51 protein-coding genes and 5 pseudogenes are annotated in these 48,184 nt (G+C 65.9%); 24 read left to right on the top strand and 32 right to left on the bottom strand.

Features of this window, described 5'->3' with window-relative positions; genetic code table 11:
- Nucleotides 1-251, top strand: a 251-nt coding sequence (locus IT40_RS29315; protein ID WP_166443851.1) for a hypothetical protein, incomplete at its 5' end; no start/stop codon positions are given.
- On the opposite strand, the pseudogene IT40_RS18800 reads toward IT40_RS29315, so the two are convergent.
- From IT40_RS18800 to IT40_RS29675, 6 genes and pseudogenes are all read right to left on the bottom strand, one after another.
- Nucleotides 252-964: pseudogene (locus tag IT40_RS18800) on the bottom strand (amino acid ABC transporter ATP-binding protein); the annotation flags it as partial.
- The gene (locus tag IT40_RS26900; protein WP_052096134.1) at nucleotides 961-1,479 is read right to left on the bottom strand and encodes an aminotransferase class V-fold PLP-dependent enzyme; all 519 of its coding nucleotides are present in this window, start codon (nucleotides 1,477-1,479) and stop codon (nucleotides 961-963) included. The gene IT40_RS26900 and the pseudogene IT40_RS18800, both read right to left, overlap by 4 nt.
- Before the next feature lie 118 nt (nucleotides 1,480-1,597).
- Nucleotides 1,598-1,846 (bottom strand): hypothetical protein, encoded by a 249-nt coding sequence (locus IT40_RS28800; protein WP_052096133.1) that lies wholly within the window; start codon nucleotides 1,844-1,846, stop codon nucleotides 1,598-1,600.
- A gap of 149 nt (nucleotides 1,847-1,995) precedes the next feature.
- Nucleotides 1,996-2,232: a lysophospholipase gene (locus IT40_RS18790; protein WP_147307324.1), complete on the bottom strand. Its 237-nt coding sequence runs from the start codon at nucleotides 2,230-2,232 to the stop codon at nucleotides 1,996-1,998.
- Between the two features lie 866 nt (nucleotides 2,233-3,098).
- Entirely contained in the window at nucleotides 3,099-3,899 is an 801-nt protein-coding gene (locus tag IT40_RS18785) for an SDR family NAD(P)-dependent oxidoreductase (protein WP_036758309.1), read from the bottom strand.
- A complete protein-coding gene (locus IT40_RS29675; protein WP_036758307.1) occupies nucleotides 3,797-4,720 on the bottom strand; it encodes an acyl-CoA dehydrogenase family protein in 924 nt (307 codons plus the stop codon). The genes IT40_RS18785 and IT40_RS29675 overlap by 103 nt, the downstream gene beginning before the upstream one ends.
- Between IT40_RS29675 and IT40_RS18775 the strand changes: the two genes are divergently transcribed.
- A complete protein-coding gene (locus tag IT40_RS18775; RefSeq protein ID WP_084197272.1) occupies nucleotides 4,666-5,085 on the top strand; it encodes a TraB/TrbI/VirB10 family type IV secretion system protein in 420 nt (139 codons plus the stop codon). The genes IT40_RS29675 and IT40_RS18775 overlap by 55 nt on opposite strands.
- A gap of 2 nt (nucleotides 5,086-5,087) precedes the next feature.
- A pseudogene (locus tag IT40_RS30910) lies at nucleotides 5,088-5,270 on the top strand (DUF2274 domain-containing protein); the annotation flags it as partial.
- A 27-nt stretch (nucleotides 5,271-5,297) separates the two neighbouring features.
- Here the strand turns inward: IT40_RS30910 and IT40_RS30905 are convergent.
- From IT40_RS30905 to IT40_RS18745, 7 genes are all read right to left on the bottom strand, one after another.
- The gene (locus tag IT40_RS30905; protein ID WP_084197276.1) at nucleotides 5,298-5,693 is read right to left on the bottom strand and encodes a LysR substrate-binding domain-containing protein; all 396 of its coding nucleotides are present in this window, start codon (nucleotides 5,691-5,693) and stop codon (nucleotides 5,298-5,300) included.
- 149 nt (nucleotides 5,694-5,842) lie between these two features.
- A complete protein-coding gene (locus IT40_RS27785; RefSeq protein WP_425011783.1) occupies nucleotides 5,843-6,004 on the bottom strand; it encodes a hypothetical protein in 162 nt (53 codons plus the stop codon).
- A gap of 333 nt (nucleotides 6,005-6,337) precedes the next feature.
- Nucleotides 6,338-7,030 carry an ATP-binding cassette domain-containing protein gene (locus tag IT40_RS18765; RefSeq protein WP_036758302.1) on the bottom strand — a complete coding sequence of 231 codons (693 nt, stop codon included), beginning with the start codon at nucleotides 7,028-7,030 and terminating at the stop codon, nucleotides 6,338-6,340.
- Complete coding sequence (locus IT40_RS18760; protein WP_036758301.1) at nucleotides 7,030-7,794, bottom strand: ABC transporter ATP-binding protein; 765 nt, start codon at nucleotides 7,792-7,794, stop codon at nucleotides 7,030-7,032. The genes IT40_RS18765 and IT40_RS18760 overlap by 1 nt, the downstream gene beginning before the upstream one ends.
- On the bottom strand, nucleotides 7,791-8,738 hold the full coding sequence (locus IT40_RS18755; protein WP_036758300.1) for a branched-chain amino acid ABC transporter permease: 948 nt from the start codon (nucleotides 8,736-8,738) through the stop codon (nucleotides 7,791-7,793). Before IT40_RS18755 ends, IT40_RS18760 begins: the two co-directional genes overlap by 4 nt.
- 3 nt (nucleotides 8,739-8,741) lie before the next feature.
- Nucleotides 8,742-9,641 carry a branched-chain amino acid ABC transporter permease gene (locus tag IT40_RS18750; protein ID WP_036758298.1) on the bottom strand — a complete coding sequence of 300 codons (900 nt, stop codon included), beginning with the start codon at nucleotides 9,639-9,641 and terminating at the stop codon, nucleotides 8,742-8,744.
- A 68-nt stretch (nucleotides 9,642-9,709) separates the two neighbouring features.
- The gene (locus tag IT40_RS18745; RefSeq protein WP_036758296.1) at nucleotides 9,710-11,008 is read right to left on the bottom strand and encodes an ABC transporter substrate-binding protein; all 1,299 of its coding nucleotides are present in this window, start codon (nucleotides 11,006-11,008) and stop codon (nucleotides 9,710-9,712) included.
- 172 nt (nucleotides 11,009-11,180) lie between these two features.
- Here IT40_RS18745 and IT40_RS18740 point away from each other — a divergent pair, with 172 nt between their 5' ends.
- Both IT40_RS18740 and IT40_RS18735 read left to right on the top strand, forming a co-directional pair.
- Nucleotides 11,181-11,864 carry a DUF2848 domain-containing protein gene (locus IT40_RS18740; protein WP_214274096.1) on the top strand — a complete coding sequence of 228 codons (684 nt, stop codon included), beginning with the start codon at nucleotides 11,181-11,183 and terminating at the stop codon, nucleotides 11,862-11,864.
- Nucleotides 11,865-11,880: 16 nt separating this feature from the next.
- Nucleotides 11,881-12,582, top strand: a complete 702-nt coding sequence (locus IT40_RS18735) for a GntR family transcriptional regulator (RefSeq protein ID WP_036758295.1) — start codon at nucleotides 11,881-11,883, stop codon at nucleotides 12,580-12,582.
- Between the two features lie 30 nt (nucleotides 12,583-12,612).
- Here IT40_RS18735 and IT40_RS18730 read toward each other — a convergent pair whose 3' ends face one another.
- The 7 genes from IT40_RS18730 to IT40_RS18700 form a co-directional block, all read right to left on the bottom strand.
- Nucleotides 12,613-13,947 carry an amidase gene (locus IT40_RS18730; RefSeq protein WP_036758292.1) on the bottom strand — a complete coding sequence of 445 codons (1,335 nt, stop codon included), beginning with the start codon at nucleotides 13,945-13,947 and terminating at the stop codon, nucleotides 12,613-12,615.
- Nucleotides 13,947-14,333, bottom strand: coding sequence for a cupin domain-containing protein (locus tag IT40_RS18725; RefSeq protein WP_036758291.1), 387 nt, complete (start codon nucleotides 14,331-14,333; stop codon nucleotides 13,947-13,949). The genes IT40_RS18730 and IT40_RS18725 overlap by 1 nt, the downstream gene beginning before the upstream one ends.
- Nucleotides 14,334-14,360: 27 nt before the next feature.
- A complete protein-coding gene (locus tag IT40_RS18720; protein WP_036758288.1) occupies nucleotides 14,361-15,833 on the bottom strand; it encodes a 4-hydroxyphenylacetate 3-hydroxylase family protein in 1,473 nt (490 codons plus the stop codon).
- Nucleotides 15,834-15,855: 22 nt separating this feature from the next.
- Nucleotides 15,856-16,374: a flavin reductase family protein gene (locus IT40_RS18715; protein WP_036758286.1), complete on the bottom strand. Its 519-nt coding sequence runs from the start codon at nucleotides 16,372-16,374 to the stop codon at nucleotides 15,856-15,858.
- Complete coding sequence (locus tag IT40_RS18710) at nucleotides 16,371-16,925, bottom strand: MarR family winged helix-turn-helix transcriptional regulator (protein WP_036758283.1); 555 nt, start codon at nucleotides 16,923-16,925, stop codon at nucleotides 16,371-16,373. The genes IT40_RS18715 and IT40_RS18710 overlap by 4 nt, the downstream gene beginning before the upstream one ends.
- Before the next feature lie 194 nt (nucleotides 16,926-17,119).
- Entirely contained in the window at nucleotides 17,120-18,412 is a 1,293-nt protein-coding gene (locus IT40_RS18705; protein WP_036758281.1) for an MFS transporter, read from the bottom strand.
- A 13-nt stretch (nucleotides 18,413-18,425) separates the two neighbouring features.
- On the bottom strand, nucleotides 18,426-19,700 hold the full coding sequence (locus IT40_RS18700) for an ArgE/DapE family deacylase (RefSeq protein WP_036758279.1): 1,275 nt from the start codon (nucleotides 19,698-19,700) through the stop codon (nucleotides 18,426-18,428).
- Nucleotides 19,701-19,853: 153 nt separating this feature from the next.
- On the opposite strand from IT40_RS18700, the gene IT40_RS18695 reads away from it, so the two are divergent.
- Nucleotides 19,854-20,813, top strand: a complete 960-nt coding sequence (locus IT40_RS18695; protein WP_036758277.1) for a LysR family transcriptional regulator — start codon at nucleotides 19,854-19,856, stop codon at nucleotides 20,811-20,813.
- A gap of 139 nt (nucleotides 20,814-20,952) precedes the next feature.
- Here IT40_RS18695 and IT40_RS18690 read toward each other — a convergent pair whose 3' ends face one another.
- Complete coding sequence (locus IT40_RS18690) at nucleotides 20,953-21,351, bottom strand: aldehyde dehydrogenase family protein (RefSeq protein ID WP_240540474.1); 399 nt, start codon at nucleotides 21,349-21,351, stop codon at nucleotides 20,953-20,955.
- A 13-nt stretch (nucleotides 21,352-21,364) separates the two neighbouring features.
- Between IT40_RS18690 and IT40_RS30900 the strand changes: the two genes are divergently transcribed.
- A complete protein-coding gene (locus tag IT40_RS30900; RefSeq protein WP_036758271.1) occupies nucleotides 21,365-21,688 on the top strand; it encodes a transposase in 324 nt (107 codons plus the stop codon).
- Nucleotides 21,682-22,170, top strand: a pseudogene (locus IT40_RS30895) (DDE-type integrase/transposase/recombinase); the annotation flags it as partial. The gene IT40_RS30900 and the pseudogene IT40_RS30895, both read left to right, overlap by 7 nt.
- Before the next feature lie 490 nt (nucleotides 22,171-22,660).
- Here the strand turns inward: IT40_RS30895 and IT40_RS28790 are convergent.
- The 5 genes from IT40_RS28790 to IT40_RS18665 all read right to left on the bottom strand — a co-directional run bounded on the left by IT40_RS28790 (nucleotide 22,661) and on the right by IT40_RS18665 (nucleotide 28,072).
- Nucleotides 22,661-22,834, bottom strand: coding sequence for a hypothetical protein (locus tag IT40_RS28790; protein ID WP_157034087.1), 174 nt, complete (start codon nucleotides 22,832-22,834; stop codon nucleotides 22,661-22,663).
- A gap of 732 nt (nucleotides 22,835-23,566) precedes the next feature.
- Complete coding sequence (gndA, locus tag IT40_RS18680) at nucleotides 23,567-24,970, bottom strand: NADP-dependent phosphogluconate dehydrogenase (RefSeq protein WP_036758269.1); 1,404 nt, start codon at nucleotides 24,968-24,970, stop codon at nucleotides 23,567-23,569.
- Between the two features lie 173 nt (nucleotides 24,971-25,143).
- Nucleotides 25,144-26,448, bottom strand: coding sequence for a TRAP transporter large permease (locus IT40_RS18675; protein WP_036758267.1), 1,305 nt, complete (start codon nucleotides 26,446-26,448; stop codon nucleotides 25,144-25,146).
- A gap of 45 nt (nucleotides 26,449-26,493) precedes the next feature.
- Nucleotides 26,494-27,084, bottom strand: a complete 591-nt coding sequence (locus tag IT40_RS18670; protein WP_036758266.1) for a TRAP transporter small permease subunit — start codon at nucleotides 27,082-27,084, stop codon at nucleotides 26,494-26,496.
- Between the two features lies 1 nt (nucleotide 27,085).
- Nucleotides 27,086-28,072, bottom strand: coding sequence for a TRAP transporter substrate-binding protein (locus IT40_RS18665; RefSeq protein ID WP_036758265.1), 987 nt, complete (start codon nucleotides 28,070-28,072; stop codon nucleotides 27,086-27,088).
- 242 nt (nucleotides 28,073-28,314) lie between these two features.
- On the opposite strand from IT40_RS18665, the gene IT40_RS18660 reads away from it, so the two are divergent.
- On the top strand, nucleotides 28,315-29,247 hold the full coding sequence (locus tag IT40_RS18660) for a LysR substrate-binding domain-containing protein (RefSeq protein ID WP_036758264.1): 933 nt from the start codon (nucleotides 28,315-28,317) through the stop codon (nucleotides 29,245-29,247).
- 8 nt (nucleotides 29,248-29,255) lie between these two features.
- Here the strand turns inward: IT40_RS18660 and IT40_RS18655 are convergent, their stop codons facing one another.
- Nucleotides 29,256-30,287 (bottom strand): L-idonate 5-dehydrogenase, encoded by a 1,032-nt coding sequence (locus IT40_RS18655; RefSeq protein WP_036758262.1) that lies wholly within the window; start codon nucleotides 30,285-30,287, stop codon nucleotides 29,256-29,258.
- A gap of 7 nt (nucleotides 30,288-30,294) precedes the next feature.
- Nucleotides 30,295-31,242 carry a 2-hydroxyacid dehydrogenase gene (locus IT40_RS18650; RefSeq protein ID WP_036758320.1) on the bottom strand — a complete coding sequence of 316 codons (948 nt, stop codon included), beginning with the start codon at nucleotides 31,240-31,242 and terminating at the stop codon, nucleotides 30,295-30,297.
- Between the two features lie 122 nt (nucleotides 31,243-31,364).
- Here IT40_RS18650 and IT40_RS18645 point away from each other — a divergent pair, with 122 nt between their 5' ends.
- The gene (locus IT40_RS18645) at nucleotides 31,365-32,156 is read left to right on the top strand and encodes an SDR family oxidoreductase (protein ID WP_036758260.1); all 792 of its coding nucleotides are present in this window, start codon (nucleotides 31,365-31,367) and stop codon (nucleotides 32,154-32,156) included.
- A gap of 138 nt (nucleotides 32,157-32,294) precedes the next feature.
- Entirely contained in the window at nucleotides 32,295-33,323 is a 1,029-nt protein-coding gene (locus IT40_RS18640) for a LacI family DNA-binding transcriptional regulator (RefSeq protein WP_243700276.1), read from the top strand.
- Between the two features lie 48 nt (nucleotides 33,324-33,371).
- Here IT40_RS18640 and IT40_RS18635 read toward each other — a convergent pair whose 3' ends face one another.
- Nucleotides 33,372-34,046 carry a 4-carboxy-4-hydroxy-2-oxoadipate aldolase/oxaloacetate decarboxylase gene (locus IT40_RS18635; RefSeq protein WP_036758317.1) on the bottom strand — a complete coding sequence of 225 codons (675 nt, stop codon included), beginning with the start codon at nucleotides 34,044-34,046 and terminating at the stop codon, nucleotides 33,372-33,374.
- A gap of 223 nt (nucleotides 34,047-34,269) precedes the next feature.
- On the opposite strand from IT40_RS18635, the gene IT40_RS18630 reads away from it, so the two are divergent.
- The 9 genes from IT40_RS18630 (at nucleotide 34,270) to IT40_RS18590 (ending at nucleotide 41,361) form a co-directional block, all read left to right on the top strand.
- Entirely contained in the window at nucleotides 34,270-34,683 is a 414-nt protein-coding gene (locus IT40_RS18630) for an acetyl-CoA carboxylase biotin carboxyl carrier protein (protein ID WP_036758257.1), read from the top strand.
- Nucleotides 34,683-36,053: an acetyl-CoA carboxylase biotin carboxylase subunit gene (gene accC, locus IT40_RS18625; protein ID WP_116171263.1), complete on the top strand. Its 1,371-nt coding sequence runs from the start codon at nucleotides 34,683-34,685 to the stop codon at nucleotides 36,051-36,053. Before IT40_RS18630 ends, accC begins: the two co-directional genes overlap by 1 nt.
- On the top strand, nucleotides 36,046-36,690 hold the full coding sequence (gene pxpB, locus IT40_RS18620) for a 5-oxoprolinase subunit PxpB (protein WP_036758255.1): 645 nt from the start codon (nucleotides 36,046-36,048) through the stop codon (nucleotides 36,688-36,690). The genes accC and pxpB overlap by 8 nt, the downstream gene beginning before the upstream one ends.
- Nucleotides 36,687-37,661, top strand: coding sequence for a 5-oxoprolinase subunit C family protein (locus tag IT40_RS18615; protein WP_036758254.1), 975 nt, complete (start codon nucleotides 36,687-36,689; stop codon nucleotides 37,659-37,661). Before pxpB ends, IT40_RS18615 begins: the two co-directional genes overlap by 4 nt.
- Nucleotides 37,661-38,059: a hypothetical protein gene (locus IT40_RS18610; protein ID WP_036758253.1), complete on the top strand. Its 399-nt coding sequence runs from the start codon at nucleotides 37,661-37,663 to the stop codon at nucleotides 38,057-38,059. Before IT40_RS18615 ends, IT40_RS18610 begins: the two co-directional genes overlap by 1 nt.
- On the top strand, nucleotides 38,056-38,820 hold the full coding sequence (locus IT40_RS18605) for a LamB/YcsF family protein (RefSeq protein ID WP_036758252.1): 765 nt from the start codon (nucleotides 38,056-38,058) through the stop codon (nucleotides 38,818-38,820). The genes IT40_RS18610 and IT40_RS18605 overlap by 4 nt, the downstream gene beginning before the upstream one ends.
- Nucleotides 38,821-38,854: 34 nt before the next feature.
- The gene (locus tag IT40_RS18600) at nucleotides 38,855-39,628 is read left to right on the top strand and encodes an SDR family oxidoreductase (RefSeq protein ID WP_036758249.1); all 774 of its coding nucleotides are present in this window, start codon (nucleotides 38,855-38,857) and stop codon (nucleotides 39,626-39,628) included.
- A 48-nt stretch (nucleotides 39,629-39,676) separates the two neighbouring features.
- Nucleotides 39,677-40,885 carry an aspartate transaminase gene (locus IT40_RS18595; RefSeq protein WP_420874811.1) on the top strand — a complete coding sequence of 403 codons (1,209 nt, stop codon included), beginning with the start codon at nucleotides 39,677-39,679 and terminating at the stop codon, nucleotides 40,883-40,885.
- Nucleotides 40,886-41,088: 203 nt separating this feature from the next.
- Entirely contained in the window at nucleotides 41,089-41,361 is a 273-nt protein-coding gene (locus IT40_RS18590) for a WYL domain-containing protein (protein WP_036758245.1), read from the top strand.
- 9 nt (nucleotides 41,362-41,370) lie between these two features.
- Here IT40_RS18590 and IT40_RS28785 read toward each other — a convergent pair whose 3' ends face one another.
- Nucleotides 41,371-41,811, bottom strand: a complete 441-nt coding sequence (locus tag IT40_RS28785) for a hypothetical protein (RefSeq protein WP_147307323.1) — start codon at nucleotides 41,809-41,811, stop codon at nucleotides 41,371-41,373.
- Between the two features lie 534 nt (nucleotides 41,812-42,345).
- Between IT40_RS28785 and IT40_RS18585 the strand changes: the two are divergent.
- From IT40_RS18585 to IT40_RS18565, 4 genes and pseudogenes are all read left to right on the top strand, one after another.
- Nucleotides 42,346-44,064: pseudogene (locus IT40_RS18585) on the top strand (IS21/IS408/IS1162 family transposase).
- 52 nt (nucleotides 44,065-44,116) lie between these two features.
- A pseudogene (locus IT40_RS30550) lies at nucleotides 44,117-44,686 on the top strand (IS66 family transposase); the annotation flags it as partial.
- Nucleotides 44,686-45,207 (top strand): hypothetical protein, encoded by a 522-nt coding sequence (locus IT40_RS30155; protein WP_243700343.1) that lies wholly within the window; start codon nucleotides 44,686-44,688, stop codon nucleotides 45,205-45,207. The pseudogene IT40_RS30550 and the gene IT40_RS30155, both read left to right, overlap by 1 nt.
- A gap of 469 nt (nucleotides 45,208-45,676) precedes the next feature.
- Entirely contained in the window at nucleotides 45,677-45,979 is a 303-nt protein-coding gene (locus tag IT40_RS18565) for a hypothetical protein (protein WP_036758240.1), read from the top strand.
- A 727-nt stretch (nucleotides 45,980-46,706) separates the two neighbouring features.
- Here the strand turns inward: IT40_RS18565 and fdhA are convergent.
- Both fdhA and IT40_RS18555 read right to left on the bottom strand, forming a co-directional pair.
- Entirely contained in the window at nucleotides 46,707-47,891 is a 1,185-nt protein-coding gene (gene fdhA / locus IT40_RS18560) for a formaldehyde dehydrogenase, glutathione-independent (RefSeq protein WP_036758238.1), read from the bottom strand.
- A 75-nt stretch (nucleotides 47,892-47,966) separates the two neighbouring features.
- Nucleotides 47,967-48,184, bottom strand: a 218-nt coding sequence (locus IT40_RS18555) for a 2Fe-2S iron-sulfur cluster-binding protein (RefSeq protein ID WP_036758236.1), incomplete at its 5' end; no start/stop codon positions are given.

Genomic DNA, 48,184 nt, shown 5'->3' with positions numbered 1-48,184 from the left:
CCCGCATCGCCGCGCTGATCGAGGCGCGGTTGCGGCGCCATGCGGACGAGTTGGCCGCCGATCTCGATCCGGCCGAGGCGGCGGCGATGCTGGAGGCCGTGCTGGAGACCGCCGCGCACCGGGCGCTCGAGCAGCATCCCGCCGGCCTGCCGACCGCAAGGCTCGCGGCCCAGTGCCGGCGGATGATCATGGCCTATCTCACATGCCCGGCGGGGCCGCTTGAATGGGGCAGAGGTCGTACGGATCAGTGAATGACCTGCTGCAAGGACTTCCGCGTGCGGGCTTTGCGGGTTGGCGAAGAAATCGCCGGGCACCGTTTCTTCGATCTTTTCGCCGCGATCCATGAAGACGACTCGGTCGGCGACCTGCCGCGGGAAACCCGTCTCATGGGTGACGCACAGCATGGTTATGCCCTCCGCGGCCAGTTCCACCATGGTGTCGAGCACCTCAACCATCTCGGGATCCAGCGCCGAGGTCGGCTCGTCGAAGAGCATCACCCGCGGCTGCATGCACAGCGCCCGCGCGATGGCAATGTGCTGCTGCTGGCCGCCGGAAAGCTGGCCGGGATGCGCACCTTGGTCAGGCAATGCATCGCGCGCTCCTCCGCCTCGGCCTTGCCGAGGCCGCGCGACTTGCGCGGGGCGATGGTGCAGTTTTCCAAGATGGTCATATGCGGGAACAGGTTGAAGGGCTGGAAGACCATGCCAACCTCGCAGCGGATGGCAGCGACGTCCTTGGTGTCGCCGGTCAGCCGGTGGCCATCGACCAGGATCTCGCCGCTGTCGTGCCGCTCGATGCGGTTGATGCAGCGGATCAGAATCGACTTTCCCGAGCCCGAGGGGTCGCAGATGATGATCTTTTACGCCCTTCGCGGGCTCCAGGCTCACATCGCGTGGAAATTGCCGTAATGCTTGTTGGCCTCGGTCAGCCTGATGACGGGGTCCGCGGGAACGGGGCTGTTCATGGCCGGAAACCTTTCTGCTCCTGGATCTCGGCGACGCCGATGCCCTCCAGCAGTTCCAGCGCCCCGCCCAGCCCCGGCACGGCGGGCAGGTTGAAATTGCCGGTCTCGAACCGGCGGGCGGTGCTGGCGATGGCCATGTTGTCATGCCGCGCGATCAGGTCGGCGGGCGGGTTCTCCCGCGTGATCGCGGCCATGTAGCTGGGCCGGGCATCGACCACCTCGCAGTTCCAGTCAAGAAAGCCCAGCCCCTGCGGCAGCAACAGCCCCTTGCGCGTGCCCGAGCCGACGAAGGGGACGCCGGTCTTCTTGACGTCCACCAGCACGACACCGATGCCCTGCATCACGTCCACCACAAAGAAAATCCCGCGTTCCCGGCACAGCCGACCGACACTTTCGACATCGAACGGATGCCCGGCATGGAAGGCCACCAGCGACATCGGGACGGTGCGGGTCCGCTCGCCCAGGTGCCGCTCGAAAAAGGCGCCGTCCACGACCTCGTCCACGACCTGGGGCATCGGCAGGAAGCGGGTCTCGGCGCCCTTGCGGGACAGGTTTAGGCGTAGTTGGGATGATCGCCCTCCAGCATCAGCACCTCGTCCCCGGCGGCCAGCGGCAGGGCGTTGGCGGCGATGGTCATCGCCTCCGAAGTGTTGCGATCTCTTCGCGGGCGGCATTCACGAATGCAGCCGTTTGGCCGCGCACCGCCTCCATGCCGGCAAGCCATTCGGACTTGGGACCGGCAGTGTCGAAGGACCAGGCGATGAACGCCTCGAGCCGCTCTTTCGCCGGCACCGACAGCGGTGACTGAAAGCCCGCATCCGGACAGGTCATCCGCTCTACCGCCGGGGAAAGCCGCCGCACCGCGGCAACGTCATAGGACATGGATTGCACCCCGTGGATCGACCGTCAGCAAGGCGCTCCCCCTTGATGATCAATTTCCCTGATCAATGATTTGGCGGCAAGCTCGGCGCGGAACGGGTCGCAGCGGCGGCTCTGACCTTGACGCACCGCCTCTGCGCTTCAGCGCGAGCTTAGCCCATAAACCTGGCGAGGTATGCCAGCGCCTTCTCGGGGTGGCGGCCGAACCAATGGTAGCCGTCCTCGCAGTGCTTGGTGGTGCCCTCGATCCAGTGCAGCTCCTTGTCGGTGCTGCCCAAGGCGTCGAACGCGCCCTGCCCGTCGCTCGGGTTGTTGATGAGCCAGTCGTCCTTCACCTGCCACAGGAAGACAGGAAGCCTGACGTTCGGAGCCCAGATTCTGCCGGACATGGACCTGCCAATCTCCGTTGCCAGTCCCGCCGACGACACGCGCCACTCGCTCTCGCCGCCCATAACGCCGTGAAAACATGGACCGGCACTCGGTGCCGTCGCAAAGATCCTGAATTATGCTTCGCATGGATCTTTGAGTTTTATGTAACTACGCCCCTTTGGGGACGCTCGAATGATGAGGGATTTGGCCTCCGCCGGCAGGGTATCAGCGCAGGTTGCGCCAAGAGCCGATCCTCATGCCATGAGGAACCAACCAGGGACGGGCATGACATCGTCTTTCTCGGCTTGGATACTTCAAAGGCCGGCACGTCGTGGCACCGCGGAAGGGCCGCCACGGGGACGCCTTGCACGATTGGGCGCTGGCTCCCCGCCGTGGCGCGGCCAGGTGTGCCGGAGGAACGTCAGGCTGATCTGCGCCGCTACCTTCGTGGTCGAGATCGGCGATAGGTGTCGTCTGCGAACCGGCGCCAATTGTGGCCTATCTTGCGTGGGCGCCTTCGAAACGCTCCACCGGAGACGGCAGGATCACGCGCACCGGCAATGCCCGGATCAGGAGCGTGCTGGCAAAGAGCGCCTGCGCCCACCGCTATCCGGCCCAGGTCGGGACGAAGAAATACGGCGAGGCACGCCATAGGCCGGAGGAGGTGCCCCAGATCGCCGGAAAGGCGCAATCGCGACCGACGAAGCGCTGCCCGGCGTTGATCGCATGCGGCAACCGGAAGACACCCTCGCCACGAGGGCGATCGCATGAGGAGTGGCGGCATTCACCCAGGCGATCACGCGATTGACCCCATCGGTCCGCGATCCTGCGCCGGGCAAACCACTCCGATATCCGCTTCTCCCTCTTCGTTGCTGTCGCGACCGTCTCAGTGCAGGGTCAGCCCGCCGGTGGGGCTGAGCACGGCGCCCGTCAGGTAATCCGCATCGCTCGAGGCCAGGAAGGCCACGACATTGCCGATATCCGCAGGCGCCGCCACCCCCAGCGGGCTGCGTTGGATGACGCGCTGATACTGCTTGCGGTGATGTTCCGAGACAGCGCCTTCGCGCTCGAACGCCGCCTCCCAGGAGGGCGAGTTGCGCACCAGCGTGACGCAGACGCAGTTCACCCGGATCTTCTCGGGCGCGAGTTCCCTGGAGAGCAGTTTACTGACCTGGATCAGCCCGGCCGAGAAGGCCGAGATGCCGGTCTGGCCTGGGGTCGGCACCCGGCCACCCTCGGAGGTGACGAAGACCACCGATCCGCCGCCGCGCTGACGCAGAGCGGGGATCGCGGCCTGCACCACCCGCAGCTTGCCCAGCAGGGCGCGGCCGACGAAGCCCGCCACCTGCTCGAGGTCGATGCCTGGGAACGGCCCCCGCACCTCGGGCGAGCGTGCCTCGTCATCGCTGCCGCCGGCATTCGGCACCACGATGTCGAGCCCGCCGAAGGTCTGGACGGCGGTTTCCACCGCCGCTTCCATGTCGGCCTTGTCCCGCACATCGCCGGGCGCGAACACCGCCTTGGCCCCCAACGCTTCGATCTCGGCAATGGCCGCCGCGGCCTTCTCGGCGCTGCGGCCGTTGATCACCACATGGGCGCCGCGCCCGGCCAGTGCCATCGCCACACCGCGGCCGATGCCGCCCGTTCCGCCGGTGACCAGCGCCACCTTTCCATCCAGATCCGCCATATCGCTCCTCTTTCCATCCTGTTCAGTAGTAGCCCGGCCTGCCGCAGCCCGGCCAGTTCGTCGTTCGTCACGCCCCAGGCCCGCAGCGCCCCGGCGGCGCCGGCCGGTCGCGGAACCATCCTGGCGTGCGGCTGAAGCGCGGCGCAACCCCGGACTGCAGCACGCCCTCGCGCGCGGCCAGCGTAGCGCGGCCAGCGTGGCGCAGGCGCGGGCGCGCAGATGCAGATGCGCGGCGGTCTCCTCGATCGAGAGCACCGGGGTGATGCGGGCCTCGGCCGCACCCGCAGGGCGGCCCATTCGGTGCGGCGGCAGACGCCGGCGGCGAACTGTTCCCGCAACACCTGCCGCATGGCGCGGGTCTTCAGCTTGGTGATGTTCAGCCCGGCATCGGGTTCGGTGATGCCGAAACAGGCCATGGCCCTGCCCTGGATCATCGGCAGCAACATGCGCTGGCGTTGCTTCTCGGTGCCGAACAGAACGATGGGCGCGAGGCAGAGGATGTCGAGATGAATGGCCGAGGCCGCCTGCACCGCACCGCCCGATTCTGTCATGGCCCGCAGGAAGATCGCTGCCTCGGAGATGCCGAGGCCGGCGCCGCCATAGGCCTCGGCCGAGGGCACGCGCACCGCCTTGTCCATCGCCGCCCCGTTGGCGCGCAGCTTGAGCCCGGCGACATCGCCGAGCCCGGCCACCTGCTTGCCGGTGGTCATCACCGTATAGGGGCGCAGCGACGAGACGAACAGCACATGGATGCCCTGGGGCTTGTATTCCTGTTCGTTCAGCAGCCCGCCTTCCTCCGCCAGATCCCAGAACCGCGCCATCGCCTCGCAAGAGGTCTTGTAGGCTGATCTTTCCCGATGGCCGCTCCCTGGTGCTGGAACGCTCGCCGGGCGCCGATGCGCAGAGCTTTACCGGGCTCGAGGACGGCGTCGATTACCGCTGTGCGGAAATGTCCAAGGCTGCCGGTCTCTCGACCGTTCTCGCCATCGGCACCGAGATTGGCAGCAAGGACGACGATCCCCTGGTCCGCGCCACCCGCGAGCGCGCCGACGGGATCATCACCGATGCCGGCCAGCAGATCGTCGAGCGCCGGTTGCAGATCGCGCCGACCCTGACCATCCGGCAGGGCTTTCCGGTCGGGATTCCGGTGACGCGGGATTTGGTCCTGGAACCACAGGGAGGTTGATCATGGTAAAGCTGAAGCTCGGACCCGTTGCCGATGACAAGCCGATGAAACTGGCCATCGAACTGCCCGCGGCGCCGTTTCTCGATCTTGTCGCTTACGGGCAGATCCTTGGGCGTGAATCCGGAAGGACGCCCGTCGTCGCACCGATGCCGGAGCGCCTCGTCATCACGGATCGGGGGTATGCAAAGGCGAGGCGAGACAGGCGGACCGGCTCATCGCAAGGCTATCAGGCCATTTTCTGGTCCGCGATTTCCGGCCTTCCGGCGTGCCATTTCAAGGAGCCGCCGTGCGACCGGGTTCGCGTGGGGTTGAGAGCATACCGCGCTGAACCTGACCGGCTCCTGGAGTTCCGCCAGGGGGACGGACCCGACGCCCTCGCGTCTCTGCTGGGCCGCCGAAGACAGCAGCAATGCCACGCAGAAGCCGTCGGACACCATGTCGAGAAGGCTTTCCCGGCCGACGGACTGTATCCACATGCGACGATCACCCCCTCTGCCTGAGAGCTTCCCCTGGAAGTAGACGTCGAGTTCGGCGCCGGTCCCTCTCGACGGGACAAGGAACACCTCGCTGGCAATGACTTCCCAACGCGGGGTTTCCCGGTCGCGCAGCCGATGGCCTTTGGGCGATGCGCAGAGCGCCTGCTCGCTCCGCTATCCGGCCGTCTTGCAAGCCGAGACCTCCACGACATTCGGCAGGAACGCACGGATCTCTCCCAAATGATCGATATGCAGAAAATACTGGGTCTGAACCCACGAATTCAGCACCAAGGCATGGATCCCGAGGTCTGGCCAATATCGGGGTTCAGGCTGTTGGTTGGGTCCAGCTGCCGATGGAAGCCGGCCCGTTCCAGCTTGGCGCGAGGGAGATGGCCGACGTTGTGCTCGGCTGGGGATCCAAACCTCGGTCGCCGCGCCGGCATGGCAACGATGAAGGCCGCGCCTCTCATCGCCTCAACCACGGGTCAGGGTCCAGGTCGGCAGCAGGACGGCGGTCCGCCCCATCAGCCTCTCCACGGGGGCTTCGGCATCTGTGACCGCGTCCTGAAACGATGTCTGTTGAACCGAACGCCAGAGCCGCACGATCGTCAGCTAGCAACGACCGCGCTGGGAGGGGCTCGGCAGAATGCCCGCTGCACCCAGCTGCCTGTTCAGGTCCCGCAAGGGTTTCCGGGCCGGCTTTCGACCTTGTCTCGTCCGGCAAGGTCGCAAATGCATTACCCTGTCGCCAGTGTTCCAGGATGATGCGCATGGCTTCAAGCATGCTGCAATCCTCCGACATCGCCAGGCGACGCGAGGCTTTCTATTTCGCCGCGCTCGATATGCAAGGTCGCATCGGCGATGGAGTTCAGCAGCTTGGGGCTGGATTCCGTGACCAGAATGGCGATATCGCGCTTGTTGCTGTGCAGATGGGCAAGGGTGCGGGCATATTCCAGCGCCAGCGCGGGGGCCAGGCCCTGGAACGGCTCGTCCAGCAGCAGCACCTTGTCGGCCAGCATCAACGCCCGGCCCAGCGCCACGATCTTGCCCTGCCCACCCGACACGCCGCCGCCCGGCCGCGCCCGCATAACCGCCAGTTGCGGCAACAGGCTGTAGACCTCGTCCAGCCTGCGCGTGCGCTCTGCCGCGGACATCCGCCGCACCAGGGCGGGGACAAGGATGTTCTCCTCGACCGTGAAATCGGCGATCAGGCGCCGGTCCTCGGGGGCATAGCCGATCCCAAGCCCGGCGCGGGCGTGTCCCGGCAGCGGCCCCAGTTCCGTTCCGTCGATGCGAACCGAGCCGGCCTTCCACGGCAAAAGCCCCATGATCGCGCGCAGGGTCGTGGTCTTGCCCGCCCCGTTGCGCCCGACCATCACCGTGGCCTTTCCCGCCGCCAGCGAGAAGCCGACATCGCGCAGCACCTCGACCCCCGCGATCTCGACCTTCAGATTCCTGACCGTCAGCATCACACCACCCCCACGACGCTTTCCAGAACCTCGGGATTGCTCATCACCTCGGCGGGTGTTCCCTCGGCCATGACATGGCCGGCGTTCCAGACCACCACCCGGTCGGCGTATTTCTGCACCACCTCCATGTCGTGCTCGACGAAAAGCGCCGAGAGACCGCGCCGGCGCATGGCGTTCATCAGCGTCTCCATGATGCGGAAACGCTCGATCGAGGACACGCCCGAAGTCGGCTCGTCCAGCACCAGCAGCTTGGGGTTCAGCGCAAAGGCCAGCGTGATGTCGGCAAGCTTGCGCAGGCCCTCGGGCAATGTGCCGGTCATCGTTTCGGCATCGGCGGCAAGGCCCAGCAGCTCCAGCACCTCCATCGCCTCGTCGCGATAGGCCCTGCGGTTCAGGGGCGTCAACCCCTGCCAGATGCCCTCGCGCGCAGCGATGGCCAGCATCAGGTTGTCGATCAGGCTGTGATCGGTGAAAAGCTGCGGGATCTGGAAGGCGCGGGCGATGCCCTGGCGCGAGATGCGCCGCGGCGCCATCCGCGTGATGGGCCGCCCGTCCAGCCAGACATTGCCGCGATGTGGTTTCAGATAGCCGGTCACAAGGTTCAGGAAGGTGGTCTTGCCGGCGCCGTTCGGCCCGATGATGGCGACGAACTCGTTCCTTTGCAGGGCGAAGTCCACGCCATCGGCAGCCTTGATCGCACCGAAGGAGATCGCAAGATCCTCGGCCCGCAGAAGCGGCTGCGCGGATGCGGAATTGCTGGTCACAGTCCGGTCTCCTTGGTCGAGCCGCGGCGAGCCTCGATCAGGCCGTAGATGCCGCGGGGAAGGAAGAAGATGACGCAGATCAGCGCCAGGCCGATGATGAGGTTCCAGGCCTCGGCGGCCACCCCCACGGCGACGGTATGCAGGATCTCCAGGAAGACCGAACCGATGAAGGCCCCGGCGACCCCGCCGATGCCGCCCAGCACGGCGGTCAGCACCAGATGGCCGGATTCGGTCCAGAAGGCGAACTCCGGCAGCACGTGGCCGATGCTCATGGCGGCCAGCGCGCCGCCCAGGCCCGCCAGCGCCGCCGAGATGGTGTAGGAGGTCAGCAGGGTCTGCCAGGCCGAGACCCCCAGATATTCCAGCCGGACCTCGTTGGTATGGATCGCCGACAGGGCATGGCCCAGCGGGCTTTGCAGATAGCGATGCACCAGCCAGCCCAGCACCACCATCAGCAGGATGCAGAGATAAAACAGGAAACCGTCGAAGGCCGCCTTGCCCGGCGCCCAGCCCAGCACGGTCGGAACCGCGACGCGCAACCCGTCCGTGCCGCCGGTGATGCCGTAGAGCTTGGAGGTCAGGGCAAAGATCACCATCGACACGGCAAGGTTCAGCATGGCGAAGAAGATCGCCCGGTAGCGCACCAGGAAGGCGCCGAAGACCAGCCCCGCCAGCGCCGCGACCGCCGTCGAGGCGACCAGCAGCAGCACGAGGTCGCTTACCCCCGCCTTGCTGCCCAGAAAGGCCGTCGCATAGGCGCCGATGGCGAAATACATCGCATGGCCCAGCGAGATCAGCCCGCCCCGCAGCAAAAGCGCGACGCCGAGGGCGGCGAATCCCTTGGCCACCGCCAGCGTGATGACGAATTTCAGGTGGGGAAAGGCCACGGGAACCAGAAGCAGCAGCGCCAGCGCCGCGACAAGCAGGGGAATGGGTTTGCGCATCGCTCAGATCCTCCGGATGGCAGGCTTGCCGAACAGGCCATAGGGCCGGACCAGCAGCACGATCAGCATCACGAGATAGGGCGCCACCGCATCCAGTGCCGGGAACAAATAGATCGCCAGCACGCGGGCCGCCGCGACGATGACCGCGGCCAGTGCCGCGCCCTCGACCTGGCCCAGCCCGCCGATGGCCGCGACCGCAAAGGCCAGGACCATGGTGTCGGCGCCAAGGCCCGGCGCGACCCCGGCGGTCGGCGTCGCCAAGGCACCGCCAAGCGCCGCGAGAAAGATCCCCAGCGTGAAGGCGATGGTGAACATCCGCCGCGTGTCGATGCCCAGCGCCTCGGATATCTCGCGGTCGGCGACCACCACCGCCAGCAGCCGGCCCATGCGGGTATGGCCGATGAACACCCGCATCGCGACCAGCGCCACGACGGCCAGCGCGATCAGCAAAAGCTGATAGTTCAGGTAGATGATGCCGCCGATCTCGATGCTGCCCAGCAGCGCCACCGGCGTGTCCTCGTAATAGGACGAGACGCCGAAGACCAGCCGCTGCAAATCCTCGAGGATCAGGAACAGGCCGAAGGTCATCAGGATCTGCACCGCCTCGCCGCGGCCATAGGTCCACTGGACCAGCGTCCGCTCGATCAGCGGGCCGAAAAGCGCCGCCACCAGCGCCGCCGAAACCAGCAACGCCGGAAAGGTCAGCCAGGGATTGAGGCCGGCGCTGACGATCCACAGGCCGATGCTGGCCGAAACATAGGCGCCGATGGAATAGAAGCTGCCATGCGCGACATTCAGGATGCGCAGGACGCTGAAGACGAGTGTCAGCCCGAACGCCACGAAAAAGATGAGCGCGGCATTGGCAAGGGCATCCACGAAAAGTGGAACGATGGTCTGGAACATGACCCTTCCTGCTGATGTATCGGAATGGAAGGCGTGCCGGGCGGCCATGGCCGGCCCGGCACGAGGCGCTAGTTATAGCTGCCCGGCCGGGGCAGGTCGGCCAGGAAATCGGGCGTCAGCGTGCCGATCCAGGCGATGGGATCCTGCCCCACCGGCGCCAGCAGCGCCTCGCCGTCATAGCGCACCATCCCTGTCATCACCGGCCGGTCGACGCCCTCGGCCCTGCCGACGGTGCCGATCACCTGGTCGACCACGCCGTCATTGTCGTCGCGGAAGGTGGTCGTGCCGGTCAGGGTCTGGACCGACAGCCCTTCCAGCGCGGCGACGACTTGCTCGCGATCGGGCCAGGCGCCGTCATTGTCCGATATGGCCTTTTCATAGGCGGCTTTCAGCACGATCAGGCTGTTGGCCATCTTGATGGTGGGAAAGACCGGATCGCTGCCGTATTTCTCGCGATAGGCGGCGGCAAAGGGCTCGGCCTCGCCGATGGTCCTTGCATCGGGCGACATCCACCAGCCGTCGCCCAGCACGCCGACGATGGTGCCTTCGGGCAGGTCGACCCGCTGCATCACCGTCTCGCCCAGCGCCAGCACCACCGCGCTTTGCCGGAACAGGCCGCGCGGGCCGGCCTGGCGCACGAAATTCTCCAGATCGCCGCCCCAGAGGTTCGAGAACACGACATCCGGCCGCGCCGCCGACAGGCGCGAGATCTCGGTCTGGTAGGTCGAGGCGCCGAGCTTGGGATAGAGTTCGGCCACGATCTCGACCTCGGGCCTGACCGCCTTCAGCGTGGCCTTGACGATCTCGGCCGCATCATGGCCGAAGGCATAGTCCGGATTGATGATGGCGACCCGCTTCACCTCGGGATGCTGCTGCAGGAAATACAGCGTATAGGCCATGAACTCGGCGATGGTGTTGCCGTTCGGGCGATAGAAATAATCCGGCTGGTCCTTGAGGAAAAGCTGGTGGGTGTCGCAGTTCCAGCCGATGGTCGGCATCTTCAGCTGGTCGGCCAGCGGCGACAGCGCCAGGCAATTGCCCGAGGACAGCGCCGCGATCATCGCCTGTGCCCTGCCGCCTTCGGCAAGGCGGCGATATTCGGCGATCACGCCTTCGGCACCCTGCGCCTCATCGACATAGGTGGCCGAGACGGGCACGCCGCCGATGCCGCCCTGGGCATTGATCCTTTCGATCATCAGTTCGGCGCCCTGCTTGCCCGGCAGGCCATAGGCGGCCGAGGGGCCCGACAGGAAGGTGAATACCCCCAGGTCGAGGCGGGCGGGCTTGTCCTGCGCCCAGCCCGCGCCGGTCATCAGCGCGGCTGCGGCGGCAGCAGTCATGGCAAGTCGAAACTTGGGTTTCGGCATGGTGAGGTTCCCTGTTGGCAAGTCCGTTGCGATATATTTTCATCTTGTAAAATATCACAAGCACATTAATGCTGGACCCGTCAAGACGGAATGTCGGCCAGGCACGTTCGCAAACCCTTTCAGCCGGCCGGCGCCCGCATCTTGGGAAAACTGCCAAGCAAAGGAGCATCCCTTGAAAATCGACATGAATGTCGCAAGCCTGTCGGGCAGCACGCCGCTATGCTTTGAAATCAACGACCTGGTCATCGCGGGCTGGGCCGGGCGCGACAAGGAGGCGATGGAGCATCACATCCGCGAACTGGAGGCGCTGGGGGTGAAACGTCCCGAGACGACCCCGACCTTCTACCGCGTCGCGGCGAATCGGCTGACGACCGGGGGGCGGATCGAATGCAACGGCAGCGCCTCTTCGGGCGAGGTCGAGACGGTGATCATCGCGCAGGGCGGCAAGCTTTATGTCGGCATCGGCTCGGACCATACCGACCGCGAGGTCGAGACCTACGGCATCACCGTGTCCAAGCAGATGTGCGACAAGCCGGTCGGCGCCGAGGTCTGGCCCTTCGACGAGGTGGCGCCGCATTGGGATTCGCTGATCATCCGCAGCTGGCTGACCGCGGACGGCAAGCGCAGCCTCTATCAAGAGGGCACGGTGGCCGGGCTGCTGGATCCGGCGGATGTCATCGCACGCTACACCCAGGGCGCGGACCTTCCCGACGGCACCGCGATCCTGGGCGGAACCACGCCCGCCATCGGGGGAATCCGGCCGGGCGAGGTCTTCGAATGCGAGCTGGAGGACCCGGTGCTTTCCCGCAAACTGCATCTGGTCTATGAAATCAAGGAACTGCCGATCAGCGGCTAACAGCATCGAGGCCCCAATGGATCGCAACTCCGATCCCGTCATCGAGGATTCGCGGCAAGGACCGAAACGCGGGATCAGGAAACTGTCCCTGCGCGACCAAGCCTATGAGGCAATCAAGAAGCGGATCGTGAGTTGCGAATTGCGCCCCGGCGAGGCGGTGACCGTGGCCGACCTGGCCGAGCAGCTTCAGATCGGCCGCACCCCGGTCTTTCAGGCCATCGACCGGCTGACGGTCGACGGCCTGGTCGAGGTGATGCCGCGCAAGGGCGTGGTGGTCGCGCCGATCAGCATGGACAGCCTGGTCGAGATCATCGAGATGCGGCTTCTGAACGAGGCCCAGGCGGCGAACTGGGCGGCGCAAAAGGCCACGCCGCAGGAAATCGCCCAGCTCGACGCCAATGTCGCCGCGACATGGCGGGCCGCGCAGGACCACGACCTGGAGCAGATGATCGAATGCGACCGGGACTTCCACCGGCTGCTGAGCGGCATCGCCGGCAACACCATCCTTGCCGAGTTCCTTGGCAACCTGCACGACCGCTCGCTGCGGTTCTGGTTCCTGTCGCTGCGCGCGCCCGACCACAACCTGCGCGTCTGCGAGCAGCATGCCGCCATCGTCGAGGGCATCCGGGCGCATGACCCCGAGGCGGCCGAGAAGGCGATGCGCGAGCATATCTCGGCCTTCCACAAGAACCTGACCCAGCAGAACCTGCGCAGCTGATCCCCGGCTGGCTGCGCCGGGGACGCCGGTTCAGGCGGCCAGCACCCGTTCGACACCGCGCGCGAACGCAAGCAGGTCGCGGTCGGCCAAGGTTTCGCCCATCAGCGTCAGCCCCACCGGCAGGCCGTCGACGGGAAGCGGCAGCGAGATCGCGCAGCGGTCCAGGAAATTCGCCACCGTCGGATTGCGCAGCGCCAGCAGGTTGGTCGCGCCGAAAAGCGCGTCGTCGGCCTCTAGCGCCGCTGTCTCGGGCGCGATGATCGGAACGGTCGGCATCAGCACCGCCGCGAAATCCGCGGTGATCCCGTTCGCCCGGCCGATCATGGCAAGGCGGGCTTCCAGCAAGCTCGCATATTCGCCCGGCCGCAGAGTCTCGCCCTTGCGGATGCGGATGGCGACGCGCGGGTCATAGCCGGCCTCGCACCGCGCCAGGCGCTCGCGGTGCCGCTCCAGCGCCTCGGCCGCGACGATGCCGCCGCGGGCGTTCAGCTCCGGCAGCCGGTCCAGGTCGGGCAGGCGGATGCGGGTCAGCCGTGCCCCTGCGGCCTCGATCCGGCGCAAGGCGGCCTCGAAGGCGCGGGCGACGGCGTCATCCATGTCCTCGGTGACGTAATTCTCCAGCACCGCGAAGCGCAGCCCCGACAGCGGCGGGGCATCCGGTGCGGCGATCGGCTCGCCCGCCAGCGCGGCATCCACGAGGGCGCAGCATTCGACCGTCCGGGCGATGGACCCTACGGAATCGAAGCTGTGGGACAGCGGGAACACGCCGCTGCGCGGCACCCGCCGCGCCGTGGGCTTGAAGCCGACAAGGCCGCAAAACGCCGCCGGGATGCGGCACGAGCCGCCGGTATCGGTGCCCAGCCCGACCGCCGCCATGCCGTCCGCGACCGAAACCGCCGCCCCCGAGGACGACCCGCCCGGAATGCGGCTGCGATCGGCCGGATTGCCGGGCGTGCCGTAATGCGGATTGAGCCCCAGCCCGGAATAGGCGAATTCGGTCATGTTGGTATGGCCCATCACCACCATCCCGGCCATGCGCAGCCGCCGCACCGCCTCGGCATCGGCGCGGGCGGGCGGCGCCTGCTCCATCACCCTGGCCCCGGCCGTCGTCACCTTGCCCTGGATGTCGAACAGCGCCTTGATCGAGACGGGCACCCCGGCCAGCGGCGACGAAGCCCGCCCCTCGGCCCGCATCCGGTCGGCCAGGCCGGCCATAGCAAGGCTGCGGTCGGGGTCGATCATGGTAAAGGTGCGGCGTCCCTCGCCATCGCCGTCAAGGATGCGGTCCAGGCAAGCCGATGTCAGCGCCGTGACGGACAATTCGCCCGCCGCCATGCGGCGGGCCAGAACGGAGACGGGCTCCATCACTTGTCCTGATCGTAATAGTGGATCTCCATCAGCACGCAGCCGTTCTCGGACTTGAACGGGCCATGATAGGCCCCCGGCGGACGACAGGCATAGGTGTTGGGCTGGAAGGATTCGCCGCCATCCCCGTTCTCGTCATTGCCCACGGTCAGGTCGCCCGAGACGAGATAGACCTCTTCCCAGTAGTCATGGACGAAAGGCGCGGTGGTAAAGACGCCGGGCTGAAAGCGCAGCAGCCGGGTGCGATTGCCCACCTTGGCCTCTTCGTCCAGCCTGCCGGCCAGGATCTTCTGCTGGATGCCGGCCGGATAGCCCGGCGGCGTGTGCCAGCCCTCGGTTTCCATGTCGATGGCGTGGAATTCCTTGTGTTCCTTGTCGATGGCCATGAATGCCTCCTTTGCTGCGGAATTGGGCTATTGCGAAACCTGGGCCAACTCGGCCTCCAGGGAGTAACTGTCGAGCATCCGGTCCACGAGGCCGGTGGCACCGTCCCAGTCGAAGGTGCGGAACGAGTGGTTCTTGGTCACGAAGGTCGCGCCGGCATAGAACATCTCGTATTGGGTGTGACGCGAGGCGAATTCCGAGCCGATCGCATCCCAGGCCAGCTTGAAGAACTTCACCCGCCCCTCGGAATCGGTGGTGGGCGATTGCTGGGTCTTGCCGATCAGGGCGCGCAGTTCGGGATTGCCGAAATCCTCCAGCGACGAGGGCAGCATGATCAGCCCGCCGCCGGCCAGATCGCGCAGCGCGCCGATGAAGGCATTGTAGTTCTGCTGCGTCAGCACCTGCGCCGAATACAGCATCGAGCCGTCGGGCACATAATAGCCGTTGACCATCTTGCCCTTGGCCTCCAGCGCATGGACGAAAGCCTCGACCATGGTGCATTGCGCGGCAAGCTGGCCCAGCGTCTCGCGCACCTGCGGGAAGGCGATGATGCCGTTGGTCTCGGCGATCTTGCGCGCGATGCCCATCAGGAAGCGCATCTTCACCATCAGCCGGATCTGCGCCTGATAGTTCTGATAGACATGCGCCGGGGTGGCGTGGAACTGGCCCGAGGTGAGCTTGAGATCCTGGTTGACGAAGACCCGGTCCCACGGAACCTTCACGTCGTCGAAATAGAGCACCGCGTCGTTCTCGTCGAAACGCGAGGCCAGCGGATAGTCGAAGACGTTTCCGGCATGCTCCTCGTAGGATTTCCGCGACAGGATCTTCAGCCCCTTGGCGTTCATCGGGATGGCGAAAGAGATCGCATAGCGTTCCTCACCCTCGCGCAGGGGCTGGATGCAGGTCACGAAGACCTCGTTGGCAACGATGCCGCCGGTGGCCAGCATCTTGGCGCCGCGCACGGTGATGCCCTCGGCGTCCTGATCCACGACGCCGGCGGTCAGGAACGGATCGGCCTGCTCATGCGCGGCTTTCGAGCGGTCCGCCTGCGGGTTGATGATCACATAGGTCAGGTAAAGTTCGTTGTCGCGCGCATAGTGATAGTAATCCGACAGCGCCTTGGCGCGGGCGGGGTCATGCGCCTCGAATAGCGGCAGCCCCATATACATGCCGGCGATGCACGAGGCGACGTGATCGGGCGCCCGGCCCAGGAAACCGCCATGCAGTTCTGTCCAGGCCTCCAGCGCCCGGCGGCGCTCGACCAGATCGGCATAGCTGCGCGGCAACTGCCAGATCCGGTTGGCACGAAACCCAGTATCGGTCTCGAAGGTCATCAGGTCCAGGTTTTCCGGGCGCGACTGGAAATCATACATCCGCGCCACCGATTGAACGGTTCGCCGGAACGAGGGGTGTTCGGTCACATCCCCGGCTTCGGCGCCGTTGATGAAAACCCTGCGCCCATCGCGCAAGGATTCGACATGTTGCTGTCCGGTCTTGAACATCAGGCTCTCCTGTTGGTGATTGTCAGTAATGGATGTCGAGCGGCCAGAGCGACGGCGCCGCCTCGCCCTGGTGCAGCGAGGCATAGCGGCCCTGCGCAAAGACCAGCGGCGGCCGCTCGGGATGGGATGCAAAGCGGCGGACCCGGCCAAGGAACAGCACATGGTCGCCGCCATCGCAGCGGGCATGGGCATCGCATTCGAAGACAGCCGCGGCGCCGGGCAGCAGAGGCGCCCCGCCATGGCCGGGCCGGTAATCCACCCCCTGCCATTTCGCGCCCGGCCGGGCAAAGCGGTTGGACAGCGCCTGCTGGTTCTCGGCCAGAACATGGACGGCATAGCTTTCTACCGCCTCCCATGCCGGCAGGCCGCGGGCCTTGCGGTCGATGGAAAACAGCACCAGCGGCGGATCAAGCGACAGCGAATTGAACGAGCTCATCGTCATGCCCAGCAACTCGTCGCCGAGACGGGCGGTCATGATGCAGACGCCGGTCGGGAACTGGCCGAGGGTCCGGCGCAAGGCGAGCGGGTCGGTGACGGTCATTTCTCGTCCTTTCCATCGTCCAGCAGGTAATCGGCCAGCGTGGCCGCGCGCCCGGCGCTTGCCCGCATCCGGCGCATGATCTTGCAGAGCAGGCGGAAATCCTGGGCCGAGAGCGGTTCGAAGAGCGTGTCGTTCACCTCGCGCTGCAACGGGGCAAGCTGCAACAGCAGCGCGACACCGCGCGGGGTCAGCGTCAGGTTCACCCGGCGCTGGTCCGCGGGATTGGTCTTCTTGTGGATCACCCCGAGCTTCGCCAGCCGCTTGGTCTCGATGGTGATGAAGGCGCCGGACAGGCCAAGATGGTCGGCCAGTTCCTTCACGCCGACGCCCTTCTCGCCCTGGAACTGCCGGATCGCCGCCAGGATCGTGTATTGCGGCCCCGACAGGCCCAGAAAGGTGCAGAAGCGGTCACGCATATGCTCCAGCCCGGCAAAGACCGACAGCATGTCATGCAGCATGTCGCGGAAACCGTCGTCCGAGCCATGGTCCAGCAATTCGTCGCGGCTGACGGTCACCCCCTGCTCCTGCAGTTCTGCATCCCTGCGAATCATCAGATCATCCTGTGATATTTCAGAAGATGATTAATTGAGAATGCTAAGCTGTAAAGCTATTTTTTGTCGGATCGGCACTTTCCGGGCGGAGGCGCAGAGAAAGGCGAGCAGGCGGCGCTTCCGGCGCACCCGCTCGCGGAAAAGAAGGCAATCGCCGTGAGCGGCTGTCGACGGCGCCGGCCCCAGCCGCCCTTCTAGGCCGGCACGGCCTCTGCATTGGCTTGGCGATAGCGGCCCAGCAGCGATACGCTGACCAGCGAAATGCCCGCCAGGGTGCTGGCAAAGACGGCGAGCGGCCACCATTCTCCGCTGAACTTCTCGGCCAGGATGGTTCCCAGCACCGGCGTCAGCCCTCCGGCGATGGCACCGCAGAACTGGTAGCCGATGGAAATCGCGCTGTAGCGAACGCGAGCCGGGAAGATCTGCGAGATATAGCCGGCGATCACCGCATAAGAGAAGGCGCCGAAGATGATGTTGACGATCAGCCCGACCTGGATCAGCGCGTAATTGCCGGTTTCGACCACCATGAACACCGGATAGGGCGTCAGGACCGAGATGCCCAGGCAGACTTGCAAGAACAGGCGCTCATTGCCCATCCTCTCGGCGATGCGGGCGCCGATCGGCTGGCACAGAAGCTGCGCCACCGCAGTCCAGAACAACGCGTTCAGGATCCTGGCGCGCGGGAGGCCGGCATATTGCGTGGCATAGGCGACCAGGAAGGTATTGTAGAAATAGACCGCCGCGATGCCGAAAGTATTCGCGCCCATCGCCAGGAAGATGGCACCGCGCCAGTCGCGGAACACCTCGACCGCCGGCAATTTGGCCGGTTTCCCGGTCTGCCGGACCTTTTCGAATTCCGGGGTCTCCTCGATGTTGAGGCGGATGACCAGGCCGACGCCCAGCAACACGATGCTGACCAGGAACGGCACGCGCCAGCCCCAGCTCAGGAACACCTCCTGATCGACCAGCCCGGCGATGCGAAAGGCCAGCAGCGCCAGCACCAGACCGGCCGGACTGCCCAGCTGCGCGAATGAGGCGAAAAAGGTCTGCCGTCCCTTGGGCGCATGTTCCGCCGCCAGCAGCACCGCGCCGCCCCATTCGCCGCCGACCGCAATGCCTTGGAAGATGCGAAGCACCACCAGCAGGATCGGCGCCCAGACGCCGATCGTCGCATGGGTCGGCAGCATGCCGATCAGGGCGGTGGCGATGCCCATCATGACCAGCGTCACCACAAGGATGTTCTTGCGCCCCATCCGGTCACCCAGATGGCCAAAGATCAGCCCGCCCAGCGGACGGGCAAAGAAGCCGACCGCAAAGGTGCCGAAGGCCGCGAGCGTGCCGATATAGGGCGACGATCCGGTAAAGAACAACGGCCCGAACACCAGCGCGGCGGCGAAGCCGTAGATGTAGAAGTCATACCACTCGATGGTGGTGCCGACGAAAGAGCCCAAGGCGGCCCGCCGGGATTGGGATTTCCTGTCTTGCATCGTCGTCTCCTCCTCAGACCCTGCGCAGACCACACCAGCGCTGGATGAAGTCGGCGATCACCCGGGTGGTGTGCCTGACGCTCTCCAGCTCGACATATTCGTCGAAACCATGCATCTGCCCGCCGGCGGGGCCGTAGCAGAGGCTGGGGATGTCGTAATAACGACCATAGAAGCGGCTGTCGGTGACCCCGGTGAACAGCCATTCCCGCGCCTCGGCGCCGGTCGCCGTCCTGTGGGCCTCGCGCATCGTCGCCTCGAAGGCGCTGCCGGGTTCCAACACGTAATCCTCCGCCTGAAAACCGTGCCAGATGATCTCGGGCGGGTTCGGCGCGAGGAACGGATCGGCCTCTGCCGCCCGCATGACCACATCGGCAAGCTCCTGGCGGAATGCCTCCAGCGACATGCCCGGCAGGACCGCGATGCGGCAGTCCAGCTCGCACCAGGCCGGGGTCGAGCTCGCCCAGTCGCCGCCGCGGATCTTGCCTGCGTTGAACTTGATCGGCGCGGTCAGCCCGGAGAACCGGGGGTGCGTCTTGACCCGTTCGTTCAGGTCGCGGGTGAAGGCCTGCAGCGCCTCTATCAGTCGATAGGTCGAGAGAATGGCGTTGGTGCCCTGTTCGCTTTCGGCGACATGCGCCGGCTTGCCCCGCACCGAAAGGCGGAACCACATCACGCCGATCTGCCCACGCCCGATGCAATGCCCGGTGGGTTCCGGGATCAGGCAGGCATCGGCACGATAACCGCGCGCCAGCGTCGAAAGCGCGCCGTTGCCGGTGGATTCCTCTTCGGTCACACTTTGCACATAGACGTCGCTGCCCGGCAGATAGCCGGCATGCCGCAGGGCGTCGAGCGCGAAGACCATGGCGCAAACCCCGGCCTTCATGTCGCAAGCCCCGCGCCCGAACAGCTTGCCCTCGACGACCGTCGCGCCATAGGGCGGCGCGGACCACATGGCCTCCGGTCCGGTCGGCACCACGTCCACATGGCCCTGCAGGATCAGGCTGCGGCCAACCGGCTGCGGCGCGCGGATCGCGGCGACCACCTGCACCGCCTGGCCATAATCGGTGTCGCGCACCGGCGAATGGCCCGGCAGGTGCTCCATGTCCACATCGGAAAGCACATAGCGGTCGACACTCCAGCCACGGGTGCGGAACGCGTCGGCGATCCAGTCCTGGCAGGGGCCTTCCAGGCCGCGCTGGCTGGGAAAGCCGACCAAGGTCTTCAGCCAGTCGAGCTGTCGGTCCCAACTGGCCGCGATGGCCTGGTCGAGATCTGACGACGTGAGCATTCCTTCTCCTCCCATGATCTGCATCGTCGCGCCGCGTGCTGGATCTCGTCGGGAACGGCGCGGGGTCTGAGCAACGGAATAGGCGTCGCCGGATAATCTGGAAAATACATTAATTTCGTTCTATTCTTTCATTTCATGAAACAAGGAGGATGCATGCGGTCCCGGCTGACGCTCAGGCAGTTGCGCTATGTCTGCGAAGTGGCGCGGTTGCAGAATGTCCTTGCGGCCTCGCGGGCGTTGGGGATCTCGACCTCATCCATCCTGGCGGCCATCGACGCGGCCGAGCACGAGGCGGGCACCCGCATCTTCAACCGCTTCCCAGCCAAGGGCATCCGCATCACCCCGGCCGGCAGCCGGTTCGTCACTGCCGCCGCACGGCTGCTGGCAGCGGAGACCGAATTCGCGCGCGCCACCAGCGACATCTCGGCGCGCATTCCTGATCCGCTGCGGATCGGCTGTTTCGAGCCGCTGGGGACGCTGCTTCTGCCCAGCGTGCTGCGCCGCTTCACGGCGAACGAAGCCGATGTCGAGATCGTGGTGAGAGAGGGCGACCAGAGCGAATTGCGCGACTGGCTTTCCGCCGGCGAGATCGAGTTCGCCGTGCTCTACGAGGGCGACATCATCGCCCCCTTCGACCGGACGCCGATCTGCCTGGTGCCGCCGCATGTCGCCATGCACCCCGACGATCCGCTCGCCAGGCAAGAGGCAATCCGGATCGCGGACATCGCCCGGCGTCCCTTCGTATTGCTGGACCAGCCCGAGATCGCACCGCAATTGCTGGCCATCTTCCGCCTGATTGCCGAGGCGCCGCAGATCAGCTTTCGCGCCCGGACCTATGGTGCCGCGCTGGCGGCAATATCAGAGGGGTTCGGCCTTTCGATCCTGAACTTGCGGCCCTTGACCCCGATTTATGCCGAGCAGGGCGCCATCGTCAGGAAGCCCATCGTCGACGACCTGCCTTTTGCCAAGCTCGTTGTCGCCGATACCTATGGGGCCGAGAAACCCTATTTCCTGCAATCCTTCATCGCGACCTTCAGGAAATACCTTGCCGAGATCGGCACCGACGGTTTCGCCGTCCGCAATCCCGGTCACAAGAAGGATCTTCTATTCTGAGACCCAACGCAAAACCGGCAGACCGGCGCTGTCCCCGCCAGGCTGATATCGTGCGGTTGGACCCGGCGCTTGTCGGACCCGCGCCGGCTTCCGCTGAGGTGACGGCCGCATTTAGACCAGGATGCGCATATACTGATATTCAGGCAATTCTCGATGCCATGGTGCTGCCCTCGCGGCCAAGGCAGGACTGTTTGACGCCGCCAAAGGGCATCACCTCAGACGAGATCAAGCTGGCGTTCACCCTGACCATGCCGATCTCCAGCATCCCGACCACCCGCCAGACGTGGGAGGGGTGGCGGGCATAGAAATAGCCCGCCAACCTGCATTTTCTGGCATTGGCCACCGCCTCGTCCTCGGCCTCGAAGCGCCAGATGGAAGCGGCAGTTGAACATCCGCCGCGACGCGCTGGAGGCCTCAGCCCAGAACGAGCTAGGAAAGCACCTGTGGAGCCCGAGCTGTTTCGCGCGTTCTGTGCCGATTTCAGGAGGGAGATGAACTGACCCCTCTCTGGTTTTTCCGGCAGCTCCATCTTTTGCATAGGATGGAGCATCATGAGCCAGATGACGATCAGGTTTTCCCGCGAAATGCGTGCGCAGGCGGTGCGATTGGTTCTCGACAATGGGGATCAGCACGTCTTTCGTTTGCCGTGGGTCCTGTCGATCTCGGCGAAGATTGGCTGCGGAGCGCAGATGCCGAAGGGTTGGGTCCAGAAGGCCGAGGTCGACAGCGGCAAGCGCGCAGGGATCCCGACCGAGATGGCCCAGAGGATGCAGGCGCTGGAGCGACAGAACCGCGAGTTGCGCCAGGCGAAGGAGGTCTTTCGTAAGGGTGAGGGCCTCGCGATCGGTTCGAGGGCTGGCCCTCACCCTTCGTGATCGCTGCCTCCGCCCGGACGCTCGTCGGCTGGCGCGCCAGCACTTCAGCTCATGCGGGTTTCGTGCTCGATGCCCTGGAACAGACCGTGCATGATCGGCGCCCGCCCAAGGGCATCGGCTGGTTCACCATAGCGACAACGGCTCGCAATATCTGTCCGTTCTCTCCAGCGAGCAGATGGCAGAAGCGGGTATAGAGCCTTCGGTGGGGAACGTCGGAGACAGCTGCGACGACCCCTTGGCCGAGACGATCAATGGTCTGCTCAAAGCCGAGGTCATCCGCCGCCGCGGGCCGGGACGCAGCTTCGAGGCCGTCGAGTGCGCCATGCTGGAATGGGTCGACTGGTTCAACACCTCCTCGCAGGTTCTCGCGAACCCATGGCGTTCACCTGCTCGATCTGCTCGAACCGATCGGGAACATCCCGTCCGCCGAAGCCGAGGCCAACTTCTACGCGGTTCTGGACACTGATCCCATAGCCGCGTAACTCACCAAAATCGGCCTCCGGAAAGCACCGTGCGGTTCACTATATCGATGATGGCTCGAGATATCTTGGCAGGGGCGTCTGCCGGGTTTTCCAGAGTGGCGGCGCCAAACGCCGGCATAACAGGTATTCCGCTCACGAGAGACGAATGACCGATTGCATCGGCCACAACTTTACGGTCCACTCGGAAAACCCCGCTCTCCACGCGCCAATCCACCACCCCAAATCCCGGAATTTCGCCGTCGCCAAGCAAAGTTGCCCCTAATCCAGGGCCTCTAGATCCAAGTCGACTTCCAAAATTCGTAGGCTATTCCTCGCGAGCAGAGGCACGGCCGATGCAGGCTGCCAATCGCAGCATCGGCCGCAACCCCCGCGGCGAAAGTCGTGAACTTGGGCAAGGTGCAACCCGGTGCAAACAGGGCGCGATCTGCATCGCCCCAGGAAAGGGCCATGAGTGGGCTGCGGCATTCATGGACCGACCCGCCCGCGGCGATCAGCCCTCGAAACGGATGCCGAGGGCAGGAAGATGGTCCTGCGCAAACGGCGACCAGCGCGCTGGCCGGGTGCCGGCCTCGGGGGCGAATGCCTCCAGCACATCGAGCAGCTGCACCAAGGTCGCCCGGATGATCGCATGGCCCAGGCAGGCAGGCTGCCCCAGGCCGAACATCAGCGCGCGCGCCCTGGTGGTCGGGGTCGAACCGTTCCGGCGCCGGAAACGCCAGCGGGTCGTGATTGCCCGCCGCCCAGACCATCGACAGGACGGTCCCGGCCTCCATCACCAGGGCCCCAGGGCAATCCTGCCCGTTGCCATAGGAGTGGAGATGACCAGGCGCCGGCATTCGTTGGCGCATTGCGCCGTCGCCGTCACCTGGCGCCGATGCGCGAAACCCCCGCCGGTCCGGCTGTCGGCCTGGAGCGAGCGCATCCGCCGGTTCCGCCCGCCATGCCGGAAGCAGGCTGCTGGCCGATGTCCGCCATGGCGACATGGCCGCCGACGGTTTTCCCACGACCCCCTGGAAGCGCGCCATGTCCACTCCCCTGTCCCGACAGCCCGAGCGCCTGAGCCATGCCGGCCCGCGCGGCACGCCGCGGCTGCGCACCGCGCTGCAGGGCCATCTCTGGCGGGCGCACTGGTCTGCGAGCCCGGCCAGATCGTCATCGTCAACGGCCCGCAGCAGGGGCTGGATCTTTGCGCGCGGCTGATCCTCGATCCGGGCGATGCCTTTGCAATCGAGAGCCCCTGGCATGCGACGGCGCGCCAAGTGCTGAGCGACACGGGGGCGATGCCGGTTTCTATCCCGGTCGACGAGGCGGGGCCGAGGACCGAGGCGCTGAGGTTCGCGATGTCGAACAAGACCGACAAAGGCCGGACATCGAACTGCCAGGGATATTTTGCCCCTCAGCTCTTCCCGCCCCAGGGTCCGTGATGGCTGTCCTGCCCGTCCAGCCGGTCGAAGCCATGCGCGCCGAAAAAGTCGCGCTGCGCCTGGATCATGTTCGCCGTGCCGCGGCCGGTGCGCATCATGTCGAACCAGCCAAGCCCCGAGGCCAGCGCCGGCAAGGCATGGCCGTGCAGCACGCCCTGCGCCACCACCGCGCGCAGCGCCGGCATCGCGGTCTCGAGCTTTTCGGCGAAGAACGGCGCCAGCACCAGGTTGCGCGACGGATCCTCGGCCAGCGCCGTCGCCATGTCGTTCAGCATCGCCGAGCGGATGATGCAGCCCGCACGCCAGACCCGCGCGATCCCCGGCAGGTCGAGCTGCCAGCCGAAGGCGCGGCCGGCGGCCTCGATCATCGCGAAACCCTGCGCATAGCACAGGATCTTGCCGGCGATAAGCGCCTGCTCCAGCTGGTCGCGCGCCAGGTCCAGCGCCTGCGGGGCGGCACCGAAACGCGCCTCGCCCGCCTTGCGCTCGTCGATGCGGGCCGAGACGTTGCGCGCCATCACCGCCGCCTCGATCACCGGGATCGGCGCCGCCAGGTGCTGCGCCTCGATCGCGGTCCAGCGGCCGGTGCCCTTCTGCCCGGCGGCGTCCAGGATCACGTCCAGCATCGGCTGGCCGGTCAGCGGATCGGTGGCGCGGGCCACCGCGGCCGAGATCTCGACCAGATAGGATTTCAGCACGCCTTCGTTCCAGCCGGCGAAGGTCTCGCCGATGGCGGCGGCGGACAGGCCGAGCCCGTCGCGCATCACGCCATAAACCTCGGCGATCATCTGCATGTCGGCATATTCGATGCCGTTATGCACGGTCTTGACGAAATGCCCGGCGCCGGCCTCGCCCATCCAGGTGGCGCAGGGGGTGCCGTCCTCGGCCTGGGCGGCGATGGCCTGCATGACCCCTGCGACGCGGTCCCAGTCGGCCCGCGCGCCGCCGCCCATGATGGCGGGGCCGTGGCGCGCGCCCTCTTCGCCGCCCGAGACGCCCATGCCCAGGAAGCGCATCGGCAGGCCGGACGCCGCGCGGCGGTTGGTGTCGTGGAAATTGGCGTTGCCGGCGTCGATCACCAGGTCATCGGGGCCGAGCAGCGGCGCCAGCGCGGCAATCTGGTCGTCGACGGCCGGACCGGCGGGGACCATCAGGATGATGGCGCGCGGCGGGGCAATGGCGGCGACCAGGTCGGCCAGGCTCTCGGTCGGGATCACGCGATCCGCCAGCACGCCGGCCTCAGCGTGGAAGCGGCGGGTCACTTCGGTGGTGCGGTTCCACACCGCGATGGGAAAGCCCTTCTCGGCGATGTTCAGCGCCAGCGCCGCCCCCATCGTCCCAAGGCCGATAAGGCCGATCGAAGTTTCAGTTTTCATTATTCTTCTTTGCTCTGGACAGCGCATCCCCGAGGGACGCCGATTGATGATCGAAATGCAGCTGCGCGTTAGGCCGTGGCATGGAGCCTCTGATAGCGCCAACGGAACAGGCAGTCAAAGCCGACCTGCATGGCGCCCCGGCAAGAAGACCTGGGCGCCACGCCCTAGCGGGATCAGCCCAGTAGCAGGTTGGGCAGGAAGGTGACGATCCCAGGGAACACGGCCAGCATGATCGCAAAGCCGATCATGATCAGCAGGAAGGGGAAGGTGACGCGTGCGATATAGGCCGTGCTTCGGGCGGTGATGTTCTGGATGACGGCAAAGTTGAACGCCACCGGCGGCGTGATTTGCGCCATCTCGACCACCAGGACCATGAAGATGCCGAACCAGATCTTGTCGAAGCCCGCGGCCTCGACCAAGGGCAGCACCACCGGCAGGGTGGTCGCGATCATGGAGAAGCCTTCAAGCGCCGTCCCCAGCACCAGATACAGCACGATCAGCGCAACGATCAGCAGCATCGGCGAGAGGTTCCAGTCCGTCACCACATTTGCAACCGCGCCAGGAATGCCAAGGGTCGAGGTGATGTTGCCCAGCACCGATGCCCCAAGGATGATGATGCCCATGACCGAGCAGGTCTGCACCGTCCCCAGCAGAATGTCGCGCAGCGCCCGCAGGCTCAGCGCACCCTGCGACAGCGACACGAGGAAGGCCCCGACCACGCCCAGGGCCGCGGCCTCGGAAGGGGTCGCCAGCCCGCCATACATCGAGCCCAGCACGCAGAGGATCAGGAACATGACCGGCCCGAGATCCCGAAGGGCGGCAAGGCGCTGGCGGAACGGCATGTGGCGCAACGCCCGTTCGTTTTCGGGCACCAGGTCAGGCTTGGCGCTGGCGCGGATCATGATGTAGACGGCAAAGACCAGGGCAAGCAGGACGCCGGGGATGAAGCCGGCGGTGAAAAGCCGCAGGATCGATTCATTGGCCAGCACGCCATACATGATCATCACCGTCGACGGCGGGATCAGGAAGCCCAGCGTCCCGGCACCGGCAAGGCTGCCGATGGCCAGGTCGGGCGAATAGCCCCTGGCCAGCAGTTCCTTCAGGGTCATGCGGCCGACGACCTGCGTCGTCGCGGCCGAGGATCCCGAAATCGCCGCAAAGATCGAGCAGCCGACGACATTGACATGCAGCAACCGGCCCGGAAGCAGGCCCGCCCAGGGCGCCAGACCACTGAACAGCGTTTCCGACAGGCGCGTCCTGAACAGGAACTCACCCATCAGGATGAACAGCGGCAACGCGACCAGGTCGGGCGTCGTCAGGATGTTGAACAGGTATTGCGGAAACAGCCTGTCGACGGGCAGGCCGGTGAACAGCATTGCCAGGCCGATGGCCGTGGCCAGCAAGGCGATTCCGATCCAGGCCCCGATGGCCAATGTGCCGAAAAGAAGCCCGAACAGGCTTGCGACGATAGCGCCCATGTTTCTCCCCGATATTCCTTGTTTCGCGCGCAGGGGCGCTGTGGCTTACTCGATGGCGCTCGCGGCACCGAGGCTGGGTTTGTCGACGGCGTTTCCGCTGATGGCGGTGACGAGACGGGCGACCATCTGGAAGGCCAGGACGGCCGCCCCGATGGTCAGCACCAGTTGCGGAATCCACAAGGGCGTGAAGCTGTCCTGGGAAACCTCGCCGTAGCTCCAGGTGCGATGCGTGAACTGCGCAAGCCAGATCGCCAGCGGCAGCGTGACGGCGGTCCCCAGGATGGCGGCGAAGATCTCGAACATCCTGGCATAGCGACCCTTGCCCATCGAGAGCAGCAGCTCCACCCGCAATTGCAAGCCCGCGCGCAGCGTCATGCCCGAGCCGAGCAGGAAGGCCGCGCCCATCAGATAGGCACTATACTCCCAGCCGATTCCGGTGCCCGTCGGAAAGGACGGGACATAGCGGCTGATCAACGCCATCGCGGTGTCGATCAGCACGAGCAATGTCAGGCCCACGACGCAAAGACCGGCAAGCCAGGCCGCGACAAGTGAGGCGAAGTCTGCCGCCCTTTGCAGGGCAGCCACAGCGCCGCGTTCAGCGACGGCTTCGGGGGCGAGGTGCCGCTCTCCGGCCATCTCAGTTGCCGCCTTTCGACGCGAGATAGGCATCGGCAATCGGCTTGGCCGCAGGAACCCGGTCAAAGAACTCTGCCTGAACCTGCTTGGCTTTCTCGACGATCTGGGCCTTCAGCTCGTCCGACAGCTCGACCACCTGCATGCCGTGGCCGGTCATGATCTCAAGGCTCTTCTGGTCGCTCTCGCGCGAGCTTTCCCAGAATTGCGGCTCAAGCTCGGCGGCGACCTTCTCGATGGCAGCCTGCTGTTCCGGCGAAAGCTTGCCCCAGGAATCCAGGTTGATCGTCACCGCGTTCGACCCCCAGGTGTGGTTGGTCGGATAGATGTGGCTCAGGAATTCCCAGAACTTGCCGTCCACGCCCGAGGTGGCAGAGGTCGCGACGCCACTGACACGGCCCGAGGCCAGCGCCGGCAGCAACTCGCCCCAGGGCATGGCGATGCCGTCCATGCCAAGGCTGCTGACGATATCGACGGTATTCTTGTCGGCGCCGCGCACCGTGATGCCGCGGAAATCGCCGATGTCGTCGATCTCGGTCTTCAGATAGACATACTGGGCCGGCGACGGCACCATGTAGAGGATCTTCTGGTTGTATTGCTCGGCCAGCTTCTCGAATTCGGGGCGAAGGAAGGCGTGGTATTCTTTCAACTCCTCCATCGACTCCACCAGGAAGGGCACGCCTTCGGCGCCGAACAGCGGATTCATCCCGATCTGCTGGCTGATGTTGATGTCCGCCATGTCGGCCAGCCCGTCGCGAACCGCACCGAGTTGGTCGGGCCCCTTGAAGCCCAGCGACCCCGAGGTGGCGACGGTGATGACGACCTCGCCATCGGTGGCCTCTTTCACGGCTTCGGCGAAGCTCTTGGTGTTTTCCGCCATGAAGTTGCCGTCCGGCAGCACTTCGGACAGGCTGAGCCGGGTCTGCCCCATGGCGGCGCTTGCCATGACCAGCGCGGTCGCTGCCCCGCAGGCGATTGACTTCAGGATCATCGAACTCTCCCAATGTTGGCGCTTACCGCAGACGAACGGGACCAAGATCTCGCGGCTGCGGCGCGACAGTTTTGCAGTTTTGTGACCGTTGCACCTGTCACCCTAGCGACAGGCCCATCGCTGCGAAAAGAACAGTTCGGTCTGACATGATCGCGAATGCTTATACATCGGTGCGCCCCACGCGCCGACCCAATAGAATGGCCGCGCGGCCGGGCAGAATCGCGCTTCAGGGGTGTATTATCATGGACATACGCAGGCTTTACGCCTTCATGAAGATCGTGGACATCGGCAGCATCACGCGGGCGTCCGCGATCCTGCACATCGCCCAGCCGGCGCTGAGCCAGCAGATCGCCGCGCTGGAAACCCATTTCGGCAAGCCGCTGCTGCTGCGCTCGAAACGCGGCGTCATCCCGACCGAGGCGGGCAAGGTCCTGTATCGCCATTGCCAGATGATCATCCGGCAGATGAACCAGGCCGAGCAGGACATCGCCACCTCATCGGAAGAAATTACCGGCGCGGTCAGCGTCGGCTTCGCGCCGCTGGGCCTTGGTTCTCTTGTGGCGACGCAGCTGATGCGGACCATCCGCGAAAAGCATCCGGGGATCCTGCTTTATGCCAATGAGGCGGTCGGCGGCGGCGTGATCAGCGAACAGATCATGACCGGCAAGATGGACATCGCGCTGATCTTCGATCCGGGCAAGATCCCCAGCCTCAGCTTCGAGCCGATCTCGACGGAAGAGCTGTATTTCGTGGGAACGCAGATCGCCGAGCCGGAGGATGGCGAGATCTCGTTCGCCGAGGCCGTGTCCCAGCCGCTGATCCTGCCGAGCCCGATCCATACCGTCCGCCAGGTGATCGAAACCACGCTGTCGCGCGTCGGGACCAGCGCGCAGGTCGTCGCCCAGACCGAGTCGATCTCGTATCTGTCGAACGCGCTGGCCGAGGGGCTGGGCTGCACCATCCTGCCCGCATCGGCAGCGCAGGCCGTGCTGCGTCGCGTCCCGGATGCCCGGAGCTACCGCATCCGGCGCCCCAACATGAAGGTCGCCATGGCGATCTGCGTCTCGGCGCAGCTGCCTCTTTCGGAAGCGGCCGCCGTGGTGCGCGATCATCTGGTGCGGCTGGCAACAGAGATGGCGCAATCCCCGGCGGCCTTCGATTCAGCCCAAGGGTAGCGCGCCCCTCAGGCGAAAAGGATCTGTGCCTTGACCGCCGTGGCGCGGTCCGAGGCCAGCCGGAACGCCTGCTCGGCCTCGTCCAGGGCGACCTCGTGGGTGATCAGCGGCTTGACGTCGATCCGGCCCGCCAGCATGGCCTGGACGCCGGTCGCGAACTCCTGGTGGAACCGGAAGGAGCCGCGCAGGTCCAGCTCCTTGGCGGTAAGCGCCGTCATCGGCAGCGGCATGTCGCCGCCCAATCCCAACTGCACGACCACGCCGCGCGGCCGCATGGCCGCGATGGCCGGCGCGATGGCCGCGGCGACACCCGTGCATTCGAACAGGACATCGAAGCTTCCCTTGCCCACGGCAAAGGGCGACAGGCCATCCGGCGCCGTGCCGGTGTTGACCGTCAGATCCGCGCCGCATTGGCGCGCCATCGCCAGCGTGAAATCCGACAGGTCCGTCGCAACGATCTCGCCCGCGCCCGCCAGCCGCGCCGACAGGATCGACAACAGGCCGATGGGGCCGCAGCCGGTGACGAGCACGCGCTTGCCCAGCAATTCCCCGGCCCGGCGCGCGGCGTGCAGCGTGACCGCCAGGGGCTCGGCCATCGCCGCCTCGCCCGGCGTCAGGCCGTTAGCCAGCACGCATTGCGTGGCATCCGCCACCAGCTCCTGCCGGAACGCGCCCTGGATATGCGGGAACGGCATGGCCGAGCCGTAGAAGCGCATGTTCTCGCAATGGTTAGGCAGCCCCTCGCGGCAATAGCCGCAATCCCCGCAGGGACGCGAGGGCGACACGGCGACCAGATCGCCGGGAACGAGCCCCGCCACGTCCGGCGCGCATTCGACGACATGGCCGGAAACCTCATGGCCAAGGATCATCGGCTCGCGCAGCCGCACCGTCCCGAAGCCGCCGTGGTTGTAGTAATGCAGGTCCGATCCGCAGACCCCGCCGGCCGCAAGGCGGATGCGCACCTGTCCGGGGCCAAGCGCCTCGGGCTCGCGTTCCTCGATGCGCAGATCCCTGGCGGCGTGGATGACGATCGCTTTCATGGTGGCCTCAGATAACCGGGGTAAGCAGGGGCTGGCCGGCGAAATGCGCCGCCAGGTTGTTGCGGACCAGCTCGCCCATCGCCTTGCGCGTCTCGATGGTGCCCGAGGCCTGGTGCGGCTGCAAAAGCACGTTCGGCAGGTCCAGGAAGCGCGGGTCGATCCGGGGTTCGTTATCGAAAACATCCAGCGCCGCCGCGCCCAGCCGGCCGTCTTGCAGGGCAGCGATGAGCGCCTGCTCGTCGATGTTGGAGGCGCGCGAGACATTGACCAGCACGCCCTCGGGGCCCAGCGCCTCGATCACCTCGCGATTGACGATGTGCCGGGTCTGCGCCGAAGCCGCCAGCGCGACGAACAGGAACTCGGAATGCCGCGCCAGCTCGACCGGATCGGCGATGAAGGTCAGGTCGGTGGCATAATCCTTGGCCGCGACATCGGAATAGGCGATGTCCATGCCAAAGCCGCGCAGACGCTGGGCGATCTCGAAGCCGATCCGGCCCAATCCCAGGATGCCGGCCTTCTTGCCCCAGATGCGGCGCTGCAGCGGATAATTACCCTTGGCCGCCCAGTGGCCGCCCCGCACCCAGGCTTCGGCGCCGACGATGCCGCGCGCGACGGCCAGCATCATCGCCACGCCCAGATCGGCCACATCGCCCGTCAGCACGTCGGGCGTGTTCGTCACCCGGATCCCCCACTCGCGGCAGGCCTGCAGATCGACCGCGTCGAAACCCACGCCATAGACCGAGATCAGCTCGAGATTCGGGCAGGCCTCGATGACCTCGCGGCTGGCCCCCAACTCGCCCCTGGTGGCGATGGCCCGCACATGCGCCCCGCATTCGGCAAGGAAGGCATCCTTGTCCGCGGCCTCGAAATAACGGCGCAGGTCGTAATCCGCGTTCAGCGGAACTTCATCCCATTCTGGATAGGCCCCCATCTGCAGGACTACCGGCTTGCTCATCGTCTTCTCCATCGTGGTGCGGGATTTTCCGATCGCCCCTTCAGCGGGCCCTTGACTCGGATTGTTATCGATAACAAACACGAGTCGGACGGATTTGTCGAGCCCCAAACGGAGTATCTGGGATGGCCGGAACGAATGGATTTGTGGAAAGCATGTTCGGGTTGGCGGGCCGCCGCGCGCTGGTGACGGGGTCGTCGCAGGGCATCGGTCACGCGCTGGCGCGGGGGCTGGCGAAAAGCGGCGCCGCGGTCGTGCTGAACGCCCGGAACCCGGAACGGCTGGAGGAGGCGCGCGCCGCGCTGCAGGCGGAACTGCCCGAGGCCGAGATCCGGGCCCTGCCCTTCGACGTGACGCGCCATGACGAAGTCCGCGCCGCGATCGACGGTTTCGAGGCCACGACCGGGCCCATCGACATCCTGGTCAACAATGCCGGCATGCAGTATCGCACGCCGCTCGAAGATTTCCCGGCTGACAGGTTCGAGGCCCTGCTGCAGACCAACATCGCCTCGGTCTTTCACGTCGGCCAAGCGGTGGCGCGGCACATGATCCGGCGCGGCCGCGGCAAGATCGTCAATATCTGCTCGGTCCAGACCGCATTGGCACGGCCGGGCATCGCCCCCTATACTGCCACCAAGGGCGCCGTCGGCAACCTGACCAAGGGCATGGCCACGGACTGGGCCCGCCACGGGCTGCAATGCAATGCCATCGCGCCGGGATATTTCGACACGCCGCTGAACGCCGCGCTGGTCGCGGACCCCGACTTCTCGGCCTGGCTGGAAAAGCGCACGCCCGCCGGGCGCTGGGGCCTGGTCGAGGAACTGGTGGGGGCCTGCATCTTCCTGTCCTCGGACGCCTCGAGCTTCGTGAACGGGCACACGCTCTATGTGGACGGGGCGATCAGTGTTTCGCTCTAAGCGCGCATCATCCCCTCGTGCCGGGCGGCCGGCGCGAGGCCTGCTGCGATTCCCGCGGCAGGCCAGCCCGTGCCGCGGGGTGTTGTGACCGCATCCCGCAGCGTCTAGCCTGCCCTTTCGGCAGGGGCATGTGGCGGCATGAGCAGGGACGGATTTCACAGCGCAACCGTGAAGATGGCGGATATCGCCAAGGCGGTCGGGGTTTCCGCGATGACCGTCTCGCGGGCCTTTCGCGGCGACGAGGGCGTCAACTCGCAGACACGGGCACGGATTCTGGCCAAGGCCGAGGAGCTTGGCTATGTCTTCGACGCAACCGCCGCCAGCCTCAGGCAAAACCGGACCGGCTTCGTGGCGGTCACCGTGCCCTCGATCAACAATGCAAACTTCGCGGAAACCGTGCGGCAACTCTCGCGCGGGCTGTCCCGGAACGGCTTGCAGATCCTGCTGGCCAATACCGAATATGACCCGCACGAAGAGGAAAGGCTGATCGGCCAGCTGCTGCGCCGCAAGCCCGAGGCGATCGTCCTGACAGTGGGCGACTATACCCGCAGGACGCGGCAAATGCTGCGGGCGACGCGGATTCCCGTGATCGAGATCTGGGACCTGCCCGCCGAGCCGATCCGACATGTGGTGGGCGTTTCCAACACCGCTTGCATTGGCCGGCTGGTGGATCACCTGGTCGCCTCGGGCTATCGCGACATCGCCTTCATCGGCGGTGAATCGCCGCGCGATCCGCGCGGCGGCCAGCGCCGACGCGGCTTTGTCCAGGCGATGCGCCGCCATGGGCTGGACGACACGCGGCTGGTTCCCGCGGGCACCGCTCCGGTCGGAATGGCCGAAGGGGCGCAGGCGCTCGGGACGTTGCTGGACAACCATCCGACGACACGGGCGGTCGTCTGCGTCTCGGACCTGGTGGCTTTCGGGGTGATCTCGGAATGCCAGAGGCGGGGCATCGGCATCCCCCGCGATCTGGCGGTGGCCGGCTTCGGCAATTACGAGATCGGCACGATCAGCGTGCCGCGCCTGACCACGATCGATGTCCATGCCGGCACCATCGGCGGCAAGGCCGCGGATCTGATCGTCGCCCTGCTGCGACAGGATTCCGACGCGCCGCCCGCCCGGATCGAGATCCAGACGGACCTGATCGTGCGGGAATCCTCGGCCTGACCCTGCACCCCGGCGAGGCGCAGGACATGTCTTGTCAAAGAGGGGTCGTCAAAGATCGGTGGTCAGGCCCTTGGCCTTCAGCACCGCCTCGAGATTGCAGACGTCGATCACCGTCCGGCCGGATTTGTAGGCCTCGATATAGCCGGCCTCGTCCGCTTCGCGGGCGGCGGATTTGCGCGCCACCTCGGCGGCATCCTCGCGGCGCACGACGACCAGGCCGTCCGCATCGCCCCGGATCACGTCGCCCGGCCGCACGACCTGGCCGCCGATGACGATGTCGCCGTTGATCTGGCCCAGCGTTTCCTTGACCGTGCCCTTGATGCAGACGCTCAGCGAAAACACCGGCAGGCCCAGCCGGATCAGCTCCTGTGTGTCGCGCACCCCGGTATCGGTGACGACGCCGGCAATGCCCTTGGCCAGGCAGGCATTGGCCAGGACGTCGCCGAAGCAGCCCGCCTCCTCGTATTCCCCGGCCGAGACGATGACGACGTCGCCGGGCTGGGCATAATGGATCGCCAGTTGCAGCATGATGTTGTCGCGCGGCGCGCTTTGCACGGTGAAGGCGGGGCCGCAGACCGACATGGCGCGGTCGACGGGCTTCAGGCGCGAGCTCAGCGCGCCCAGCCGACCCTGCGCCTCGTGAATCGTGGCGCTGCCGAATTTCGACAGCGCGGCCACATCCGCTGCGGCGGCACGTTCGATCCTGGTGATGATATGGGGCACGTCGTGCTTCTCCTTGCTGGAATATCGCGGCCGGGGCCGGGGGTGATCGGCCGGCAGCATAGGAAGGACGCAGCCCCCAGGCATAAGAGCGTCTGCATCTGATGTGATCGGGTTTCGCGATGCCCCGCACCGGGTCATGCGAAACCGCTCTGACATCATTGCAAAGCGGCGGTGCTACCAATCGCAAAAGAACGCAACTTCGCACAGGGACGACGCCCTTCGCATGCCGATCACCATCGACTCCATCATCGCGGGGATGGAATGGGCCGCAGACAACCATCTCGCCGAGTTCGCCTTTTCGGCCGAGGGGCACCGGATCACCATCCGCCGCGGCGCGGCCGGCGGCGCCCAGCCCGCGCCACCCGCCGCCGCGGCGGCAGCGCCGCCGGTCCCGGCACCCGAGGCGGATGCCGTCACCGCCCCGCTGGCCGGCCTGTGCCACCTGCGCCCCGAATCCGGCGGGGCGGCCTTTGTCGAGCCGGGCGCCCGCGTCGAGGCCGGGCAGACGATCTGCATCATCGAGGCGATGAAGATGATGACCCCCATACCCGCACCCCAAGCAGGCACCGTCGAGGCCATCCTGGTCGGCGACGGCGCGACGGTCGAGGCCGGCGCGCCCCTGATGAGGATCCGCTGATGGCCGCGATCGACATGGACTGCCTGCTGGTCGCCAATCGGGGCGAGATCGCCCTGCGCATCATCCGCGCCTGCCGCCGGCTGGGCCTGCGCGTCGTCTGCGCGCATTCCGAGGCGGATCGCGACGCGGCATGGCTGCCGCTGGCCGACCAGGCGATCTGCATCGGTCCCGCGCCCGCCGCCAAGAGCTATCTGAACATCCCCGCCCTTCTGGCGGCCGCCGAGGCCAGCGGCGCGGGCCTGATCCATCCCGGCTATGGCTTCCTCTCGGAACGCCCGGAATTCGCCGAGGCCGTCGAGGCGGCCGGCCGGCGGCTGGTCGGACCCAGCGCCTCGGTCATGCGGATGATGGGCGACAAGGTCGAGGCCAAGCGCGCCATGATCGCCGCCGGCGTGCCCTGCGTGCCCGGCCCCGACAGCGTGCTGCCGGACGATCCCGAGGAAATCCGCCGGATCGCCGCCGGGATCGGCTATCCCGTCATCCTGAAGGCGGCCGGCGGCGGCGGCGGGCGCGGCATGCGCGTCGTGCGGGCCGAAGCCGAGCTGGCCAGCGCCTTCATGGTCACGCGGCAGGAGGCGGGCCGCTTTTTCGGCAATGCGGACATCTATATCGAGAAATTCCTCGAAAAGCCGCGCCATGTGGAAATCCAGGTGCTTGCCGATGGGCATGGCCATGCGCTCTGGCTGGGCGACCGCGACTGCTCGATGCAGCGCCGCCACCAGAAGCTGATCGAGGAAGCCCCCGCGCCGGGGATCGACCGCGCGCTGATCGCGGAAATCGGCGAACGCTGCGCCGCCTCCTGCCGCCGGATCGGCTATGTCGGCGCGGGCACCTTCGAGTTCCTCTTCGAGGACGGGCAGTTCTATTTCATCGAGATGAACACCCGTATCCAGGTCGAACACCCGGTGACGGAAATGGTCACGGGGCTGGACATCCTGGCCATGCAGATCGACGTGGCGCGCGGCAACCCGCTGCCGATCACCCAGGAACAGGTGCGCACCCTGGGCCATGCCGTCGAATGCCGGATCAATGCCGAGGACCCGGACAGCTTCGCCCCCAGCCCCGGCCGGATCACGGCGATGCATGTGCCGGGCGGGCCGGGCATCCGCGTGGATACCCATGTCGGCGCCGGCTCGGTGATCCCGGCGAGCTACGATTCCATGATCGGCAAGATCATCGCCCATGGCGCCGACCGCGACGAAGCGCTGGCCCGCGCCCGCACCGCGCTGGACGAGGCGCGGGTGGAAGGCGTCTCGACCAATATCCCGCTGCACCGGCAGATGCTGGCGGACCCCGGCTTTTCGGCCGGGGGGGTCAGCATCCACCATCTCGAACACTGGCTCGAAGCACGGAAGTCCCGCCATGCCTGACGCGAAGCTCTCCATGATCGGCAGCCGGGCGGTGCTGTTCCAGCCCTCCTGCCCGTTCGATCTCGCCAACCAGCAGCGCATCTGGGCCATCGCCGACGAGGCCGCCACCTGGAAGGGTGTCCGCGAGGCCGTGCCCGGCATGACCAATGTCACCCTGCTTTTGGACCATGTCCCGACCGGGCTGGACCGGATCGAGAGGGATCTGGCCGCGCTGTGGGAAAGCGGCATCCGCAAACAGGTCGAGGGCCGGCTTCTGGCGATCGACATGGCCTATGACGGCCCGCATCTGGCCGAGGTGGCCGGGATGACCGGCCTGCCCGTGGATCAGGTGGTGCGCCTGCATGCCGCGCCGGAATACACCGTCTATGCGGTCGGCAGCCATGCCGGCTATTGCTATCTGGGCGGTCTCGATCCCCGGCTGGAAACGCCGCGGCGCAAGGTGCCGCTGCCCCGGCTGCCGGGCGGGTCGCTGTCGCTGGCGGGGTTGCAGACCGGGGTCTCGGCCTCGGCGGGCCCCAGCGGCTGGAACACCATCGGCAGCACCGACCTGTCCTTCTTCGACCCCGAGCGCACGCCCGCCGCGCTGCTGCGGCCCGGCGACCGGATCCGCTTCAACCCCGTCGAGGTCAAGGCATGATCGAGGTTCTGTTCATTCCGCCCGCCGCGACGGTGCAGGATCTGGGGCGCGACGGCTACTGGTCGCAGGGCCTTGGCCGCGCCGGCGTCATGGATGCCCTGTCGCACAGCGTCGCGAACATGCTGCTGGGCAATGACGTCGATGCCGCGACGCTGGAGATCCCCTTGACCCCGGCACGGTTCCGGTTCCGGCAGGCCGGGGCCTTTGCGCTGGCGGGCGCGGCCTGCGGCGCGACGCTGGCCGGACGACCCCTGCCCCGCGTCTGGGCGGGCATGGCCGATGCGGGCGATGTGCTGGAGCTTGGCCCGATGACATCCGGCGCCCGCAGCTATCTGGCGCTGCCCGGCGGGATCGACGTGCCGGCGGTGCTGGGCTCGCGCAGCACGCAACTGCGCGAAGGCTTCGGCGGGCTCGAAGGCCGCGTCCTTGCCGCCGGCGACGTGCTGCGCGCCGCGTCGGAGACGCTGCCGCTGCCGCCTGTGGGGCTTAGCCTGACCATGCCCGCGCTGCGCGCCGCGGGTGCCGCGGAGATCGAACTGCGCGCCCTGCCCTCGGCCGAGCATGGGGATTTCGCCCCGGCCTCGCGCGAGGCGTTCTGGACCACGCCCTACACGGTCAGCCAGCAAAGCAACCGCCAGGGCTATCGGCTGGAAGGTGAGACCCTGGCCTATGAGGCGTCCGGCGAATTGCGCTCGCACGGGATCGCGCCGGGGATCGTGCAGGTGCCGGGCGGCGGGCAGCCGATCATCCAGCTGGCCGATTCCGCGACCATGGGCGGCTATCCAAAGATCGCGGCGGTCATCGAGCCCGACCTGTGGCGCATCGCGCAGGCCCGGCCGGGCGACCGCCTGCGCTTTCGCCAGGTGACGCTGGCCGAGGCGGCCCTGGCCGCAAGGACGCAACAGGAATGGCTGGCCGGGATTCGCACGCAGTTGGAAGGATTTCTGACCCGGCAGAGGGGATGGCTCTGATGTTCGACAAGCAAGACCTCGCCCGGCTTCTGGACGCGATGCGCGCGCATGGCGTCGGCACGCTGGAAATAGAGGGCGGGGACATGTTCCTGCGCCTGGCCCTGCCGGCCGGGCCCGCACCGGCCACCGCGGCCGAGGCAAAGCCCGCGACCGCAACCGCCGCCGCGTGCAGCCCCGATATCGGCACCTTCCTGCCGCGCGGCAGCGACGACGGGCTGCCCGCGATCGCACCCGGCGACGCCGTCCGCGCCGCCGAGCTTCTGGGCTATGTCGCGCAGGGCGCCGTCCGTGCCGCCGTCACCGCCCCGGCGGATGGCATCATAGCGTCCGGCATCCCGGCGCCGGGCACCCTGTTCGGCCACGGCGACCCCGTCCTGACATTGGAGACCAGGCCATGATCATCGACATCAACTCGGACATGGGAGAGGGCTTCGGCCCCTACCGCATCGCCGACGACGAGGCGCTGATGGCGCAGATCAGCTCGGCCAACGTGGCCTGCGGCTACCATGCCGGCGATCCGGTCATCATGGACCGCACGATCCGGCTGGCCAGGGAGCATGGCGTCGACCTGGGCGCGCATGTCAGCTTTCCCGACCGCATGGGTTTCGGCCGCCGCCGGATGGACATGGACCTGCCGGAACTGGAATGCCATCTGCTGTATCAGCTGGGCGCGCTGGCCGGGCTGGCGGGCCGCGCCGGGCATCGCATCACCCACATGAACCCGCATGGCGCGCTTGGCAATCTCGCAAGCTCCGATCCCGCCATCGCGGCGGCAGTGGCGCGCGCGACCATGGCCTTCGACCCCGAGATCGCGTTCCTGGTCCTGCCGGGCAGCGCCCTGGAACAGGCCGCGCTGGAGATGGGCGGCAACGTGGTCCGCCTGTTCCTGGCCGACCGCGGCTATCTGGCCAGCGGCCAGCTTGCCCCCCGCAGCCAGCCAGGGGCGGTGATTCACGACGCCGAGCAGGTGGTGGCCCGCGTCATGCGGGTCATCCGCGACCGGCAGGTCGACACGGTGGACGGCCAGGTCATCCCGATGCCGGTGCAGTCGATCCTGGTCCATTCCGACACCGCGGGCGCCGTCGATCTGGCGCAGCGCCTGCGCAAAGGCATCACGGCCGGCGGCGCGACCATCGCCCCGCTGACCCGTCACATCTGACCCCCGGCGCATTCACGAGAAGAAAGACAGAACCATGGCATTCGCGGATTACAAGACGGCATTGGTAACGGGCGCCTCGGGCGGAATGGGCTGGGCGATCGCCGAGCGGCTGCGCGCGAAGGGCCTGACCGTTCACGCCCTGGCCCGCAACGCCGAAAAGCTGCAGGAACTGGCGGCGCATTGCGGCGCGATCCCGCATGTGATCGACGTTTCCGACACCGAGGCGGTGTCCGCGCTGGTGAAGGATCTGGAAATCGACGTGCTGGTGAACAATGCCGGCGTATCGCGGCCGGGCAGCATCCTCACCTCCAGCGCCTTCGACATCGACGAGCAGATCGACGTCAACCTGCGCGCCGCCCTGCACTTGGCCCGCCTGCTGTTGCCGGGCATGATGGAGCGCGACCGCGGCCATATCGTCAACATCACCTCGATGGCCGGGCATTACGAGTTCGGCGGCCATATCGCCTATCACGCCACCAAGGCGGCGATGCATACCGTCTCGCGCCAATTGCGCGTCGATGCCTTCGGCCGCCGGGTCCGAGTGACCGAGATCAGCCCCGGCCGGGTCGAGACCGACATCTTTGCCAAGGTCGAGAAGATCGACCCCGCCGAGGCGAAGCGCAAATATTACGAAGGCTTCGAGATGCCGCAGGTCTCGGACATCGCCGACGCCGTGGAATATGCGGTCGGGACGCCGCAATACGTCAACATCAACCTGATCGAGCTGCTGCCGACGCTGCAAGTCCCCGGCGGCCTGCGCACCGCCAAGCGCGTGGGCGACGACGTGATCCTGACCGGCAACAAGTAACGCGCCGCCCCGCCGGCATCCGAACAATCCGCACCGATGGAGATTGCCTTGAGCAACATCAAACTCGCCTCGCGCGTCACCAGCATCCGCGTCTCGCCCAGCACCGCCGCCGCGCAGAAGGTCCGCGACCTGCAGGCCGAGGGACGCAGGATCTTCAACCTCACCGTGGGCGAGCCCGATTTCGACACGCCCGACCACATCAAGGCCGCCGCCATCAGGGCGATGGAGAATGGCGAGACGAAATACACCTCGGTCAACGGCACGGTCGAGCTTCGCAAGGCCATCCAGCACGACTTCAGGACGCGGCTGAGCATCGACTGCGGGCTCAACGAGATCTGCGTCGGCGGCGGCGCCAAGCAGGTGCTGTTCGTGGCGCTGATGGCCACCGTCGAACCCGGCGACGAGGTCATCGTCCCGGCGCCCTATTGGGTGTCCTATCCCGACATGGTCATCGCCAACGGCGGCACGCCGGTCATCGTTCCCTGCGGCGAGGAGGTCGGCTTCAAGCTGACCCCCGACGCGCTGGAGGCCGCGATCACCGCGAACACCCGCTGGGTGATCCTGAACTCACCCTCCAACCCGACCGGCGCCGCCTACAGCGCGGACGAGCTGCGGGCGCTGGGACAGGTGCTGCTGCGGCATCCGCATGTGATGGTCCTCTGCGACGAGATCTACGACCGGATCTGGTTCGCCGGTTTCGAGCCCTGCAGCATCCTGACCGTCCTGCCCGAGCTGAAGCCGCAGGCCCTGGTCGTCAACGGCGTCTCCAAGTCCTATGCCATGACCGGCTGGCGGATCGGCTACGGCGTCGGGCCGCTGGCGCTGATCGATGCGATCAACAAGCTGCAATCGCAAATGTCGTCCTGCCCCTCGTCGATCAGCCAAGCGGCGGCGGCCGCCGCCCTGACCTCGGACCAGCGCTCGGTCGACGAGGCCGTGGCGGTCTATCGCCAGCGGCGCGACCGCGCCCATGCGCTGATCAACGCGATTCCCGGCCTCAGCTGCAGCCTGCCGGACGGCGCCTTCTATCTCTATCCCAGCTGCGCGGGCATGATCGGCAAGAGGACGCCGGACGGAAAGACGATCAGGAACGACCTGGATTTCAGCCTGTATCTTCTGGAAGCGGCGGGCGTCGCCTCGGTCCATGGCGGGGCCTACGGGCTAGAACCCTATTTCCGCATCTCGACCGCAACCTCGATGGAGATCATCGAAGCGGCCTGCGCCGCCATCGCCCAGGCATGCAAGGCTTTGGACTGAGAGCAGCAAAGCAAAGGGCGGGCACCCCGTTCCTTGAGCTCGGCGGGCAACGATTGCCCTGCGTCCCGGTTCGCACGAAAACCTTGACCCGCCGATCATGGCACAATTGCGCAAGACGATCCCCTCGGCCATCTGGGTCGCCGTCGAAGGTGGTGCTGTCGAACGCGCCTTTCGTGGCGCCCCAGGCTTCAGCCTGAAAAGTTATGCCCACAACTGGGATCTGGCAGGAGGAACCCGAGGGCATCGTCCGGCGCTTTTCCCCGCGCGTTGCCCGCGGTGCCGCCAGCTATCGCTTCCACCCTGCCGAGAGGCACGAGCCGCAGGACGACGGCAGCCTGATCGTGCGTTTCCACGCCGGCGGCCTGCAGGAAATAGCCTGGCATCTTGCCCGCTGGGGTGGAGAGGTCGAGGTGCTGGCCCTCCATCGGCTGCAGCAGATGGTGCGGGATCTGGGTGCGCGGCTGGCAAGCCCGTAACGCAACCGCTTACAGGAAGCGTTTCCCCAGCTCGCCGGCGGCACTGACATCTTCGCCGATCCGCTCTCTTGCTGGTTTTGTTCTGGCGTGGAATTCGTCGCTGACATCCCTGACGAAATCCGCCGGACTCAGCCCTGCGTGAAGGATGCACCCCAGGAAGGCGCAAACGACAAAGAGAAGCCATAAGCGCTCATCGCTGCACTCGTGTTCATGATCGAAAATATGCAGGCCGCGAAGGCAAGGATCCACGCAAAACCCGCCACACCACGAATCCCGAGCCAGGACAAGAGCGTCGCCGCCGCAACAAGATATTCGGGGATATCCGAACTGGCATTCAGGGCGATGGATATGATCGCCCGAATACACGGCCCAGAGCAGAACAAAAACGATCAGCCCATAGATCGATTTTCTCCACCTGAGGATACCACGGGCATAAAGAGGCGTCAGCATGGCCAATGCGGCGGCACCGGAGATCAGGGTGGGCTTGATCGAATAGTTCTTCGAGAAAAAGTGCAGGCTCGGCGCAGAATAGTTCTTGAAGCATAAAGCAGTGGCAACAAGCAGAAAAATGATTGCCAGCAGCTTGGTCGTGCGCTCGGAAAGCGCCTCCTCGCTGGTAAGGATGTCTACGGCAGCAAAGATCTTGGCCTTTATCCAGAGAATCCATCATTCGCCATGGTCAGCATAGTGCATATTCCCACATCACGCCTGCGTGAAGGACGATTTTGAGCCGGTGTTCGAAATTTCATGTGGCACGGCCGGAATCCGGCCTCCCGGCCGAGACCGGCCTTATTTGCATGCCGGCATGTCAAATGTAAGCCGGCATGGCCAACTGCCCCCGTAACGGGGTGATCGGCTTCCCAAACGGCCCCCCTTTCACTGATGGTCATGATGCCCCCGTGGTCATCGGGGGCACAGTGCGGGATGCTGATTGTGGAGACGATTGCGAAGATCCGTCGGGCGTATTTCCAGGAGTAGAGGACGATCAAGCAGATCTGCCGGGAGTTTCGGGTCTCGCGGAGTGAGGCGTGAGCCGCCATTGGTTCGAGGCCACGCCGAACGGTGCGGAAGGTGATCCGGTCCGGCGCGACGGAACTGACCCATGAACGGACAATCCAGCCGCTGCTGAAGATCGGCCCTTGGAGAATCAAGCTCGACGAGATGCTGGCGGCAAACGCCCGGAAGCCGAAGCGCGAACGCCTGATCCTGATCAGGATCTTCGAGGCACTCCGGTCCTTCGGCTATGACAGTGGTTACGATGCTGTCCGGCGTTACGCGGCCTCGTGGTCCAGGGAAGAACAGGAAGCTTCTGCCGCCGCCTGTGTGCCGCTGGTCTTCGATCCGGGCGAGGCTCGACCCCATCGACCGGAGCCACGGGATCGTGGTGATCGATGGGGTGACCACCACCGTGAAGGTGGCGCATGTCCGCCTCTGCCACAGCCGGATGCTGTTTGTCCGGGCCTGCCCGCGCGAGACGCAGGAGCCTCAGCCATCAGGCTCGGACCGATGGCGCCGCGATGGCTTCGATCTTCGACGCTCATGACAAGGCCTTCGCCTTCTTCAGGGGCTGTGCTCGTGGGATCTACGACAACATGAAGACGGCGGTGGATACGATCTTCGTCGGCCGCGACCGCGCCTGCAATCGCGTTCGCCTGTTCCCTCGAACCGCTGGCGTTCACAGGCTCACTCCGGCAGATGTGCGGGCACTATCTGGTCGAGCCGCCGTCCATTGGGCTTGAACCAATGGCGCGTCAATGAATGGCCCTGCACCCCGGCCTCTGGCTGGGACCGCGCCTGCGTGGCGCCATCGGTTCGAGCCCGCTGGCGCAGGGACAGGTCGAGAACCAGGTCGGCGTTGTCCGGCGGCGGTTCTTCGTGCCTCGACCGAAGTCCAAGAGCCATGCCGAACTCAATGCCTGGCGCGAGGACCGCTGTGTTGCATGGGCCAGGTCGCATCCGTACCCGGAGCTTCGCGATCGCACGATCTGGGGGGTGTTTCAGGACGAGCGTGCGAGCCTGGTGCCCTATGCCGGCCCCTTCGACGGCTTCCATGCCGTGCCCGCCTCGGTATCGAAGACCTGCCTGGTCCGATTCGACAAGAACCGCTACTCGGTGGACGGTCGCGCTGTCGGTCTACCGGTCGAGATCCGCGCCTATGCCGAACGGGTCGAGTTCCGGCAGGACGGCAGGATCGTCGGCCAACCCATCCGCGCCTTCGGCCGCGACAGGCCATCTACGATCCGCTGCACGATATTCCGGTGCTGGCCCGCAAGCCCGGCGCCCTCCGGAACGGCGCTCCCTTCAAGGAATGGAAACTGCCGCCAGCGATCAGGCGCGTTCAGCGCAAGCTGGGCAAGGTGCCAAACGGCGACCGGCAAATGGCCCAGATCCTCTGAGCATGATCCCGACCGACGGACTGGATGCGGTGGAATCCGCTTGCGCGAGGCCCTGAACGAAGGCGCCCCGGCAGCAGCTGTGGTCCTGAACATCCTGGCCCGGCATCGCGAACCGACACCGCCGCTGACCATCGCCACGCCGGATGCGCTGCGGCTGGCCTGCGAGCCCGCGGCCGATTGCAAACGCGACGACAGCCTGAGGAGACCGAGCCATGGAAAGATCACAGGTGCTGGACGCGTCGTGTCGAAGACGCGCATCCCGCAAGATAGGCCGGCTGAAGCTCTACGGCATGAAAGCCGCCTATGATGAGATCATCGCCACGGCAGCGAAGCGACAGCACGAGCCGCAGCAGATCGTCGGCGACCCCCGCCTTCGGAAGGCCGCGTGTTGGACCCACCTGCGGCGCGACTTCCATGACGAATGGACTAAGACCAAATCCGTGATCGCCCGCGAGGCGCTCGACCGCATCGGCGTGCTCTATGACATCGAGCGGGAGATCGACGGCCGTCCTGCTGATATCCGTCTTGCCGGCCGGGAAAACACAGCGCCCCAAAGGTCGAGGCCTTCTTCGCATGGTCCGAGAGCCAACTCTCGCTGATCCCGGGCAAGGGTGATCTCGCCTAGGCCTTTCGTTACGGGCTCAGCCGTCGTTCCTCATTCAGCCTCTTCCTTGAGGACGGCCGGGTGGCGATCGACAACAATCCCGCAGAACGCGCCCTGCGCCTGATCGGTGTCGGGCGCCGCAACTGGCTCTTCGCTGGCTCCCGCCATGACCATCATCGAGACCGTCAAGATGAACGGCCTCGCTCCGCAGGCCTATCTGGCCGACATCCTGACCCGTATCCACGATCACAAGATCAACCGGCTCGACGAACTCCTGCCGTGGAATTGGGCGCCGACGACCGAAACCTTATCCGAGACCGCCTGATGGCAACCGTCACCCATGTCCGCACCCTCGACTACGTCGCCAGGATGCTGGGCGAAGATCCCGAACTGCTCGAAGCCATCGTCTCCAATGACGACAACCTGAGCTACGGCGCGAGCATCAGCGTCCATACCGGCCCAGACGACACCATCATCACCCTGACCGATGACGGCATCGATGAACCGAAAGACATGCTCACGGCCGCGCGCATCACCACCAAAACCTGGCACGCGTTCCTCGACGACTTTGTCGATGACCAGAAAATCGTCACTTGCATCAAGGCACAGTCGCCGCGGGAACAATCGGCCGGTTACGCCGCGTGCCGTCGCATGCCTGCTGAAAACCTGCGAGCGCCTGTTCTCTCTGCGGATGGGTTCGGTGTTCGATTAACTCTGACCCCAAAAGGCATCGACCCATCTGCTGCGGGGCTTCCTGGAGCTAATCCGACCGGAGTACGGTCGTCCGAGGTGGCATGCATGCTCCGTCGGGCGACCAACGGAGAATTTTCGCCTCCTGCGGCATGAAAACCTGTGTAGCATCCAGGATTGTCCCATCCTCGATCCGCGAATTCGCCGCCTGACAGGTGGGTGAGCGTGAAAACCGTGACGCGTAAACGTCGCGGCTACAGTAGGATCAAAATAAATTGTTTAATATAAATCATCTGAGAAGCGATGATGCTGCGACGCAAATGAACACATATGATTATGGGAATAGGTATGACTGAATGTCATGTGCGTGTGAATATTTATTCATAAAATATAATACGTTACATGGTTGTATAAATATATTTCTACTTTATATTCAAAGCCTTAGCGCGTAACAGTAAGCGTGACGAGTGCGTGACACATGTTACGTTGAAGGCTACCGGTCGGTGTGGCAAGAACGATGATCCATGAAAGGCCGACTGGGTTCAATCCGCGTCACCGCTGCATATCCCGTGACAGTTCGCCAACGCCCTTTATAGTGGTCATGCCTGCCGCTGAAGAATGAATCATGCATGTGGTTTCGCTGCTTCGCACCGATATGTTCTCGATCCGCATCGGCGGTGTCGCCTCAGGGCTGGACGACCTGTTCCCCGACTGGACCGAGCTCGACCGTTTCAGGCTGGTCATCGACGAGCCCCCAGGCGGTGTGGGGGCCACCCACCTGCTGCAAGCCGCGATGATGGCCTATTGCGATGCAAAGCCGCCGCGCCGGACCAGCCGCGCTGTCTATCCCGAGATCTATGCCTTCCATATCGGCAAGTGCCACGGCGCCCATGGGCCCTATGACTTCTGGCCGGCCCGGCGCGAGTGATCCTGCGCACCGACGATCACCGGAAGGTGCTGGACACCATCAATGATCGCGGCATCACCCGGCTTGCGGTGCCCGACCGGCCGCCGCGCCAGGTCGTGCATCGCCCGAAGGAGGTCGAGGCGGCGTTGGACCGGATCGCCTCGGCCTTCCTCTATGATGCCTCGGGGCGGGTAGCGATGTCGAGATCGCGGGCACCGACAAGCGCACCGAGTTCAACCCGACGCAGGCGCTTCGCCCGGTTTCGGAAATCGTGGCGCTGCGCCGCGCGCCCGGCGCCTTGTCCAGCAGCGGCATCCCGATCAAGGAAAATGACGACGATTATGCGCGCTGGCTGGTCGCCTGAGATGAAGAGGTCACCGCCGAAAACCGCAGGCGGCGTTCGAGGCGCGGCAGAACCTGCGCTCGGCCGAGGGGCTTGCGACCGAGACCTATCGCCGGATCCAGGTCGTCGAGGCGCTGGAACGCCTTGCATCCGCCGGACTGCCCCGGAGTGCCACCGCGGCGGAATGAAGGCCGGCCTGCCGCTTCAGCTCCGCCGGATCGCGTCAAGGACGGCATGCACGGCCTTGTCCTTGCGGCTTTCGGGCAGCATCCATGCGGTGATCGACAGGCGCTACGCTGTTTATGCGCTTTCCATCAGGCGCCTGACTATGAGACTTCAGCTTTAACCAAATGAAAGACCGGCCACGGATCGTGGCCAGCCTCTTTTATGCAAATGTCGGCAGTCTCAGGCAGCCAGGCCACCATGCGGGTCCAGCACGTATTTCTTGGCCACGCCGGCGTCGAAGCTTTCATAGCCCGCCACCGCCTGGTCCAGCGGGATGATCGTCGCATTCACGATATCGGCGATGGGCAGCCGGTCGTGCAGGATCGCCTGCATGAGCTGGCGGTTGTATTTCAGCACCGGGGTCTGGCCGGTGTGCAGCGACTGCGCCTTGGCCCAGCCCAGGCCGAAGCGCATCGACAGGCTGCCCTGCTTGGCGGCATTGTCGACCGCGCCCGGATCCTCGGTGACGTAAAGCCCGGGGATGCCGATCTGGCCGGCGGCGCGGGTGATCTCCATCATCTGGTTCAGCACGATGGCCGGCTGCTCGCCGCCGGAATGGCCGCGCGCCTCGAAGCCCACCGCGTCGATGGCCGAATCGACCTCGGGCGTGCCGGTGATCTCGGCGATCATGTCGCCCAGCCGGTCGGATTTCGACAGGTCCACCGGCTCGAAGCCGACCTTGCGGGCATGCTCGAGCCGCTCCTTGTTGAAGTCGCCGATCATCACCACCGCCGCGCCGAGGATGCGGGCCGAGGCCGCCGCGGCAAGGCCCACCGGGCCGGCGCCCGCGACATAGACCACCGAGCCGACGCCGACGCCGGCCTTGACCGCACCGTGGAAGCCGGTGGGCAGGATGTCCGACAGCATGGTCAGGTCGCGGATCTTCGACAGGGCGCGGTCGCGATCCGGGAATTTCAGCAGGTTGAAATCGGCATAGGGCACCATGACATAGCGCGCCTGGCCGCCGATCCAGCCGCCCATGTCGACATAACCATAGGCGCCGCCGGCGCGGGCCGGGTTCACCGTCAGGCAGACGCCGGTGTCGCCTTCGCGGCAGCAGCGGCAGCGGCCGCAGGCGACGTTGAACGGCACCGAGACGATGTCGCCGATCTCCAGCATCTCGACATCGGCGCCCTTCTCGATCACCTCGCCGGTGATCTCATGGCCCAGCACCAGGCCCGGCTCGGCGGTGGTGCGGCCGCGCACCATGTGCTGGTCCGAGCCGCAGATATTGGTCGAGACCACCTTCAGGATCACGCCATGCTCGATCTTGCGCCCGTCGGGGGATTGCAGTTTCGGGTCGGCGATGTTTTGCACCTCGACCTTGCCGGGGCCGATGTAGACCACGCCTCTGTTGCTGCTCATGCGATCTCTCCTCCTCATCCTTCGTGTGAAAGCTGTTTTCGTCTGTTGGCGAACGGCAGGTTTCCCACCTGTTGTTCACAGATCGATGGTAACGTTTCCGATGGGCCTTGAGCAGCAGGCGAGGATATAGCCCGCCTCGACATCCTCGTCGGTGATGCCGCCGTTGTGGACCATGTGGACCTGGCCCGAGAGCCTGAGCACCTGGCAGGTGCCGCAGATGCCCATGCCGCAGCCCGAGGGGATCGGGATGCCCGCCGCCCGCGCCGTGGCCAGGATGGTCTCGGTTTGCGCGC

The organism is Paracoccus versutus, assembly GCF_000763885.1.
GTDB lineage: Bacteria > Pseudomonadota > Alphaproteobacteria > Rhodobacterales > Rhodobacteraceae > Paracoccus > Paracoccus versutus.
The sequence above is the reverse complement of the archived record's forward strand: the minus strand, read 5'-3'. Positions and strand labels throughout refer to the sequence as shown.

Bases quoted from the DNA above. Each gene is read 5' to 3' on its own strand.
- pxpB (WP_036758255.1), top strand. From the start codon at position 36,046: ATGCCTGACGCGAAGCTCTCCATGATCGGCAGCCGGGCGGTGCTGTTC.
- IT40_RS18605 (WP_036758252.1), top strand. From the start codon at position 38,056: ATGATCATCGACATCAACTCGGACATGGGAGAGGGCTTCGGCCCCTAC.
- IT40_RS30900 (WP_036758271.1), top strand. From the start codon at position 21,365: ATGAGCCAGATGACGATCAGGTTTTCCCGCGAAATGCGTGCGCAGGCG.
- IT40_RS30155 (WP_243700343.1), top strand. From the start codon at position 44,686: ATGGCAACCGTCACCCATGTCCGCACCCTCGACTACGTCGCCAGGATG.
- IT40_RS18675 (WP_036758267.1), bottom strand. From the start codon at position 26,448: ATGGGCGCTATCGTCGCAAGCCTGTTCGGGCTTCTTTTCGGCACATTG.
- IT40_RS28785 (WP_147307323.1), bottom strand. From the start codon at position 41,811: ATGCTGACGCCTCTTTATGCCCGTGGTATCCTCAGGTGGAGAAAATCG.
- IT40_RS18615 (WP_036758254.1), top strand. From the start codon at position 36,687: ATGATCGAGGTTCTGTTCATTCCGCCCGCCGCGACGGTGCAGGATCTG.
- IT40_RS18710 (WP_036758283.1), bottom strand. From the start codon at position 16,925: ATGATTCGCAGGGATGCAGAACTGCAGGAGCAGGGGGTGACCGTCAGC.
- IT40_RS18785 (WP_036758309.1), bottom strand. From the start codon at position 3,899: ATGGCGGATCTGGATGGAAAGGTGGCGCTGGTCACCGGCGGAACGGGC.
- IT40_RS29675 (WP_036758307.1), bottom strand. From the start codon at position 4,720: ATGGCGCGGTTCTGGGATCTGGCGGAGGAAGGCGGGCTGCTGAACGAA.
- IT40_RS18640 (WP_243700276.1), top strand. From the start codon at position 32,295: ATGAGCAGGGACGGATTTCACAGCGCAACCGTGAAGATGGCGGATATC.
- IT40_RS18720 (WP_036758288.1), bottom strand. From the start codon at position 15,833: ATGTTCAAGACCGGACAGCAACATGTCGAATCCTTGCGCGATGGGCGC.
- IT40_RS18670 (WP_036758266.1), bottom strand. From the start codon at position 27,084: ATGGCCGGAGAGCGGCACCTCGCCCCCGAAGCCGTCGCTGAACGCGGC.
- IT40_RS27785 (WP_425011783.1), bottom strand. From the start codon at position 6,004: ATGCCGGCGCGGCGACCGAGGTTTGGATCCCCAGCCGAGCACAACGTC.
- IT40_RS18730 (WP_036758292.1), bottom strand. From the start codon at position 13,947: ATGGAGCCCGTCTCCGTTCTGGCCCGCCGCATGGCGGCGGGCGAATTG.
- IT40_RS18750 (WP_036758298.1), bottom strand. From the start codon at position 9,641: ATGTTCCAGACCATCGTTCCACTTTTCGTGGATGCCCTTGCCAATGCC.
- IT40_RS18700 (WP_036758279.1), bottom strand. From the start codon at position 19,700: ATGCTCACGTCGTCAGATCTCGACCAGGCCATCGCGGCCAGTTGGGAC.
- IT40_RS18650 (WP_036758320.1), bottom strand. From the start codon at position 31,242: ATGAGCAAGCCGGTAGTCCTGCAGATGGGGGCCTATCCAGAATGGGAT.
- IT40_RS18610 (WP_036758253.1), top strand. From the start codon at position 37,661: ATGTTCGACAAGCAAGACCTCGCCCGGCTTCTGGACGCGATGCGCGCG.
- IT40_RS18790 (WP_147307324.1), bottom strand. From the start codon at position 2,232: ATGTCCGGCAGAATCTGGGCTCCGAACGTCAGGCTTCCTGTCTTCCTG.
- IT40_RS18695 (WP_036758277.1), top strand. From the start codon at position 19,854: ATGCGGTCCCGGCTGACGCTCAGGCAGTTGCGCTATGTCTGCGAAGTG.
- IT40_RS18565 (WP_036758240.1), top strand. From the start codon at position 45,677: ATGCATGTGGTTTCGCTGCTTCGCACCGATATGTTCTCGATCCGCATC.
- IT40_RS18600 (WP_036758249.1), top strand. From the start codon at position 38,855: ATGGCATTCGCGGATTACAAGACGGCATTGGTAACGGGCGCCTCGGGC.
- IT40_RS18630 (WP_036758257.1), top strand. From the start codon at position 34,270: ATGCCGATCACCATCGACTCCATCATCGCGGGGATGGAATGGGCCGCA.
- IT40_RS18735 (WP_036758295.1), top strand. From the start codon at position 11,881: ATGGATCGCAACTCCGATCCCGTCATCGAGGATTCGCGGCAAGGACCG.
- IT40_RS18705 (WP_036758281.1), bottom strand. From the start codon at position 18,412: ATGCAAGACAGGAAATCCCAATCCCGGCGGGCCGCCTTGGGCTCTTTC.
- IT40_RS18745 (WP_036758296.1), bottom strand. From the start codon at position 11,008: ATGCCGAAACCCAAGTTTCGACTTGCCATGACTGCTGCCGCCGCAGCC.
- IT40_RS18715 (WP_036758286.1), bottom strand. From the start codon at position 16,374: ATGACCGTCACCGACCCGCTCGCCTTGCGCCGGACCCTCGGCCAGTTC.
- IT40_RS28790 (WP_157034087.1), bottom strand. From the start codon at position 22,834: ATGTTCGGCCTGGGGCAGCCTGCCTGCCTGGGCCATGCGATCATCCGG.
- IT40_RS18755 (WP_036758300.1), bottom strand. From the start codon at position 8,738: ATGCGCAAACCCATTCCCCTGCTTGTCGCGGCGCTGGCGCTGCTGCTT.
- IT40_RS18725 (WP_036758291.1), bottom strand. From the start codon at position 14,333: ATGGCCATCGACAAGGAACACAAGGAATTCCACGCCATCGACATGGAA.
- IT40_RS18590 (WP_036758245.1), top strand. From the start codon at position 41,089: ATGCCCACAACTGGGATCTGGCAGGAGGAACCCGAGGGCATCGTCCGG.
- IT40_RS18655 (WP_036758262.1), bottom strand. From the start codon at position 30,287: ATGAAAGCGATCGTCATCCACGCCGCCAGGGATCTGCGCATCGAGGAA.
- gndA (WP_036758269.1), bottom strand. From the start codon at position 24,970: ATGAAAACTGAAACTTCGATCGGCCTTATCGGCCTTGGGACGATGGGG.
- IT40_RS18660 (WP_036758264.1), top strand. From the start codon at position 28,315: ATGGACATACGCAGGCTTTACGCCTTCATGAAGATCGTGGACATCGGC.
- IT40_RS18690 (WP_240540474.1), bottom strand. From the start codon at position 21,351: ATGCAAAAGATGGAGCTGCCGGAAAAACCAGAGAGGGGTCAGTTCATC.
- fdhA (WP_036758238.1), bottom strand. From the start codon at position 47,891: ATGAGCAGCAACAGAGGCGTGGTCTACATCGGCCCCGGCAAGGTCGAG.
- IT40_RS18665 (WP_036758265.1), bottom strand. From the start codon at position 28,072: ATGATCCTGAAGTCAATCGCCTGCGGGGCAGCGACCGCGCTGGTCATG.
- accC (WP_116171263.1), top strand. From the start codon at position 34,683: ATGGCCGCGATCGACATGGACTGCCTGCTGGTCGCCAATCGGGGCGAG.
- IT40_RS18765 (WP_036758302.1), bottom strand. From the start codon at position 7,030: ATGCTGACGGTCAGGAATCTGAAGGTCGAGATCGCGGGGGTCGAGGTG.
- IT40_RS18645 (WP_036758260.1), top strand. From the start codon at position 31,365: ATGGCCGGAACGAATGGATTTGTGGAAAGCATGTTCGGGTTGGCGGGC.
- IT40_RS26900 (WP_052096134.1), bottom strand. From the start codon at position 1,479: ATGCCCCAGGTCGTGGACGAGGTCGTGGACGGCGCCTTTTTCGAGCGG.
- IT40_RS28800 (WP_052096133.1), bottom strand. From the start codon at position 1,846: ATGTCCTATGACGTTGCCGCGGTGCGGCGGCTTTCCCCGGCGGTAGAG.